Annotated in this window: 59 protein-coding genes, 1 tRNA gene and 1 pseudogene (1 of these 61 running past the window's edge); 25 read left to right on the top strand and 36 right to left on the bottom strand. The window is 67.3% G+C overall.

Going from position 1 to position 55069, the window contains the following annotated elements; translation table 11 throughout:
* Positions 1–109 carry the end of a mechanosensitive ion channel family protein gene (locus tag ACFFGN_RS00555; RefSeq protein WP_380043211.1) on the top strand. It extends 635 nt beyond the left edge of the window, so the window shows 109 of its 744 coding nt (coding positions 636–744); the start codon falls outside the window, past its left edge; its stop codon occupies positions 107–109.
* A gap of 37 nt (positions 110–146) precedes the next feature.
* On the opposite strand, the gene ACFFGN_RS00550 is transcribed toward ACFFGN_RS00555, so the two are convergent.
* Positions 147–782 (bottom strand): TetR/AcrR family transcriptional regulator, encoded by a 636-nt coding sequence (locus tag ACFFGN_RS00550; RefSeq protein WP_380043210.1) that lies wholly within the window; start codon positions 780–782, stop codon positions 147–149.
* A gap of 178 nt (positions 783–960) precedes the next feature.
* Between ACFFGN_RS00550 and ACFFGN_RS00545 the strand changes: the two genes are divergently transcribed.
* Positions 961–2184 (top strand): MFS transporter, encoded by a 1224-nt coding sequence (locus ACFFGN_RS00545; protein ID WP_380043209.1) that lies wholly within the window; start codon positions 961–963, stop codon positions 2182–2184.
* Between the two features lie 60 nt (positions 2185–2244).
* Here the strand turns inward: ACFFGN_RS00545 and ACFFGN_RS00540 are convergent, their stop codons facing one another.
* From ACFFGN_RS00540 to ACFFGN_RS00525, 4 genes are all read right to left on the bottom strand, one after another.
* The gene (locus ACFFGN_RS00540; protein WP_380043208.1) at positions 2245–2673 is read right to left on the bottom strand and encodes an OsmC family protein; all 429 of its coding nucleotides are present in this window, start codon (positions 2671–2673) and stop codon (positions 2245–2247) included.
* Positions 2674–2742: 69 nt separating this feature from the next.
* On the bottom strand, positions 2743–3165 hold the full coding sequence (locus ACFFGN_RS00535) for a globin (protein WP_380043207.1): 423 nt from the start codon (positions 3163–3165) through the stop codon (positions 2743–2745).
* 6 nt (positions 3166–3171) lie between these two features.
* Complete coding sequence (locus tag ACFFGN_RS00530; RefSeq protein WP_380043206.1) at positions 3172–3591, bottom strand: acyl-CoA thioesterase; 420 nt, start codon at positions 3589–3591, stop codon at positions 3172–3174.
* Positions 3588–4004 carry an acyl-CoA thioesterase gene (locus ACFFGN_RS00525; protein WP_380043205.1) on the bottom strand — a complete coding sequence of 139 codons (417 nt, stop codon included), beginning with the start codon at positions 4002–4004 and terminating at the stop codon, positions 3588–3590. The genes ACFFGN_RS00530 and ACFFGN_RS00525 overlap by 4 nt, the downstream gene beginning before the upstream one ends.
* A 93-nt stretch (positions 4005–4097) precedes the next feature.
* Between ACFFGN_RS00525 and fabG the strand changes: the two genes are divergently transcribed.
* Positions 4098–4859: a 3-oxoacyl-ACP reductase FabG gene (gene fabG, locus ACFFGN_RS00520; RefSeq protein ID WP_380043204.1), complete on the top strand. Its 762-nt coding sequence runs from the start codon at positions 4098–4100 to the stop codon at positions 4857–4859.
* Between the two features lie 25 nt (positions 4860–4884).
* The gene (locus ACFFGN_RS00515) at positions 4885–5340 is read left to right on the top strand and encodes a MaoC family dehydratase (protein WP_380043203.1); all 456 of its coding nucleotides are present in this window, start codon (positions 4885–4887) and stop codon (positions 5338–5340) included.
* A gap of 702 nt (positions 5341–6042) precedes the next feature.
* Here the strand turns inward: ACFFGN_RS00515 and ACFFGN_RS00510 are convergent.
* Positions 6043–6939 (bottom strand): GNAT family N-acetyltransferase, encoded by an 897-nt coding sequence (locus ACFFGN_RS00510; protein WP_380043202.1) that lies wholly within the window; start codon positions 6937–6939, stop codon positions 6043–6045.
* Positions 6940–6942: 3 nt separating this feature from the next.
* Positions 6943–7827 (bottom strand): GNAT family N-acetyltransferase, encoded by an 885-nt coding sequence (locus ACFFGN_RS00505; protein ID WP_380043201.1) that lies wholly within the window; start codon positions 7825–7827, stop codon positions 6943–6945.
* 85 nt (positions 7828–7912) lie between these two features.
* On the opposite strand from ACFFGN_RS00505, the gene ACFFGN_RS00500 reads away from it, so the two are divergent.
* Genes ACFFGN_RS00500 through ACFFGN_RS00485 form a run of 4 tightly spaced genes read left to right on the top strand, consistent with a single transcriptional unit; the run spans position 7913 to position 11328 of the window.
* Positions 7913–8812, top strand: a complete 900-nt coding sequence (locus ACFFGN_RS00500) for an ABC transporter ATP-binding protein (RefSeq protein WP_380043200.1) — start codon at positions 7913–7915, stop codon at positions 8810–8812.
* Positions 8805–9704, top strand: a complete 900-nt coding sequence (locus tag ACFFGN_RS00495; RefSeq protein ID WP_380043199.1) for an ABC transporter permease subunit — start codon at positions 8805–8807, stop codon at positions 9702–9704. The genes ACFFGN_RS00500 and ACFFGN_RS00495 overlap by 8 nt, the downstream gene beginning before the upstream one ends.
* Positions 9701–10618, top strand: coding sequence for an ABC transporter ATP-binding protein (locus ACFFGN_RS00490; RefSeq protein WP_380043198.1), 918 nt, complete (start codon positions 9701–9703; stop codon positions 10616–10618). Before ACFFGN_RS00495 ends, ACFFGN_RS00490 begins: the two co-directional genes overlap by 4 nt.
* Positions 10615–11328 carry an ABC transporter permease gene (locus ACFFGN_RS00485; RefSeq protein WP_380043197.1) on the top strand — a complete coding sequence of 238 codons (714 nt, stop codon included), beginning with the start codon at positions 10615–10617 and terminating at the stop codon, positions 11326–11328. The genes ACFFGN_RS00490 and ACFFGN_RS00485 overlap by 4 nt, the downstream gene beginning before the upstream one ends.
* 114 nt (positions 11329–11442) lie before the next feature.
* Here ACFFGN_RS00485 and ACFFGN_RS00480 read toward each other — a convergent pair whose 3' ends face one another.
* Genes ACFFGN_RS00480 through ACFFGN_RS00470 form a run of 3 tightly spaced genes read right to left on the bottom strand, consistent with a single transcriptional unit; the run spans position 11443 to position 14624 of the window.
* The gene (locus tag ACFFGN_RS00480) at positions 11443–12201 is read right to left on the bottom strand and encodes an SDR family oxidoreductase (protein ID WP_380043196.1); all 759 of its coding nucleotides are present in this window, start codon (positions 12199–12201) and stop codon (positions 11443–11445) included.
* Complete coding sequence (locus ACFFGN_RS00475; RefSeq protein WP_380043195.1) at positions 12201–13421, bottom strand: acetyl-CoA C-acetyltransferase; 1221 nt, start codon at positions 13419–13421, stop codon at positions 12201–12203. The genes ACFFGN_RS00480 and ACFFGN_RS00475 overlap by 1 nt, the downstream gene beginning before the upstream one ends.
* Before the next feature lie 57 nt (positions 13422–13478).
* A complete protein-coding gene (locus ACFFGN_RS00470; protein ID WP_380043194.1) occupies positions 13479–14624 on the bottom strand; it encodes an acyl-CoA dehydrogenase family protein in 1146 nt (381 codons plus the stop codon).
* Between the two features lie 158 nt (positions 14625–14782).
* Between ACFFGN_RS00470 and ACFFGN_RS00465 the strand changes: the two genes are divergently transcribed.
* Entirely contained in the window at positions 14783–15382 is a 600-nt protein-coding gene (locus ACFFGN_RS00465; RefSeq protein ID WP_380043193.1) for a TetR/AcrR family transcriptional regulator, read from the top strand.
* 106 nt (positions 15383–15488) lie between these two features.
* On the opposite strand, the gene ACFFGN_RS00460 is transcribed toward ACFFGN_RS00465, so the two are convergent.
* Positions 15489–16394: a S1 family peptidase gene (locus ACFFGN_RS00460; RefSeq protein ID WP_380043192.1), complete on the bottom strand. Its 906-nt coding sequence runs from the start codon at positions 16392–16394 to the stop codon at positions 15489–15491.
* 396 nt (positions 16395–16790) lie between these two features.
* The gene (locus ACFFGN_RS00455; protein WP_380043191.1) at positions 16791–17360 is read right to left on the bottom strand and encodes a YceI family protein; all 570 of its coding nucleotides are present in this window, start codon (positions 17358–17360) and stop codon (positions 16791–16793) included.
* Positions 17361–17500: 140 nt separating this feature from the next.
* Between ACFFGN_RS00455 and ACFFGN_RS00450 the strand changes: the two genes are divergently transcribed.
* Positions 17501–17959, top strand: a complete 459-nt coding sequence (locus tag ACFFGN_RS00450) for a MarR family winged helix-turn-helix transcriptional regulator (RefSeq protein ID WP_380043644.1) — start codon at positions 17501–17503, stop codon at positions 17957–17959.
* Between the two features lie 182 nt (positions 17960–18141).
* Here ACFFGN_RS00450 and ettA read toward each other — a convergent pair whose 3' ends face one another.
* From ettA to ACFFGN_RS00415, 7 genes are all read right to left on the bottom strand, one after another.
* Positions 18142–19824 carry an energy-dependent translational throttle protein EttA gene (ettA, locus tag ACFFGN_RS00445; protein WP_380043190.1) on the bottom strand — a complete coding sequence of 561 codons (1683 nt, stop codon included), beginning with the start codon at positions 19822–19824 and terminating at the stop codon, positions 18142–18144.
* Between the two features lie 72 nt (positions 19825–19896).
* Positions 19897–20442 (bottom strand): single-stranded DNA-binding protein, encoded by a 546-nt coding sequence (locus ACFFGN_RS00440; protein ID WP_380043189.1) that lies wholly within the window; start codon positions 20440–20442, stop codon positions 19897–19899.
* A gap of 293 nt (positions 20443–20735) precedes the next feature.
* Entirely contained in the window at positions 20736–21533 is a 798-nt protein-coding gene (locus ACFFGN_RS00435; RefSeq protein WP_380043188.1) for an ABC transporter ATP-binding protein, read from the bottom strand.
* Positions 21530–22465 carry an ABC transporter ATP-binding protein gene (locus ACFFGN_RS00430; RefSeq protein ID WP_380043187.1) on the bottom strand — a complete coding sequence of 312 codons (936 nt, stop codon included), beginning with the start codon at positions 22463–22465 and terminating at the stop codon, positions 21530–21532. Before ACFFGN_RS00430 ends, ACFFGN_RS00435 begins: the two co-directional genes overlap by 4 nt.
* Entirely contained in the window at positions 22462–23409 is a 948-nt protein-coding gene (locus tag ACFFGN_RS00425) for an ABC transporter permease (RefSeq protein ID WP_380043186.1), read from the bottom strand. Before ACFFGN_RS00425 ends, ACFFGN_RS00430 begins: the two co-directional genes overlap by 4 nt.
* Positions 23410–23426: 17 nt before the next feature.
* A complete protein-coding gene (locus tag ACFFGN_RS00420) occupies positions 23427–24416 on the bottom strand; it encodes an ABC transporter permease (RefSeq protein ID WP_380043185.1) in 990 nt (329 codons plus the stop codon).
* Positions 24417–26105 carry an ABC transporter substrate-binding protein gene (locus ACFFGN_RS00415; protein ID WP_380043184.1) on the bottom strand — a complete coding sequence of 563 codons (1689 nt, stop codon included), beginning with the start codon at positions 26103–26105 and terminating at the stop codon, positions 24417–24419.
* A 244-nt stretch (positions 26106–26349) separates the two neighbouring features.
* On the opposite strand from ACFFGN_RS00415, the gene ACFFGN_RS00410 reads away from it, so the two are divergent.
* Together ACFFGN_RS00410 and ACFFGN_RS00405 are read left to right on the top strand one after the other, a co-directional pair.
* Complete coding sequence (locus ACFFGN_RS00410) at positions 26350–26937, top strand: hypothetical protein (RefSeq protein ID WP_380043183.1); 588 nt, start codon at positions 26350–26352, stop codon at positions 26935–26937.
* A 137-nt stretch (positions 26938–27074) separates the two neighbouring features.
* Positions 27075–27644 (top strand): hypothetical protein, encoded by a 570-nt coding sequence (locus ACFFGN_RS00405; RefSeq protein WP_380043182.1) that lies wholly within the window; start codon positions 27075–27077, stop codon positions 27642–27644.
* Here ACFFGN_RS00405 and ACFFGN_RS00400 read toward each other — a convergent pair.
* The 3 genes from ACFFGN_RS00400 to ACFFGN_RS00390 form a co-directional block, all read right to left on the bottom strand.
* Positions 27641–29320 carry a YfjP family GTPase gene (locus ACFFGN_RS00400; protein WP_380043181.1) on the bottom strand — a complete coding sequence of 560 codons (1680 nt, stop codon included), beginning with the start codon at positions 29318–29320 and terminating at the stop codon, positions 27641–27643. The two genes, ACFFGN_RS00405 and ACFFGN_RS00400, sit on opposite strands and share 4 nt — an antisense overlap.
* Positions 29317–32505, bottom strand: coding sequence for a GTPase family protein (locus tag ACFFGN_RS00395; protein ID WP_380043180.1), 3189 nt, complete (start codon positions 32503–32505; stop codon positions 29317–29319). Before ACFFGN_RS00395 ends, ACFFGN_RS00400 begins: the two co-directional genes overlap by 4 nt.
* A gap of 86 nt (positions 32506–32591) precedes the next feature.
* A complete protein-coding gene (locus tag ACFFGN_RS00390) occupies positions 32592–33968 on the bottom strand; it encodes a PrsW family intramembrane metalloprotease (protein WP_380043179.1) in 1377 nt (458 codons plus the stop codon).
* Positions 33969–34140: 172 nt separating this feature from the next.
* Between ACFFGN_RS00390 and ACFFGN_RS00385 the strand changes: the two genes are divergently transcribed.
* Positions 34141–34214, top strand: a tRNA-Arg gene (locus ACFFGN_RS00385).
* A gap of 79 nt (positions 34215–34293) precedes the next feature.
* On the opposite strand, the gene ACFFGN_RS00380 is transcribed toward ACFFGN_RS00385, so the two are convergent.
* The gene (locus tag ACFFGN_RS00380; protein WP_380043178.1) at positions 34294–34797 is read right to left on the bottom strand and encodes a VOC family protein; all 504 of its coding nucleotides are present in this window, start codon (positions 34795–34797) and stop codon (positions 34294–34296) included.
* 168 nt (positions 34798–34965) lie between these two features.
* Between ACFFGN_RS00380 and smpB the strand changes: the two genes are divergently transcribed.
* The 3 genes from smpB (at position 34966) to ACFFGN_RS00365 (ending at position 36356) form a co-directional block, all read left to right on the top strand.
* A complete protein-coding gene (gene smpB, locus ACFFGN_RS00375) occupies positions 34966–35445 on the top strand; it encodes an SsrA-binding protein SmpB (protein ID WP_380043177.1) in 480 nt (159 codons plus the stop codon).
* Positions 35446–35608: 163 nt separating this feature from the next.
* A complete protein-coding gene (locus ACFFGN_RS00370; protein ID WP_380043176.1) occupies positions 35609–36037 on the top strand; it encodes an SRPBCC domain-containing protein in 429 nt (142 codons plus the stop codon).
* The gene (locus ACFFGN_RS00365) at positions 36027–36356 is read left to right on the top strand and encodes a metalloregulator ArsR/SmtB family transcription factor (RefSeq protein WP_380043175.1); all 330 of its coding nucleotides are present in this window, start codon (positions 36027–36029) and stop codon (positions 36354–36356) included. The genes ACFFGN_RS00370 and ACFFGN_RS00365 overlap by 11 nt, the downstream gene beginning before the upstream one ends.
* A gap of 243 nt (positions 36357–36599) precedes the next feature.
* On the opposite strand, the gene ACFFGN_RS00360 is transcribed toward ACFFGN_RS00365, so the two are convergent.
* The gene (locus tag ACFFGN_RS00360) at positions 36600–37139 is read right to left on the bottom strand and encodes a TetR/AcrR family transcriptional regulator (RefSeq protein ID WP_380043174.1); all 540 of its coding nucleotides are present in this window, start codon (positions 37137–37139) and stop codon (positions 36600–36602) included.
* 90 nt (positions 37140–37229) lie between these two features.
* Between ACFFGN_RS00360 and ACFFGN_RS00355 the strand changes: the two genes are divergently transcribed.
* On the top strand, positions 37230–38123 hold the full coding sequence (locus tag ACFFGN_RS00355; protein ID WP_380043173.1) for an alpha/beta fold hydrolase: 894 nt from the start codon (positions 37230–37232) through the stop codon (positions 38121–38123).
* Here ACFFGN_RS00355 and ACFFGN_RS00350 read toward each other — a convergent pair.
* Positions 38120–38620 (bottom strand): hypothetical protein, encoded by a 501-nt coding sequence (locus ACFFGN_RS00350; RefSeq protein ID WP_380043172.1) that lies wholly within the window; start codon positions 38618–38620, stop codon positions 38120–38122. The two genes, ACFFGN_RS00355 and ACFFGN_RS00350, sit on opposite strands and share 4 nt — an antisense overlap.
* A gap of 122 nt (positions 38621–38742) precedes the next feature.
* Between ACFFGN_RS00350 and ACFFGN_RS00345 the strand changes: the two genes are divergently transcribed.
* The gene (locus tag ACFFGN_RS00345) at positions 38743–39876 is read left to right on the top strand and encodes a N(5)-(carboxyethyl)ornithine synthase (protein ID WP_380043171.1); all 1134 of its coding nucleotides are present in this window, start codon (positions 38743–38745) and stop codon (positions 39874–39876) included.
* A gap of 678 nt (positions 39877–40554) precedes the next feature.
* Here the strand turns inward: ACFFGN_RS00345 and ACFFGN_RS00340 are convergent.
* The 5 genes from ACFFGN_RS00340 to ACFFGN_RS00320 all read right to left on the bottom strand — a co-directional run bounded on the left by ACFFGN_RS00340 (position 40555) and on the right by ACFFGN_RS00320 (position 44307).
* Positions 40555–41469 (bottom strand): aminoglycoside phosphotransferase family protein, encoded by a 915-nt coding sequence (locus ACFFGN_RS00340; protein ID WP_380043170.1) that lies wholly within the window; start codon positions 41467–41469, stop codon positions 40555–40557.
* Between the two features lie 41 nt (positions 41470–41510).
* Positions 41511–42569 carry an alpha/beta hydrolase family protein gene (locus ACFFGN_RS00335; protein WP_380043169.1) on the bottom strand — a complete coding sequence of 353 codons (1059 nt, stop codon included), beginning with the start codon at positions 42567–42569 and terminating at the stop codon, positions 41511–41513.
* 116 nt (positions 42570–42685) lie between these two features.
* A complete protein-coding gene (locus ACFFGN_RS00330; RefSeq protein WP_380043168.1) occupies positions 42686–42895 on the bottom strand; it encodes a pyridoxamine 5'-phosphate oxidase family protein in 210 nt (69 codons plus the stop codon).
* A gap of 2 nt (positions 42896–42897) precedes the next feature.
* Positions 42898–43500: an HhH-GPD-type base excision DNA repair protein gene (locus ACFFGN_RS00325; RefSeq protein ID WP_380043167.1), complete on the bottom strand. Its 603-nt coding sequence runs from the start codon at positions 43498–43500 to the stop codon at positions 42898–42900.
* Between the two features lie 54 nt (positions 43501–43554).
* Positions 43555–44307, bottom strand: coding sequence for a GAF and ANTAR domain-containing protein (locus tag ACFFGN_RS00320; RefSeq protein WP_380043166.1), 753 nt, complete (start codon positions 44305–44307; stop codon positions 43555–43557).
* 301 nt (positions 44308–44608) lie between these two features.
* On the opposite strand from ACFFGN_RS00320, the gene ACFFGN_RS00315 reads away from it, so the two are divergent.
* Positions 44609–45004, top strand: coding sequence for a RidA family protein (locus tag ACFFGN_RS00315; protein WP_380043165.1), 396 nt, complete (start codon positions 44609–44611; stop codon positions 45002–45004).
* 6 nt (positions 45005–45010) lie between these two features.
* Here the strand turns inward: ACFFGN_RS00315 and ACFFGN_RS00310 are convergent, their stop codons facing one another.
* The gene (locus ACFFGN_RS00310; protein ID WP_380043164.1) at positions 45011–45400 is read right to left on the bottom strand and encodes a nuclear transport factor 2 family protein; all 390 of its coding nucleotides are present in this window, start codon (positions 45398–45400) and stop codon (positions 45011–45013) included.
* Positions 45401–45494: 94 nt separating this feature from the next.
* On the opposite strand from ACFFGN_RS00310, the gene ACFFGN_RS00305 reads away from it, so the two are divergent.
* The gene (locus tag ACFFGN_RS00305; protein ID WP_380043163.1) at positions 45495–45878 is read left to right on the top strand and encodes a winged helix-turn-helix transcriptional regulator; all 384 of its coding nucleotides are present in this window, start codon (positions 45495–45497) and stop codon (positions 45876–45878) included.
* On the opposite strand, the gene ACFFGN_RS00300 is transcribed toward ACFFGN_RS00305, so the two are convergent.
* Both ACFFGN_RS00300 and ACFFGN_RS00295 read right to left on the bottom strand, forming a co-directional pair.
* Positions 45875–46369: a hypothetical protein gene (locus ACFFGN_RS00300; protein WP_380043162.1), complete on the bottom strand. Its 495-nt coding sequence runs from the start codon at positions 46367–46369 to the stop codon at positions 45875–45877. The two genes, ACFFGN_RS00305 and ACFFGN_RS00300, sit on opposite strands and share 4 nt — an antisense overlap.
* A gap of 38 nt (positions 46370–46407) precedes the next feature.
* On the bottom strand, positions 46408–47445 hold the full coding sequence (locus tag ACFFGN_RS00295) for a LacI family DNA-binding transcriptional regulator (RefSeq protein WP_380043161.1): 1038 nt from the start codon (positions 47443–47445) through the stop codon (positions 46408–46410).
* A 135-nt stretch (positions 47446–47580) separates the two neighbouring features.
* Between ACFFGN_RS00295 and ACFFGN_RS00290 the strand changes: the two genes are divergently transcribed.
* From ACFFGN_RS00290 to ACFFGN_RS00270, 5 genes are all read left to right on the top strand, one after another.
* Positions 47581–48525, top strand: coding sequence for a carbohydrate ABC transporter permease (locus ACFFGN_RS00290; RefSeq protein WP_380043160.1), 945 nt, complete (start codon positions 47581–47583; stop codon positions 48523–48525).
* Positions 48506–49450 (top strand): carbohydrate ABC transporter permease, encoded by a 945-nt coding sequence (locus ACFFGN_RS00285; RefSeq protein ID WP_380043159.1) that lies wholly within the window; start codon positions 48506–48508, stop codon positions 49448–49450. The genes ACFFGN_RS00290 and ACFFGN_RS00285 overlap by 20 nt, the downstream gene beginning before the upstream one ends.
* A 28-nt stretch (positions 49451–49478) precedes the next feature.
* A complete protein-coding gene (locus ACFFGN_RS00280; protein WP_380043158.1) occupies positions 49479–50783 on the top strand; it encodes an ABC transporter substrate-binding protein in 1305 nt (434 codons plus the stop codon).
* 235 nt (positions 50784–51018) lie between these two features.
* Positions 51019–51180, top strand: a complete 162-nt coding sequence (locus ACFFGN_RS00275) for a hypothetical protein (RefSeq protein ID WP_380043157.1) — start codon at positions 51019–51021, stop codon at positions 51178–51180.
* A gap of 88 nt (positions 51181–51268) precedes the next feature.
* A complete protein-coding gene (locus ACFFGN_RS00270) occupies positions 51269–52027 on the top strand; it encodes a GntR family transcriptional regulator (RefSeq protein WP_380043156.1) in 759 nt (252 codons plus the stop codon).
* Between the two features lie 140 nt (positions 52028–52167).
* Here ACFFGN_RS00270 and ACFFGN_RS00265 read toward each other — a convergent pair.
* From ACFFGN_RS00265 to ACFFGN_RS00255, 3 genes and pseudogenes are all read right to left on the bottom strand, one after another.
* A pseudogene (locus tag ACFFGN_RS00265) lies at positions 52168–52923 on the bottom strand (TerC family protein); the annotation flags it as partial.
* Positions 52924–53009: 86 nt separating this feature from the next.
* Positions 53010–53558, bottom strand: coding sequence for a hypothetical protein (locus ACFFGN_RS00260; protein ID WP_380043155.1), 549 nt, complete (start codon positions 53556–53558; stop codon positions 53010–53012).
* Between the two features lie 2 nt (positions 53559–53560).
* Positions 53561–55057 (bottom strand): Nramp family divalent metal transporter, encoded by a 1497-nt coding sequence (locus ACFFGN_RS00255; protein ID WP_380043154.1) that lies wholly within the window; start codon positions 55055–55057, stop codon positions 53561–53563.
* Positions 55058–55069: the final 12 nt, after the last annotated feature.

The following is a 55069-nucleotide window of genomic DNA, read 5'->3' as shown; positions in this document are numbered from 1 at the left end:
CAGCACCCGCGACCCCAACTACGTGGCCCCCGCCGAGACCAACGCCGAAGCCGCCGCCCACGCCCGCGACTCCGCCGCCAACAACCCCGCCCCCAGCACCCCGTCCTGACCACACGCGCCATCGACCACCGGCGCCGCACGAAGGCCTAGGCCGGGATTCCCGGCGACGCCACTCGGCTGTCGCCGAGCGGCGTAGCGACTCGGCTGCCGCCGACGGCGGCGCTGACTGCCTCCGTCGCGAAGGCGACAGCCGTTTCACCCGCGCCCTGCTCCCCCAGTACGGCGCCACTCGCGTGCAGGCCGTCGATGAGCAGCATGATCTTGTCGGCCAGCGCGCGCGGATCCCGCGCGCCGGCCTGTTCGGCGAGCTCGCGCAACAGATCCCGCCGGGCGAAGTGATAGTCCACAATGAGCCGCCGCGCCGGATGGTCGTGCTCGGGAAAGCTCGGCAGGCTGTTACGCAGCGGACAGCCGCGGAATCCCGGCGCCTCCGACCGCTCGGCGACCGCGCCGACGATGGCGATGAGCTGACCTGCGGGGTCGTCCGCCAACGGCCGGACCGTCTGCTGGACCAGGTCGAACCAGTCCTGCCGGCAGCGATCGAGATACGCGACCACCAGCTCGTCCTTACTGCCGAACTCGCGATAGAGCACGTTCTTGCCGCAGCCACTCTCGTTGATGATCTGCTGCAGTCCCACGCCGTCCGGGCCGTGCTCCTGGAACAGGCTGGACGCGACGGTCAGGATCCGCTCACGGATCCCCTTATCGGGCTTTCGGGCCATGGTCTCCTCCGCCGCCAGCATAGCGGACCGTTAGGTCCGGAATTCTTGCGCGCCGCTTGACATCAGCTCAGCGCCACTCCAATGATAGGGACCGTTCAGTCCGGGACCGATTGGTCCGTTTCGCGTTCGCCACTCCACAGCCGACTGGCCGCGAACCCTCCGCAGCAGAAAGAAGGACATGAATCCTCAGCCAGCAGTACTGAGCCCCGGGAAGGCTCGTCTCACCTTGGCCACGCTGTTCCTCGGCATGTTCGTGCTGGGCAGTGCCGAACTGCTTGTCGTCGGCGTGCTCGACCTGATCGCGACCGACCTGCGGGTATCCATTCCGGCGGCCGGCACCCTGGTGACGGCGTACGCGGCGGGCCTGGCCATCGGCGGGCCGATCCTGACGGCGCTGACCATCAAACTGAACCGGCGGTCGGTCCTGCTCGGCGCGCTGCTGCTGTTCGCGCTGGCCAATCTGCCGTTGGTGCTGATCTCCGACTACGGGCTGTTCCTCGCGGCGCGGGTCGTCGCCGGGGCACTGCAGGGCGTGTTCATCGGCGCCGCGTTCGCGGCCGGTATCGCCGTTGTTCCGCCCGAGCGCATCGGCCGCGCGATGTCGGTGGTCATCTCCGGCGTCGCCGTTTCGGCCGCGCTGGGCTCACCGCTGGGCACGCTGGTGGGCCAGGCGATCGGCTGGCGTGGCTCGTTCGCGGCGATCGTCGGGCTCACCGCACTCGTGCTGGTAGCCACCCTGATCCTGGTGCCACCGGTGTCCAGCCCCGGCAGTGGCGCGGCTGGACAGGCCAAGCACGCCTTCGCGCCGCGCGTGCTCGCCGTACTCGGCCTGACCCTGCTCATCTACGCCGCGCTGTACGCCGCCTTGACCTACCTCGTGCCGTTTCTCCACGGCGTCACCGGCGTATCCGGCGCGCTGATCAGCGTGTTCCTGCTCGCGTACGGCGTGGCGACGGCGGCTGGTTCGTTCAGTGGCGGCCGGTTCGCCGACGCCAACGCCGCACGTACCCTCATCGTCGGAACCACCGGCGTCGCGGTCTCCCTGCTGGCGCTCTACCTGCTCGGCTCGGTCGCGGCCCTCGCGGCACTCGGCCTGCTGGCGCTGGGCTTGTTCGTCGGCGTGATGACGCCGTCGCTGCAGTACCGCGTGATGAGCCTGGCCGGCCCCGGCGGCGCGCTGGCCCAGTCACTGCCCGCCTCCGCGGTCAACGTGGGTATCGCGTTCGGCTCGGCCGCCGGTGGCATGGCGATCAGCGGCTCCACCGCCTCGTCCGCGGTACTGACCGGTCTGATCATCGCCGTGATCGTCATTCCGGTCGCCTGGGCCACGAGCCTCCTCAAACCGCCGTCCGTCCCGGCGGCGGCGCCAGCCCCCGAACCACAAACCGCCTCCCTGCCCTGACCACCACGTCATGCGACAGCCCCCGTGCCGTGGGCGCGGGGGCTGTCGGGAGTGCGTGGGTCAGGCGGTGAAGGTTACGTCGAGGGTGATGGTGGTGCCGGTCAGGGCCTGGCTGACCGGGCAGTTCTTCTTGGCGTCTTCGGCGAAGTCGGCGAACTGCTCGGCGGTGATGCCGGGAACCTTGCCGTTGACCTCGAGCTTGATGCCGGTGATGCCCTCGCCGGGCTGGAAGGTGACGTGGGCGGCGGTGTCGATCGACTCGGCCGGGTTACCGGCGCCGGCCAGCGCGTGCGACAGGGCCATCGAGAAGCAGGTGGAGTGGGCGGCGGCGATCAGCTCTTCCGGGCTGGTCTTGCCGTTGGCCTCCTGCGAGCGGGCGGCCCAGGTGACGTCGAAGGTACCGAGGTTCGACGACTCGAGGGACACCTGGCCGGCGCCCTCCAGCAGCGAACCTTCCCAGTGGGCCTTGGCATTGCGGGTGGTGGCCATACTCGTGTGTTCTCCCTAAAGGTCAGACGATGAGGGTCAAACGGTCGAACGGCGATGACGCCGGTGCAGCTAGCGGTTCTCGGTGACGTCGATCGCGCCGGGATAGTCCGGTTCGTCGGCGTTCACCATGCTGTGCGCGGCCATCACCATGTACTTCCAGATCTCCTCGTCCCGGTCCGGGTCGAGGGCGACTTCGTCCAGCGCGGCGCGCATGTGCCCCAGCCAGCGATCCCGGGCGGCCGGTGTGACCGCGAACGGGTTGTGCCGCATCCGCAGCCGCGGGTGACCGCGCTGTTCGGAATAGGTGCGGGGCCCACCCCAGTACTGCTCGAGGAACATCCGGAACCGTTCCTCGGCCGGTCCGAGATCTTCCTCGGGATACATCGGCCGCAGGACCGGGTCCTCGGCCACACCGCGGTAGAACGCCGCGATCAGCCGGTGGAACGTATCCGCCCCACCGACGGCGTCGTAGAAACTCTGTGGCTCGGTCATCAGGGATCAGTCTCTCAAGTACCTGGTAAGGGCCGAACGCTCGGCATCCACCAACGCCCGTTTCGCGTGGGTCACGGCCTCCACTCCGACCAGTACCGAGGTGGCTTTCGCGTAAACCGCGGCGCCGTCCTCCGGGCCGTCCACGATCCGCGATCCAAGCGTGTACGACGAGGTACCGACGGCCTGGACCCAGACCTCCACGTCGTACGGCGGATGGCGCAACACGATCGGCCGAAGGTAGTCCACCGTCTGGCTGACCAGCACGCACGGATAGACGTCGAAGAAGCCCGCGGCGGGAAGTTCGGCCACCTGCGCCAGGAACGCGATCCGCGCCTCCTGCAGGTAATCGAAATAGCGCACGTTGTTCACGTGGTCGTACGAGTCGATGTCGGACCACCGCACCAGCACGGGATACCTGAAGGTCATGTCGATACCAGCTTCTCCAGCGCCTCGCGCTCGATCGGGGTGATCCGGCGCAGGCGTTCGGCCGCGAAGTCGAACGGAACCAGCCGGGTGCGCGCCTCGACGTACACCTTGCGCTCGGGTTCGACGTCGAGGATCTCGTAGTCGACCTCGAACGAAGCGGCCCGGATCTTGCTGATCCACAGCTCGATCCGTACCGGCGCCTCCCGGTAGACCAGCGGAGCGCGGTACTGCACCTCGTGCCGGGCGACCAGCAGACCGGTCTCCAGGTCGTCGGCGCCGAGCTCCTTGGCGGTCCGGAACAGGAAGTCGACGCGGGCGTCTTGCAGGTAGTCGACGTACCGGCTGTTGTTGACATGGCCGAGGGCATCCATATCGCCCCAGCGCAGCGGACAGTGATAGACGTGACGTGTCACACGCTGATCCTCCCACTCGTGTCACAGCCAGCACGAGCAGGCGTGAGTAGTCTCATGCCGACCCCCATTCAGACTTGTAAGGAGTAGCGCCGGATGAGCGAGCAGCAGAGCCGGGTAGCGATCGTGACCGGAGCAGCGCGCGGGATCGGCGCGGCCGTGGCCCAGCGCCTCGCGGCCGACGGCAACGCGGTCGCCGTGCTCGACCTGGACGAGGCCGCCTGCGAGGCGACTGTCAAGGCCATCACCGACGCGGGTGGCAAGGCCCTCGCCGTCGGCTGTGACGTGAGCAAGTCCGACCAGGTCGCCGCCGCGATCGAGCGGGTTGTGGCCGAACTGGGCGCGCCGACGATCCTGGTGAACAACGCGGGCGTACTGCGCGACAACCTGCTGTTCAAGATGTCCGAGGACGACTGGGACACCGTGATGTCGGTGCACCTGCGCGGCAGCTTCCTGATGTCCAAGGCCTGCCAGAAGCACATGGTCGACGCCGGATACGGCCGGATCGTGTTCCTGTCCTCCACGTCGGCGCTGGGCAACCGCGGCCAGGCCAACTACGCCTCCGCCAAGGCCGGTCTGCAGGGTCTGGCCAAGACGCTGGCGATCGAGCTGGGCAAGTTCGGCATCACCTCGAACGCGATCGCGCCGGGCTTCATCGAGACCGACATGACGGCCGCGACCGCCGCCCGCGTCGGCGTCGACTTCGAAGAGTTCAAGAAGGCCACCGCGGCGCAGATCCCGGTCAACCGCACCGGTAAGCCCGAGGACATCGCCGCCGCCGCGTCGTACTTCTGCAGCGAAGAGGCCGGGTTCGTTTCCGGCCAGGTGCTGTACGTCGCCGGCGGCCCGCGCAACTGATTCCGGTCGGGTCGAGGAGGCTGCTATGACGCACGAGTTCGCAGGGATCGACGAGGTCGCGAACGCGGTCGGCACCCAGCTGGGTGAGACCGAGTGGCTGGAGATCACCCAGGAACAGGTCGACCAGTTCGCCGCGGCGACTGGGGATCATCAGTGGATTCACGTTGACGTCGAGCGCGCGGCCAAGGGGCCGTACGGCGGCACCATTGCGCACGGGTATCTGACGCTGAGCCTGATCGCGAAGTTCGGCGAGGAGTTGTTCTCGGTCGGCGGCGCGACGGCGAAGCTCAACTACGGCGTGAACAAGGTCCGCTTCCCGGCCCCGGTCCCGGTCGGCAGCCGGGTCCGCGCGAGCGCGCAGATCTCCGGGGCCCAGGAAACGGCGGCTGGGGTGCAGGTTTCGCTGCAATGGGTGATCGAGATCGAGAACACCCCCAAACCAGCCTGCGTAGCCGAAACCGTCGTCCTCCTCGTCCGCTAACGCCCTCCTAGCGGGCCCACCCGCAGTGACGGCCCGCCGCGCTGGTGCCGCGTACTCACAGCGGCGGGGTGTCACGGCGTTGCGTCGATTGGTCTGGATTTGCTCGCCCTTTCGTGCGGCGGCGCGGTGTGGTCGCCGACGTGGGCGGGCGAATTCGGACGAATCGTCGCCTATCGCTCGCCTCGATCCACCAAGCCGGGAAGAGTCGCGGTGTTCACCCGTCCCCCTGAGTCTTTCGAATTGTCAGGTGGACGGGTGAGGTATGCCCGGTCGACTCGGGTGGTTGCCGTGGAGGCCCGACTGGATCCGCCGACACGTGCGAAGCGGCAACGCGTGAGGCGGCAGGCGCGAAGCGGCAAAGCGGTGATCCTCGCTGGTGCCCGGGTTGGGTGGCGCCGTCGGAGTGGCTGGCCATCGGGGACGTGGGTTACCACCTGGGAATCCGAGGTGGTAACCCACCTTGGCAGTGGCCAGCCACTCCCCTGGTCAGCGGGCGACCGCCGGAGCGGGGCGACCGGGCCGGCTGCCGGGTTTTGTGGCCGCTGGGTGGTTGCAACCGGGTAGCGGTCACAGAAGTCGGTAGTGGGTCGGCTAATTCCCGGTAGGCGGACTACAAGCCGGTAGCGAAGGCCTGAAACGGCGTCAGGGGTAAGAACGGTGTCAGGCGAAGGGCTGGGCGTGGTGGGCGGGGAAGGTGCGCGGTCAGGCGGTGAAGGAGCGGGTGGCGGCGGATTGGGTGGCTATGTGGCGGTAGCCGAGCCAGCGGTTGACGGCGAGCATTGCGCGGTTGGCGGCGTCGTTGGCGGTGTAGGCCCAAGTGACTCCGGCTGCGGCGGCTGCGCGGAGGGCTTCGGCTTTGACGATTTTGGCCAGGCCTTGACCGCGATAGGCCGGGACCGTGCCGGTCATCGGGGACCAGATTCGGTCGCCGTCGACTTCTACCGCGGTGAAGCAGACCACTTCGTCTGCCGCCACGGCGGCCACGCTCATCGACAGGTCCGGCGACGGGCCGTGCCAGAAGGCGCGCAGCCACTGGTCATAAGCGATCGCGTCGGTGGGCGCATCGGCCGGCTTGTCCCGTTGGGCGATTACGTCGGCGGCGTACACCTGGCGTGGGTCGAGCTCGGCCAGTCGGGCGAACCGCAGCCCTGGCGGTAGTTCGAGCACCGGCGGTGACCGCAGTTCCAGCCCGGCGAAGTGGACCCGCCGGGTCTCGGTATAACCGCGTGCCAGGGCGAACGGCAGGGACTCGGCCTGGACCCATACGCGCGCGCGGCGGGCGCCGGCTTCGGCCAAGTGTCGTTCGCCGAGATCGGCCAGGGCGGTTCCGATGCCCTGGCGGCGGTGGTCCGGATGTACCGACAGACCGAGATAACCGGCGCCACGCTCGCTGCTCCAGCGTTGCAGGCCGACCGCCAAGACGCCGGATAGCCCGGTTTCGGCCTCGGCGACGTACATGCCGAAGTGTTCCTCCGGCGCCCGGATGGTCATCGCATGCCGGACACTGTCGGCTGGATGCACCAGGTACGGCGCGACCACGCGGCGCAGGGCGCAGATCGCCTCAGCGTCGGCGGCAACCGCTGGTCTGAGAGTGGTCACCCTTCACAGTGTGCGGGTCAAACCGGTATGCGTCGCGACGCGCCGATAGCCGAGCCAGTCGTTCACGGCGAGCATCGGCTGGTTCCGGTCGTCGTTCGAGGTGAAGGCACCGGCCACGCCGTCCGCCACGGCCCGTCGCAACGCTTCCGACTTGACCACCTTGGCCAGGCCGCGGCCGCGGTACGCCGGGATCGTGCCGGTCATGCCGGACCAGACCCGGTCGCCGTCTCGCTCGACGGCGGTGAAGCTGACCATCTCGTCCCCGGCCATCGCACCGATGCTGAGGTTCTTGTCCAGCGCCGGCGAATGCCAGACGTCTTTCAGCCAGTCTTCGAAAGCGACCGCGTCGTTGGGCGAATCGCCTGGTTCGTCGAGCCCGGCGATGGTGTCGGCGAGATAGGCCACGTACGGATCGACGTCGGCGATCGCGACGAGTTCGAGGTCCTTCGGGGTTTCCGGCGGCTCGGGCAACGAGTGCAACTCCGCGCCCGAGTAGTGCACTTGCCGGGTCGGTTCGTAGCCAAGCCGGCGGGCGAATTCGACGCTGCCCGCGGTCACGAACGTGCGGATCACGGCCATGCCGGCCAGGTGGTTCTGAGCCACGTTCACGAGTTCAGCGCCAAGGCCACGTCCTCGCCACGAGGGATGCACGTACGCGTCGAGGGACGACACGCCCGCTTCGCTGGTCCAGGTGTTGCGCCCACCCGAGGCCCAGCCGACGATCGCCTCGCCATCCGTGGCGACCCACGCCTCGTAGTTCTCGTCCGGGGTCCGGCTGGTCAGCCGGTAGGCGATCTGCCCAGGTGCCATCACCAGGTAGGGAAAGACCACCCGGCGCAATGCGGCTACGGCCTCGGCGTCCTCGGGTACCGCCAGTCTGATGTCCACGTCCGGACGGTAACGCGGCTCGACACCGGCGGGCCACGCGTTTTCCTGTCCGGCCCGGGCCCGCGCAGCCGTTAGGGTGTGGCGCGTGCCCGTGATCGCGACCCAGTCGCTGACCAAGCGCTATCCCCGTGTGACCGCCCTCGACGAGTTGTCGGTCGAGGTCGGAACCGGCGTCACCGGACTGGTCGGTGCCAATGGCGCCGGAAAGTCCACCCTGCTGAAGATCCTGCTCGGCCTGATCGCCCCGACCTCCGGAAGTGCCGTCGTACTCGGCCACGACTCGGTCACCGGCGGCGAAGCGGTCCGGGCCCTGGTCGGGTACATGCCCGAGCACGACTGCCTGCCGCCGGATGTCTCCGCGAGCGAGTTCGTCGTGCATCTCGCGCAGATGTCCGGCCTGCCGGCCACGGCCGCGCGCGAACGCGCCGCCGACGTGCTGCGGCATGTGGGGCTGGACGAGGCCCGCTACCGCCCGATGGGTGGTTACTCCACCGGCATGAAGCAGCGGGTCAAGCTCGCGCAGGCCATCGCGCACGACCCGCAGCTGGTGCTGCTGGACGAGCCGACCAACGGCCTCGACCCGGCCGGGCGGGACGAGATGCTGGAACTGGTCCGGCGGATCGGTACCGAGTTCGGCATTCCGGTGCTGATCACCTCGCACCTGCTGGGTGAACTCGAGCACGTCTGCGACCACATCGTCGTACTCGACGGTGGGCGGTTGCTGCGCTCGGAGTCGAAGGCCGCGCTGACCGGTGAGACCGGCGTGCTCGCGGTGGAGGTGCGTGACCTCAGTGGTCGCGATCGCCTCGGCGCCGCGCTCGAACAAGCGGGCGCGCGCTCCAGGGCCGACGGCCCGCTGGTGCTGGTGGAGATCACCGGCGACGAGACGTACGACCTGGTGCGCGACACGGTCGCCGACCTGGGCCTCGGCCTGGTGCGGGTCGAGCAGCACCGCCACCGGCTGGAAGAGGTCTTCAGTGTCTGAACCGACAAGCCCCGCGGCCGGTGTCATCCACGACATCGGCTACCGGCACTACGACGGCCCGCGCCTCGGCCGCGCCGCGATCACCCGGGCGCTGATGGTCAGCAGCCTGCGGCACGCCTACGGTCTCGGCCGGTCCGGCAAGTCGAAGGTGATGCCGCTGCTGCTGCTCGCCACCATGGTGGTGCCCGCCGCGATCATGGTCGGCATCATGAACGCGATGAAGATGCCCGACCCGATCATCAACCCGATCGAGTACGCCGGGCTGCTGCAGGTGGTCATCGCGTTGTTCCTGGCCTCGCAGGCGCCGCAGCTGTTCTCCCGCGACCTGCGGTACCGGTCGATCGTGCTCTACCTGGCCCGGCCGCCGCATCGCTCGGACTACGCGCTGGCCAAGCTGGTCGCGTTGATCGGCTCGCTGGTCATTCTGATCGGCCTGCCGGTGTTCGTGCTGTACGTCGGCGCGTTGCTGGCGAAGCAGGACTTCGGCACCTCCACGAAGCAGTTCCTGCTGGCGCTGGTCGGTGCCGTGCTGCTGTCCGTACTGCTCGCTGCCATCGGCGGCCTGATCGCCGCGGCCACGCCCCGGCGCGGATTCGCCGTCGCCGCGATCATCGCCGTACTGCTGGTGTCGTTCACCGCGTCGACCATCACGATCGCGGTGGTGAACCAGGACATCGGCGGCCCGATGAAGACCGCCGCCCGGTACGCCCACCTCGGTTCGCCGTTCACGCTGGTGGACGTTCTGCAGACGTTCCTGCTGCGGCAGGTCCCGGACGGCGGCTGGATACCGACGACCCAGCAGGGCATCGTGTTCGCCCTCGTGTACGTCGCGATCGTGGCGGTCTGCGTGTGGGGCATCAACCAGCGTTACGCGAAGGTGGCCCGCGGATGAGCGTGATCCAGATCCAGCAGGTCTCCCGCTGGTACGGCAATGTCGTCGCCGTGAACGACGTGACGATGACGATCGGCCCGGGTGTCACCGGACTGCTCGGGCCGAACGGCGCCGGCAAGTCCACCCTGATCACGATGATGGCGGGCTTCCTGCCGCCGTCGGTCGGGGCGGTCACCCTGGACGGCGTACCGGTCTGGCGGCACGAGGCCGCCTACCGGCACATCGGGCTGGTGCCCGAAACAGAGGCGGTCTACGACACGCTCAACGGCGGCCAGTTCGTCCGGGCCAACGCCGAGCTGCAGGGACTGCCCGATCCGGGCGCGGCCGCGGCCGCCGCGATCGACGTGGTCGCGATGGCCGACGCCGCCGATCGCCGGATCTCGACGTACTCCAAGGGCATGAAGCAGCGCATCAAGATGGCGGCTGCACTCGTGCACCAGCCTTCGGTGCTGCTACTGGACGAGCCGTTCAACGGCATGGATCCGCGCCAGCGCCTGCATCTGATGGAGCTGCTTCGCCAGATGGGCGCCGAAGGGCGAACCGTGCTGTTCAGCTCGCACATTCTCGAGGAGGTGCAGCAGGTCGCGACTCATATCGAGGTGGTGGTGTCCGGGCGGCACGCGGCCTCGGGCGACTTCCGCACGATCCGCCGGCTGATGACGGATCGCCCACACCTGTACCGGATCCGGTCCAGCGACGACCGTCGCCTGGCGGCCGCGCTGATCGGCCACGCCGCTACGTCGGGCGTCCAGCTGGAAGGCCCGGCCATCCACGTTCAGGTGACGGACTTCGAGAACTTCAGCCGGCTGCTGCCAGGGCTCGCGCGGGAACTCGGTATCAGGCTGTGGGAGGTCTCCCCGACCGACGAGTCCCTCGAAAGCGTCTTCTCCTACCTCGTCGGAGGACGGGCATGATCACGACCATCGCCCGGCTGACCTACTCGACCTTGTTCGGGCATCGGCGCGGGTTGCTGATGTTCATCCTGCCCGGGGTGCTGCTCGCGCTTTCGGTAGTACTGCGGCTGACCGTCGACGACCGGTCCGTCGTCGGCATCGAGCTGCTGCAGCAACTGGCGCTCGCGGTGATCCTGCCGCTGGTCGCGCTGATCGCCGGTACCGGCGCGATCGCCACCGAGATCGACGACGGCTCGATCGTCTACCTGCTGAGCAAGCCGATCAAGCGCTACACGATCGTGCTCACGAAGGCGGTGGTGGCGTTCGCGTGTATCGCGGTCTTCGGCGCGCTGCCCACCTTGCTGTCCGGGTTGATCCTGGGTACGTCGTTGTCCGTGTCGCTGGCCTTCGCGATCGGCGCGCTGGTGGCCGGCGCGGCGTACACCGCGATCTTTCTCGCGCTGTCGGTGATGACCGGCAACGCGGTCACGATCGGCCTGCTCTACGCGCTGCTGTGGGAGAGCGTGATGGGGACTTACGTGCCGGGGGCAAGGACTTTGAGCGTGCAGCAGTGGGCGTTGTCGATCATCGACAAGCTTGCCAGCGGCAATGACCTCGATCCGGCCGTGAAGTTGCCGCTGGCAATTATCCTGCTGGTCGCGGTGACCGCGCTCGGCCTGTCACTGGCGGTGTCCCGGCTCCGCTCGCTCACGCTTTCGTCGGCGGAATAGTCCCTGCGTACAACTCGATCACCTCGGCGGCCAGGCAAACAAGGTCGTGCTTGAGGTCCTCCGGCTGGAGGACCTCAACACCACTGCCGGTCCCGGTCTAGCCCAGGGGGTGCGTCAGACGAGGCCGCCGGTGAGGGTGACGCCGCCGTCGACGGTGATGGTCTGGCCGGTGAGCCAGCCCGCCTCGTCGCAGAGCAGGAACCACACCAGCCCGGCGATGTCGTCCGGCGTACCCAACCGCTTCATCGGGTACGTCGCGGCGACCTCCGCCTCGCGGCCCTCGAACAAGGCGCCGGCGAACTTCGTCTTCACCACCGCGGGCGCGACCGCGTTGACCCGGATCTCCGGTGCCAGCTCCATCGCCAGCTCGGCCGTGACCCGGCTGAGCATGGCTTTGGTGGCGCCGTACCAGCCGATGCCGGGTGACGGTTTGAGCCCGGCGATGGAGGACAGGTTCACCACGGCACCACCGTGCTCGCCCATCCACGCGGTGCGGCAGGCCTTCACCCACGCGATGGCGGCGAGCACGTTGGTGTCGACCATCTTCGCGGCGACGCCCGGTTCGATGTCGAGCAGCGAGCCGTAGACCGGGTTGATGCCGGTGTTGTTCACCAGGAAGTCGATCGAGCCGAACTTCGCGACGGCACCCGCGACCACGCTGGTCCGGTGCGCCGGATCGGCCGCCTTGCCCGCGAAGGCGATCGCGTTCTCCCGCCCGAGTGACTCGACGGCCTGGTCGAGGGTCTCCTGGGTACGGCCGGTGATGACCACCTTCGCGCCGTCGGCGACCAGGCGGTGCGCGATCGCCAGGCCGATGCCCCGGGAGGCGCCGGTGATGATCGCCGTACGGCCGGCCATCGTGGGAACGGGCATCAGCTCAGACGCTCGAGAATGATCGCCATGCCCTGACCGCCACCGACGCACATGGTCTCCAGACCGAACTGCTTGTCGTCGGTCTGCAGGCCGTTGATCAGGGTGGTCATGATGCGCGCGCCGGTCGAGCCGAACGGGTGGCCGAGGGCGATCGCGCCACCGTGCACGTTGAGCTTGTCCTGCTCGATGCCGAGTTCGCGCGCCGAGGCGATCACCTGAACCGCGAAGGCCTCGTTGATCTCGACCAGGTCGAGATCGCCGATGCTCATTCCGGCGCGAGCGAGAGCCTGCTTGGTCGCGTCGACCGGGCCGAGGCCCATGATCTCCGGGGACAAACCGCTGACACCCGTGCTGACGATGCGGGCCAACGGGGTGAGACCGAGTTCGCGGGCCTTGGTGTCGCTCATGATCACGACCGCCGCGGCGCCGTCGTTCAACGGGCAGCAGTTGCCGGCCGTCACAGTGCCGTCAGGGCGGAACACCGGCTGCAACTGGCTGACCTTCTCCAGCCGGGTGCCGGCGCGGGGGCCGTCGTCGGTGCTGACGACCGTGCCGTCGGGCAGCGTGATCGGGGTGATCTCACGGGCGAAGAACCCGTTGTTGATCGATTCCTCGGCCAGGTTCTGCGAGCGAACGCCGAAGATGTCCTGGTCCTCGCGGCTGATGCCACGCAGGGTGGCGACGTTCTCCGCGGTCTGGCCCATCGAGATGTAGATGTCGGGCAGCAGTCCATCGGCCCGCGGGTCGTGCCAGGTCTCGTTGGTCTCGGCGTACTTCAGGGTGCGCTGCTGCGCGTCGGCGAACAACTCGTTCTGCGAGCTGGGGTCGTCCACCCCGGCCGAGCCGAAGCTCTTGTACCGCGAGACGCACTCGACGCCGGCGCTGATGAAGACGTCACCCTCGCCGGCCTTGATCGCGTGAAAGGCCATCCGCGCGGTCTGCACCGACGAGGCGCAGAACCGGTTGACCGTGGTGGCGGGCGTCGAGTCCCAGCCCAGCTGTACGGCGATGCGCCGGGCCATGTTGCCGCTGTGCTCCTCGTGCGGCTCGGCACAACCCACGGCGACGTCGTCCACCTGGTCACCGGTCAGGCCAACCTTGTCCATGGCGGCCTTGATCACCTGAACGGACAGGTCGTCCGGCCGGATGTCCTTGAGCGAACCCTTGTAGGCCCGGCCGATCGGCGAGCGCGAGGTGGCGACGATCACTGCTTCAGGCATCTGCTTTTCCCTTTTCTGCAAGGCTTCTTCGGCGTCTACGGCTGCTCGGCGGATTGCTCAGAGACCGAGGTCGCGGCCGATGAGTTCCTTCATGATCTCGTTGGAGCCGGCCCAGATCTTGGTGACGCGGGCGTCCCGCCAGGCGCGGGCGACGCGGTACTCGTTCATGTAGCCGTAGCCGCCGTGCAGCTGGACACACGCGTCGAGGATCTCGTTCTGGATGTGCGCGCTCCACCACTTGACCTTGGCGGCGTCGACGGCCGACAGCTTCTTCTCGCTGTGCGCGACGATCGCGTTGTCGACGTACGCCTGCGTGACCTCGGCCTTGGTGACCAGCTCCGCGATCAGGAACTTGTTGTACTGGAAGGAGCCGACCGCCTGACCGAAGGCCTTGCGCTGCTTGACGTACTCGATGGTCTCTTCGAGGATCTGCGCCGCGTGCGCGATGTTCGAGACGGCTGCGCCGATGCGCTCCTGCGGCAGGCGCTCCATCATGTGGATGAAGCCGCGGTCCACCTCGCCGAGCACGTTCTCGTCCGGAACGAAAACGTCCTCGAAGAACAGCTCGGAGGTACCGGACTCGGTCTGGCCCGCCTTGTCGAGTTTGCGGCCGCGGGCGAAGCCCTTCATGCCCTCCTCGATCGCGAACAAGGTGATGCCCTTGGCACCCTTGCCCGGATCGGTCCGGGCCGCGGTGATCACCAGGTCGGCCATATCGCCGTTGGTGATGAAGGTCTTCGAGCCGTTCACGATCCAACCGCCGTCCACCTTCTTGGCGGTGGTCTTGAGCGCCGCGAGGTCAGATCCACCCGAGGGCTCGGTCATGCCGATGGCGGTGACGAGCTCGCCCGAGCAGAACTTGGGCAGCCAGCGCTGCTTCTGCTCCTCAGTACCCAGATCCACCAGGTACGGCGCGGAGCAGTCCGAGTGGATGCCGAAACAGCTCGAGAGCGAGGCGGAGACCTTGGAGACCTCTTCGGCCCAGATCGCGTTGAACCGGTAGTCGCCGACGGACGAGCCGCCGTACTCCTCGGGCACGTCGACACCGAGGAAGCCCTGCTTACCGGCTTCCAGCCAGACGGCCCGGTCGATCGTCTTCTCCTCGAGGAACTGGTCCATCCTCGGCACCAGCGAACGCTCGGCGTACTCCCGGGCGCTGGCGCGGAACGCGTCGTGGTCCTCGTCGAAGATCGTGCGCTGCATCTGTGACCCCTCCGGCCTGTCGACGTGCGGCAACGCTTGTGCACGTCTCCCGGCGCTTGGCTGGCACTGCCGGCACGGCTGGCTACCGCACCGTCGCGGCGATGAGACGGGTCACTAAGCGCTTGCTTAGCTTCGCCAATCTGAGGCAGGGTGTCAACGTGTCCGCGATCACCACTGCCCTGACGGACTGGGAACACGTCCAGCCGCCGGCCGCCCGCCGCCTTCTCACGGGCGCCATCGCCGCTTTCGCCGAGCGGGGCTACCAGGCGACCACCACGCGGGATATCGCCTCGCGCGCGGGCATGAGCCCGGCAGCGCTCTACGTGCACTACTCCTCCAAGGAGAAGCTGCTCTTCGAGATCAGCCTGTACGGGCATAAGGCCGCCTTAGACGTGTTGAGCTCAGTCGAAGGCTCAACCCCGACAGAGCGCCTGCAAGCGATGGTGTCGGCATTCACCGTCTGGCATGCCGAACACCACACGGTCGCCCGGGTAGTGCAGTACGAGCTGGCCGCCCTCTCCCCCGACCACCTGGCCGAGGTAGCCACGTACCGCCGGTCGATCAGCGCTCTGATGGAGAAAGTGCTCGCCGACGGCGTAAGCGCCGGCACCTTCCAGGTCGACGACCTCCCAGGTACGGCGCTCGCCCTGCTCTCCCTGTCCATCGACGTGGCCCGCTGGTACAGCCCGGCCCGCCAACCTCCCGAAGCCCTAGGCAGCCTCCATGCTGCCCTAGCCCTCCGCATGGTCCAGGCCTAACCAGCACGCAGCGATCGTCGCGAAGGCTCGGGTTGCCAGCGGCCGCTGTGCGCGGTGGGCACACAGCGGCCGTCGGCAGCGTCGCCTGGTCCGAGACCAGGCTGCGCTAGTACACGCGGACGTTGTAGCGGTTGAGGACCTCGACCACCGGCTGGAAGAACGTGGTCCCGCCCGTCCGGCAGTTGCCGCTGCCGCCGGAGGTCAACCCGAGCGCGGTGGACCCGCTGTAGAGCGGCCCGCCACTGTCACCCGGCTCCGCGCAGATGTTCGTCTTGATCATGCCGTAGACCGGACCCGCGGCGTAGTTCACCGTCGCGTTGAGGCCGGTGACCGTTCCGCAATGAGTGCCGGTGGTGCTGCCCCGCCGGCACGCCTGCTGACCCACGGACGGATCGGCCGCCCTGGAGATGTCCTGCGAGCCAACCGTGCCCGAACGCTCGATGCCGTAGTCGTACCGCACGATGCCGTAGTCGTTGCCGGGGAAGCTGCTTCCCGTGCGCTGGCCGATTTGAGCACCGCCGCTGGCCCACCAGGAGGCGCCGATGTTGGTGCAGTGCCCGGCGGTGACCAGGAAGTCCCTGCCCGAGCTGTCCTCCACGTTGAAGCCCAGAGAGCAGCGTGCGCCGCTGGTGTGGATCGCGCTGCCTCCGCTGACGAGCGGCTGCAGCGTGCCGGGCATCCGCTCGATTTCCACCGCGCCACCGTGCCGCGCGGCGACGTTCCGCAGCTGGGCGAGTTCGGCACCGCTCACGGTGTCGTCAACGGAAACGATGACCCGTCGGGTAACCGGATCGGTGGACCAAGCAGTCCCCGGCACCCGCACCGAGGCATTGAGATCAGCGGTGGCCGCAGCGGCCTTGGCCAAAGCCGGCGCTACCGCCGACGTCGCGGTCGGGTCCATGGCGGGCGATGCCATGGCGGCCGGTGAGGTGGACACCATCCCGCCGGCGAGCAGGGCCGCGGAGGCCAGACCGATAAACGTCCGGCGGCTGGCGTGCTTCATTCGAACCATCGTTTCCTCCTGTGTGGGGGCGGAGGATCTGGCCGGAGGAGGCCAGATCCCAACACATCGGCACATCGGCATGGGCTGCACTGATGTCCACATCGGGCCCTCAGCGTGCTCAGTCGATAACCGGTTGTAAGGACGATAAGACGCCAAACCCCTGATCGAACCGCCGTCAGCCAACCTGTCAACAACTGTCCAACCACCCCTCAGCCGCACGCCGGGTCCGCCCACCAGGCGATCGCGAAGCAGGCGGCTCGTTTGCATTGGCCGAGAAGGCGGTGGGACGCGCGAAGGCCCCGCGGCCGCCGGAGGGGTGGCGGCGCGGGGCCTTCGCTGGTGCGGTCGGCGCCGGGATGAAGCGGCACCTGGGCTTTCAGACCACCGGTCGTCGGACCGGGGTCGTCAGGCCTGAAGAGCGGCTTCGATGATGAGGTGGATGTCGACCTTTTCGCCGATGACGAGGCGCTCGCCTGCACCCGGCATGTTGAAGTCGACACCGAAGTCGTAGCGGTTGATCTTGGCCTTGGCCTCGAAACCGGCGACGGTCTGACCGTACGGGTTCTGCTCGACGCCGAGGAACTCGAACTCCAGCTCGATCGGCTTGGTGACCTCGCGGATGGTCAGGTCGCCGACGAGCACCCAGTCGTCGCCGTTCGGGCGGACCGAGGTGCCGACGAAGGTCATCTTCGGGTTGGTGTCGGTGCTGAAGAAGTCACCGGAGCGCAGGTGGTTGTCGCGGGTCTCGTTGCGGGTGCTGACCGAGTTGAGCTCGACCTCGACGTTGACCTTGCTGTTCTCGACGTTCTCACCGATCTCGATGGTGCCGGTGTACTCGTTGAACACACCGCGCACCTTGCTCATCAGGTGGCGAACGGTGAACCCGACCTCGCTGTGCGAGGGGTCGACGGCCCAGGTGCCGGCCACCAGGCCGGGGAAGTTCGCGATCGGGGTGGCGGTGGTGGTCTCGCTCATGACTGACCTTTCGGGAGGGAATGCATAGACGGTTCGGACTGCCGGGAGGCGGTCAAAGCTTTAAGCTTCAATCTTTCCTCGACACTAGGACCTAACGGTTTAAATGTCAACTACATTCCCGGTACACTGGTGCCGTGACGATGATGACTGGCACCCGATGGCTGAACTCCGAGCAGCAGGTGGCGTGGCGCGCCTACCTGCTGGGCACCGCGCGACTGATGGCGAAGCTGGACGATGACCTCCGGCAGTTCGGCATCGGCATCAACGACTACGAGATCCTGGTCCGGCTCTCCGAAGCGCCCGATCGGCGCCTGCGGATGGCCGACCTGGCCGACCGTCTGCACCAGAGCCGTTCGCGACTGACCCACACGGTCGGCCGCCTGGAAGCCGCCGAGCTCGTCCGGCGTACGTCGTGTAAGAGCGACAAGCGCGGCGTCTGGGCGGAACTGACCGAGGCGGGTTTCACCCTGCTCGAGCAGGCTGCGCCGCACCACGTCGAGGGCGTTCGCGAAAACCTGCTGGATCTGGCCGATCCGGAGGACTTCGCCGCCGTCGGCCGGGTGTTCGACGCCGTCTCCGAGCACATCGGTCAGCGCTGACCTCGCCATTGCACCACCGCGCTGCCGGCTGAAACCGGCGGATGCGCGCCCAGGGCCCGCCAGCTCCGTGGCTCGCGAACCACAAAGGCCCGTTCCGGCTGCTGCCAGAACGGGCCTTTCGCTTGCCTGTCTTACGCGCGAAGAACCCGGGCTACGTCACCCGGGTCCTTCGCGCGGAGCGGCTAGTCGCGCGTGAGCTTGCGGTACGTGACGCGGTGCGGGCGAGCCGCCTCCGGGCCGAGGCGCTCGATCTTGTTCGCCTCGTACGACGCGAAGTTGCCCTCGAACCAGAACCAGTTCGACGGGTCCTCGTCGGTACCCTCCCAGGCCAGAATGTGCGTACAAACCCGGTCGAGGAACCAACGGTCGTGGGAGATCACCACGGCACAGCCTGGGAACTCGAGCAGCGCGTCCTCGAGGGACTGCAGGGTCTCGACGTCCAGGTCGTTGGTGGGCTCGTCGAGCAGCAGCAGGTTGCCGCCCATCTTCAGCGTCAGGGCCAGGTTCAGCCGGTTGCGCTCACCACCGGAGAGCACGCCGGTCGGCTTCTGCTGGTCCGGGCCCTTGAAGCCGAACGACGCCACGTAGGCCCGGCTCGGCATCTCGAAGTTCGCGACCTTGATGTAGTCCAGCTCGTCCGACACCATCTGCCAGACCGTCTTCTTCGGGTCCAGCCCGCCACGCGACTGGTCGACGTACGAGATCCGGACGGTCTCACCGATCTTCAGCGCGCCCTTGTCCGGGGTCTCCTCGCCGACGATCATCCGGAACAGGGTCGACTTGCCGACGCCGTTCGGGCCGACCACGCCGACGATGCCGGCCCGGGGCAGGCTGAAGTCGAGGCCATTGATCAGGACGCGGTCACCGAAACCCTTGACCAAGCCGTCGGCCTCGAGCACGGTGTTGCCCAGGCGTGGACCCGGCGGAATGGTGATCTCTTCGAAGTCCACCTTCCGGTTGCGCTCGGCCTCGGCCGCAAGCTCCTCGTACCGCGCGAGGCGGGACTTGCTCTTGGTCTGCCGGGCCTTCGCGTTCGACCGGACCCACTCGAGCTCGCGCTCCAGGATCTTCTGCCGCTTCTGGTCCTTGCGCCCCTCGACCACGAGCCGCTGCTGCTTGGTCTCGAGGTACTTGGAGTAGTTGCCCTCGTACGCATACGTCTTGCCGCGGTCGAGCTCGAGAATCCACTCGGCCACGTTGTCCAGGAAGTACCGGTCGTGGGTGATGGCCAGGACGGCACCGGAATACTGCTTGAGGTGCGCCTCCAGCCACTGCACGGACTCGGCGTCCAGGTGGTTGGTGGGCTCGTCGAGCAGCAGCAGGTCGGGCGCCTGCAGCAGCAGCTTGCACAGCGCGACCCGGCGGCGCTCACCACCGGACAGGTGGTCGACCAGCGAGTCCGGCGGCGGGCAGCGCAGCGCGTCCATCGCCTGGTCGAGCTGAGCGTCGATGTCCCAGGCGTTGCGGTGGTCCAGGTCCGTCTGCAGATCGCCCATCTCGGCGAGCAGGGTGTCGTAATCCGCGTCCGGATCGGCCAGCTCGGCCGAGATCTCGTTGAAGCGGTCGAGCTTGGCCTTGGTATCGCCGACGCCCTCCTCAACGTTCTCCAGCACGGTCTTGCCCTCGGTCAGCGGCGGCTCCTGCAGCAGGATCCCGACGGTCGAGTCGTCGGCCAGCCGCGCCTCGCCGTTGGAGACCTGGTCCAGACCGGCCATGATCTTCAGCAGCGAGGACTTACCCGTACCGTTCGGTCCGACCACGCCGATCTTCGCGCCGGGCAGGAAGTTCAGGGTGACGTTGTCGAGCACGACCTTGTCGCCGTGGGCCTTCCGAACACTACGAAGCGTGTAGATAAATTCCGCCATGCCCCGAAGACTATGCGCTCACACCCGCCGCATCCCAACCGGCAGCCCTCGCCACCACCACCCTGGACCCGATCAGGCCGCTCTGGGAGTCGCCTCCTCCTCCGGGTCGGCCTTGCCGGTGCCGTGCGGCAGAGGGCTCGCCTCGGGGAGTGAGTCGTCGGCGCCGTGCGGTGGGAAGGGATTGGCCTCGGCCTGTGAGTCGACGTACTCCGACAGTTCGCGCATCTCCTCCTCCAGGGAGGTGGAGTGCCCGGTGCTGTGGCTCGTGCGTTTGCTGAACACCGCCGTACCCCGGGAGAGGTCGTGCCCGATGGCGGACGCGTCGAGCACGGTCCTCGATCGCAGCGTGCCCCCGCTGTCGTGCCACTCGGTGGTCTTCAGTTTGCCCACCACGACCACCGGCTGGCCCTTGATCAGGGAGTCCTTCACGTTCTCCGCGAGGCTGCGCCAGCACTCGACGGTGAACCAGGTCGTCGGCCGGTCGATCCAGCCCTTGTCGCGAACGAACTGGCGTGGATTCGATCCGAGCCGGAATGACGCGATCGGCACCTGCCCGGCCAGCCGGTACTCCACATCGCTGCCGACCCGGCCCTGGATGTTCACATAGATCTCACTCACGGCGTCCACCTTCCATTGATCGTGTGCTGTGGGGACAGCAGAGAAGATGCACCCGAAACCCCGATCCGGCCGGCCGATCTTTCCGCCTGTGGATGACGCGACCCGCACCCCTGACAACTGCACCGCAGATCAGAGCGGGGATCGAGGAATGGAACGCGCGCGGGTGGGTACTGTGCGGCCACCTCACCAGCTGAGTGGGGATTTCGCTTCGACAGCGTGGGCCGGGGAGTGCAGCCGAGTGCGAGGGCCGGGTCTCGCCGGCCACGCTGTCCAGCAGTCAAATCACTCCAACATCACCCGGCGGACGCCAGCCGTTCCTCCGGGTTAGGCGCCGCGTCGAGAAGCAGTCGGGTGTACTCGTGCTGCGGATCCAGAATCACCTGGTCCGACGGCCCCCGCTCGACGATCTCCCCCTGGTACATCACCAGGATCTCGTCGGAGAAGTGCCGAGCCGTCGCGAGGTCGTGCGTGATGTAGAGAACGCCCAGGTTCTCCTCGCGTTGCAGTTCCGCCAACAGGTTCAGCACACCAAGGCGGATCGAAACGTCCAGCATCGACACCGGTTCGTCCGCGATCAGGATTCCCGGCTCAGGCGCCAAAGCCCGCGCGATCGCGACCCGTTGGCGTTGCCCGCCGGAGAGCTCGTGCGGACGCCGGGCCGCGACCACCTCCGCTGGAGTCAGCCGTACGCGTTCCAGCAGCCGGTGGACGCCGTTCTCGATCTCGGAGGCGGTACGACCCTTGCCGTGCAGCCGCAACGGCCGGGCTAGGTGATGCGCGATCGAGTGGTACGGGTTGAGCGACGCGAACGGATCCTGGAACACCATCTGCACGGTCTGGCGGTACGACGTGAGGTCCCGCCGTCGTACCGGCTCTCCGTCCAGCAGGATCTCACCGCCGCTAGGCCGTTCCAGCTGCAGCAGCAACTTGGCGACGGTGGACTTGCCACTGCCGCTTTGACCGACCAGGGCGACGGTCTTGCCCGGTTCCAGCGTGAAGCTGACGTCTTTGACCGCGGTCAACTGCCGGCCGCGCCAACCGCCTCGCAGGTGGTATTTCTTCTGCAGGTTCCGAACCTCCAGAGTGCTCATCCGTTTCCTCCGTCCACGTCGGTGACGCGCACCGGGTCGAGGTCCAGCAGCCGCTCATCCAGGCCCGCCCGGATGAAGTCGCCCCGAGCGCCGGTCAAACTCGGGAACGACGCCAGGAGTTGTTTCGTGTAGGAGTGCTGCGGCTCGCCGTACACCTGCCGGGCGGCTCCAAGCTCGACGATCTCTCCAGCCCGCATCACCGCGATCCGGTCGCTGATCTCCAGCAGCAACGGCAAGTCGTGCGTGATGAAGATGACCGCGAACCCGAGTTCGTCCCGCAGCCGGGTGATCTCGCGCAGGATCTCGCGTTGCACCACCACGTCCAGGGCGGTGGTCGGCTCGTCCATGATCATCACCTGCGGATCGAGAGCCATCGCCATCGCGATCATCACCCGCTGGCGCATTCCCCCGGACAACTCGTGCGGGTAGGCCCGCAGCCGGTCGCGGTCCACGCCGACCCGTTCGAGCAGATCGCCGCAGCGCCGGCGTCGTTCACGACGGCTCAACTCCGGCCGGTGCGTGGTGAAGATGTCCTCGAGTTGGGCCCGGACGGAGATGACCGGGTTCAGCGAGTTCATCGCGCCCTGGAACACCATCGAGATCCGGTCCCAGCGGAAGGCCCGCAGGTCTTCGCCGCGCAACTGGCCAAGGTCGATGTCGTACCCCTCCCTGGAGTGGAACACCGCCCGTCCGGAGCTGATCACGGCCGGCGGTTTGAGCAGCCTGTTGATGCCGTACGCGAGGGTGCTCTTGCCGCAGCCGCTTTCGCCCGCCAGGCCGAGGATCTCGCCCCGGCCGAGGGTGAGATCGACGTGCTTGACCGCATGCACGGTGGTTTCGCCGAGGTAGTCGACGCTGAAGTCCTCGATCGTCAGCACCGGCGCCGTACCGGAGTTGCCCATCGGTGGCGAGCTGAGCGCCGGCGCCGTCATCGCACGCCCTCCTCGGCCGCGGCGATCTGCTGTTTCGAGGCCGACCAACGACGCCGGGCCCGGCGGGTCTGATCCCGGAGCTTGGGGTTGATGATCTCGTCGATGGAGAAGTTGATCATCGCCAGACCAGCGCCGAACACGGTGATCAGCAGGCCTGGCGGTACGAACCACCAGAGCGCTCCGAGCCGCAGCGCGAGACCGTTACCGGCCCAGAACAGCATCGTGCCCCAGGTCCAGGAACCACTCGCGCCAAGGCCGATGAAGGCCAGTCCGGCCTCGCCGAGAATCGCGCCGATGACCGCGAAAACGAACATCGAGGCCAGCAGCGGAACCAGGTTCGGCAAGATCTCGACCAGCAGGATGCGCCAGGTCTTCTCGCCCGCGACCCGCGAGGCAGCGACGTAGTCCCGGCTGCGCAGGCTCAGCGTCACCGCCCGCAGCACTCGGGCACCACCGGCCCAACTGGTCAAGGCCAGCACACCCGCGACCAGCCAGATGCCCTTGTTCTCCACATAACTGGAGATGACGATCATCAACGGCAATCCCGGCAACACCAGCATCACGTTGCTGAACAGGGAGAAACCCTCGTCCACCCAGCCGCCGATGTAGGCGCCGACGATGCCGAAGAACGCCGCCAGCCCGACGGCCAGCAAACCGACCACCAGGCCGATCACGAGTGACCCGCGGGTGGCATGGGCGAGCTGCGCGAAGACGTCCTGGCCGGTCTGGGTGGTGCCGAGCAGATAGCCGTTGCCCGGCGGCTGCAGACCGACGTTGTCCACGCGTTGCGGATCACCGACCAGGAACGGGCCGATGATGCCGAACAGCGCGATCGAACCGCACAGGCCGAGGCCGACGGCGAGTTTCGGTGTCAGCCGCGGCAGCTTGCGCCGGCGCCGGCCGACCGCCCCGACGGCGACGGCCGGATCAGTGAGTGTGGCCATGGCGAACCTCCTTCCGGTCAGGCCCGGGCGCGGGTGCGCGGGTCGATGAGGGTGTAGAGCAGGTCCACCAGCAGATTCGCGCCGAGGACCGAGATCGTGATGACCAGGAACACGCCTTGCATCAGGGCGTAGTCGTTGTTCTGCACCGCCGACATCAACGTCATGCCGATCCCGGGGTACGAGAACACCTGCTCGGTGATGATCGACCCCGACACGACAAAGCCGAGCGTGATCGCGAACCCGGCCAGCGACGGCAGTACGGCGTTGCGCGCGGCGTACGTGGTCATGATCCGGCGCGGCTTGAGGCCTTTCGCCTCCGCCGTGAGGATGTAGTCCTCCGACAGGGTGGACACCATCATGTTGCGCATACCGAGCATCCACCCGGCGATCGAGGAGATCACGATCGTCAGCGCCGGCAGGGTCCCGTAGTACAGCGCGCTCCGCAGGAACGGCAGGTTGAACCCCGGCACCGTGCCGTACACGTCGTACCCACCGCTGGTCGGGAAAACCTGGGTGACGCTGGACAGCAGGTACAGCAGGACCAGCGCCAGCCAGAAGTACGGCACCGCCTGGAACATCGTCGTCACCGGGATCAGGTTGTCCAGCCACGAACCGCGCTTCCAGCCCGCCAACTGGCCGAGCAGGATGCCGATCGCGAACGAGATCAGCGTCGCGATCCCCATCAGGGCGATCGTCCACGGCAGGGTCTGCGCGATCGTGGTGGAGACGCTCTGCGGGAAGTACGTGACCGACACCCCGAAATCGCCGTTCGCCATGTTGCGCAGGTAGTCGACGTACTGCCCGGCCAGCGGCTGGCTGGAGTCGGTGCCGAGCAGTAGTTCCAGGCTGTGCCTGGTCTCCGGCGACACCGGCCCCTTCGCGGCCAGCTTGGCGATCATCAGATCGACCGGATTACCCGGCATCCACCGCGGCAGGAAGAAGTTCAGCGTCAGCGCCGCCCACAACGCGACGAGATAGAACCCCGCCTTCTGCAGGTAGTACCGCATCTACTTGACCGGAGTGATGGTCTTCAGCACGATCCCGTTGTCCCAGGACTTCCAGGACGCGGGGAACGAGTAGAGGTTGTCCTGGGTGGGCCAACCGGTCGCGCGGCTGTTGTTGAACTCGGTCAGCGTCGAGCCGATCACTACCGGGATGTACGGCAGGTCGCGGGCGATGTGCTGCTGGATGACGGCGTACTGCTTCTTCTTCTCGGCGTCATCGTTGGTCTGCGAGGCGGCGGCGATCGCGGCGTCTACGGCCGGGTTCGCGTAGCGCGACGGGTTGGAGCTGGCGTTCTGGCCGACCGTGGCGGTGTTCTTGGAGGAGTACTTGCCCTCGTAGTTGAAGTACGGATCGGTCGACGGGCCGAGGCCGATCGAGTTCAGCGACAGCTGGTAGGTGCCCTTGAGCTCCTTGCTGTTCCACTCGTTCCACGACACCTGGCTGGCCTTGATCTCCATCCCCACCTTGCGCAACTGCTGGGTCATCGCGTCGATGGCGGAGATGAAGTCGCTCCAGCCGGTCACCACCTGGATGGTCAGGCTGAGCCGCTGGCCGTCCTTGACGTAGATACCGTCACTGCCCTTGGTCCAGCCGGCCTGGGTCAGCAGCGACTCGGCCTTCGCGGTGTCGGGTGCGGTCGCGGTCTTGGCCGGTACGGCAGGCGAGATCCACTTGTCGTCGCGGCCCGGGATCAGCATCGTCGGCGACGGCGGCTCGGCCACGTTGCTGAAGGCCAGCTTGTTCAGCTGCTCGCGGTCCAGCGCGTGGTAGATGGCCTGTCGTACGGCGGGATCGGTCTGCGGGCCCTTGCAGCCGAGCTTGGCGTTGGAACACGCGAAGAGGCTCGTCGTGAGCGCGGGCGTGTTGACGTACGACAGCTCCTTCTTGCTCTTCATCAGGCCGTCGAAGCCCGGGAAGTAGGAACTCATCCAGTCGACCTCACCGGCCAGCAGGGCGCTCGTGGCGGCGTCGGCCGAGGCCAGCGAGATGTACCGGACCTTGTCGATCTGCGGCTTGCCCGGCTCCCAGTAGGCCGGGTTCTTCTTCAGCTCGTAGCTCTGCGGGGTGAAGCTGCCGACGCTGTAGGCGCCGGTGCCGACCGGGTTCTGGTTGATGTCGGTAGCCGGGTCCTTCGACTTCCACAGGTGCTCGGGCACGATCGGGGTGTCGCCGAGCACACTCGGGCCGGCGACGAACGAGGTCTTCTTGAACGAAAGCACCACCGTGTTCGCACCCGTGGCCTTCGCGGTCGCGGCCAGGCCGTTGGTGTTGATACTCGCGGTCTTTGCGATCATATTGAAAGTGAAAGCAACATCCGCGGCGCTGAACGGCTTGCCGTCGGACCATTTCACCCCGGACCGGGTGGTAACGGTCAGCTGGGTACCGGTCTTGTTCCATTCAAAGGCCGTCGCCAGCAGCGGTTTCGGATCACCCGAGGACATCAGGTTGTAGTAGAACAGCGGCTCGTAGATGATGCCGCGGGCCGGCTGCAACGCGGTGGACGAGAACGGGTTGAAGTTCTCCGCGATCGTGCCGGTCGCGCCGTTGAACACGGTGATCCGGCTCTCGCCTCCGGCCGCCTTGCCCTTCGCGGCACCACCCGCGTCGCCACAGCCTGCGAACAGCAGTGCGGCGGCGGCCACTCCGGCCACAAAAACCGTGCTCTTCCGGTCCCACTTGGGTAGGTACATAACACAATCCTTCGGTCAGCATTTCACGACGGGCAGGCGTGAACGCCGAAGGGCGCGGGATAGACCCGCTGCGCAGCCCCACGGTAATTCAGCGACCTAACTGGACCGGTTCAGCGATTTTTGAGGAATGTACTGGACCGGTTCAGTAGAGGCAAGACCCAAGCCGCGGCCAGTTCCGGTAAATGTGTTTTTCAGCCATCCCGTCCACACCGGCGGAGACGCCGAACGCGACTGGTCACGCGGTGTGCCCGGCGCATTCGTATTCTTCGCGGCGGCGTTGGTGCTGGTGAAGTTCGGAACGCCTGTGCTGGACGTGGTGCGCTACTCGGCGTACCTCGTTCTGGGCGTCACACTGCCGGGCACGCTCGTGTGGCGGGCAGCGCGCGGCAACTTCGACGGGTTCGTCGCGGACCTCACCTTCGGTACGGCGCTTGGCCTGATCGGGTCGATCCTGGCCTACCTACCGGCCCGGACGGTTGGAGCTCCACTCGCGGGTCTGGCGGCGCCGATGGTGGTAGTGGCCGCGTTTGTGGCGGTGCCCTCGCTCGCCCCGCACTGGCGCAGCCAGGGACCAGTCCTGCCGCGCTGGTGGTCGTGGGGCGTCGGTCTAACGTGCCTTCTCGGGTTGGCGGTCGTGACACGGTTCGGCCTGGCCCTTGAGCCGATGAAGTTCCCCGCAGCCGCGTACCAGTACGTCGACATGCCGTTCCACCTAGCGCTCGCGGGCGAGCTCAAGCACCACTTCCCGGCTGAAATCCCGTACGTCGCCGGTGAGCCGCTCTACTACCACTGGTTCGTACATGCCCAGGCGGCCGCCTCTAACTACTTTTGACGCCTACGGCTGGAACGGCCCTGGTGCAGTGGTGGAGTTGGGCTTCTCCAGCGGGGTCCTGATGTACAGCCCGACTCAGGCGTTGGGAATGTTCCTGGCCGTCCCTGTCGTCTGGCTCGTGATCGCGCTTCTGCGGGGTGACGGAGCCAAGCTGGGCAGCAGCGCCCTACTGGCTCTCGGCCGGTCTGACGGCCTTGAGCCTCGTCGTACTGGCTTTCGCCCAGGCAGTGCTCTTCGGCGGATCGACGGCTGGTACGTCGGTGAGATTCCTGGGCACGTTCAACGATCTGGTACCGCGGTATGGGCTCTCCGACAACAACATCTCGGTTGCGGCCGTGGTGGCTGCTGCCCTGGTCTCCTGGACCGTGGTCGCGGCAGGGATGACAGGGCTGCTCCGCAACGCGCTGGCCGAATCCGCGCACGGAGCGGTCTTCGGCCCCTTCTGGGACTCGGACCTCCAGCAGGCGAACGACGTGGTGTTCCGGACGAACCCCTCGAAGGCAGCCCTGCAACTGCTGCGCGAGCGGTACGGCGTTCGCTGGCTGGTATTCGACACCAGCCTCGACAAACCTTCGCCGATCGTCCGGAAGCTGCTGCCGCAACGCTTCAAACAGGGCAGCTTGGAGATCTACGAACTCGTCGCCCTGTCCGGCACGACGGCCTCGACGCCCGCACGGCACATCGAGACCGACGCCCGAACGCCTTAGGAGCGTGCCTTGGTGAGGTTGTCGCGGCAGGAGGAGTAGGCCTGCAGTTCAGTGCGGGCCGGTTCGATCACATGGCTTTCGGCGACGATGGCCAGCTCGGTGCGGAGCGCCTTGTCGACCGTGGACGCGCGCCGCTTGGCGCCGACCGCGGCGAAGAGCCGGCACATCCCCGCGACCACCAGGCCGAGTACGACGCCACCGAGCAGCATCAACGTCGCCAGCGGGATGTCCTGCCACTCCGGCATGGGCGGATCGTTCAACTGTAGGTAAGCGAATCCAGCCAGAGCGCCGAGCCACAAACCGCCGGCCAACGCGACCAGGAACAACGTCCACTGCACGAACCGGGCAGCCGTCCACCAACGCGGAACGCGCTCGCCGCCGAGGTCGGTCCGCGCGACAGCGGTGTCCAGCTCGTCGCCCAGGCTTTCCTCGCCACGGCGGATCGCCGAACGAACGGAATCCGCCCACGGCCGGGACAGACCCGTGGCGGCCTTCGTGGTGATGCTCCGTACGGCGGTATCAACCCGCGCGCGCTGCACCGGAGTGGCCGCCGGCAGCGACGTACGCGCCAACGTGACCTCTTCGGCCGTCGTACGGCGCAACTCCCGCCGCTGGGCCTTCGGCACCCGGTCGAGGTGCAACCGCCGCAGCGGGTCGGGCTTGAACCGGACGAGCCACTTCGTCACCGGCCAGCCCGTCGCCGATCGCGCGCGCTGCAAGTACGAACGGCGGACCGCGTCGACCACAACCGGCACCCCGGCGGCCTCGGCCAAGGCGCCGACCAGAGCCTCGGAGTCGGACTTGTCGAGCGTCGGAGTCTTTGCGTCACCGCACTGCGCGGCCATCCGGTCGGCCACGCGTTCGACGTCCGCCGCCAGCCGCTCGCGCGCCGCCTTCTTGTCCTTCACGCGCTTCACCATCAACGTGCGCAGCTCATCGAGCCCGGCACCGGTGGTCGCCGATGTCGCGACGATCACCGGGTTGTTGATGCCGTCGGCCTTGAGCAGCCGGGTGAAGTCGGAAAGGCAGGTCGTGCGCTCTTCCTCGGTCAACTCGTCCGCGTGGTTCAGGACGAAGACCATCACGCCCGCGTGAGACGACAGCGGCTTGAGGTAGCGGTTGTGCAGCGCGGCGTCCGCGTACTTCTGCGGATCCACCACCCACACCAGAGCGTCCACCAGCTCGACAAGCCGGTCGACGATCAGCCGGTGCTCCATCTCGGTGGAGTCGTGGTCAGGAAGATCGAGCAGCACCAGGCCGTCGAGTTCCTCCGAGCGCGGGTCCTCCAGTGAGCTGCGGTGAGCCACTTGATGCCGCCTGGGGATTCCCAGCCAGTTGAGGAGTTCCCCAGCCGGCTCATCGCCCCAGACGCACGCAAGCGGCATAGACGTCGTAGGACGCCGTACGCCGACTGCAGCGAGGTCTAGCTCGGTGATCGCGTTGAACAGCGACGACTTGCCCGAACCGGTAGCACCGGCCAGAGCAACCACTGTGAGTTCGCCGGACATCTTGAGCCGTTGCCCGGCTCTGTCCACGATCTGCGCCGCCTCCGACAAGACGACCGGGTCAAGCCGTCCCCGGCCTGCCGCCGCTGCCTCTTGCAGTGCCTCGATTTTGGTCAGGACGTCGGCAGAGCCCCTCACCAGGCCCTTCACCGCCTCCACAATTCCCGTCACGTGCAGTCCTCCACCGCGCGCGCGGCCTCCGTCAGTCGTCTTGGGGCGTCGGGATCGACCGGATGCTGGTCGAGCACCGTCAAGTAGCGGGACAGCTCTGCATCCATCAGCGATCGAACCCTACTGTCCAGATCGCGACGGGCCTTCGTTGCCAGGGTCCGAACGGCCTGATCGCCGAACACGGCCTCCAGCACCTTCTGGCCGACAGCGGCGGTACCAGCGCCCACACCGACCTCGGCGCCGGTCGGAATGCCTGCGGTACTGGCGAAGATCACGATCATCAGGGCGATGCCCAGGCCATTCACGCCGTACGCGAGGACCCGGGCGGTAGAACGCTTGTCGGCGCCTTCCTTGCGCACCAGCTCCAGCACATAGCCCTGCCAGTCCCGGACCATTCGGCCGGCCTCGGCATTGAACTCGCGGGAGGCCCGTCCGAGATCTCGATCGCCCGCATCGAGCAACTGGCGCCCGGCGACCGTCGACTGCCAGGACTCCTCTGCGCGCTCTGCGGCGGCCTCCGCGTGCTCACGCAGCAGCGACTCCAGCCCGGACTCGACCGCGTCAGTGACGTCTCGGACCGGCATGGCCTTCCCGCTGATCGCGGAGCGCATCTTGTCGCGGAAGCGCCCGACGTTGGTCTGCAGGCCCTTGAGCAGTTCACCCGTGCCGACGAACTCCTGCCAGCGTGCGAGCACCTCGCCGCGCAGCATCGAGCCGTCCTGAGTGGCCTTGCTGATGTCCTTCACGGCTCGCACGTACGCCGTCTCGGCCGCGGCGCGCAGTTCCGTCACCGTGTCGGCCTGGGCCTGCACGGCCTGCGCGAAGGCCGGCGTCTTCTTGGTCATCGCCGTCACCGCGCCCTGCAGAGTCCGGCGTACGACGGCCGCGCGGGCGCCTGCGTCCTCGGCGAGTTCGCCCAGCCACTCCTTGACCGGGGCAACCACCTCGGGCGTGAGCAGGCCGCCGTCGCTGACCTCGGATTCGGCGATCGCGAACATCGGCGAATCGCCCAGGCCGCGTTCGAGCAGCATGTGCGCGAGGTGGCCGCTGATGTCCTCGACGGAGCCGGGCGGCACCCGGTCCAGCACGACCGCGATCGCCGTACTGCGCTCCGCCGCGTCCTTCAGGAAGTCCCACGGTACGGCGTCCGCATAGCGCGCGGCAGTGGTCACGAACAGCCAGAGGTCCGCCGCGGCCAGCAACTGCGCGGCCAGTTCGCGGTTGGCCTCGACGACCGAATCGATGTCCGGCGCGTCCAGGATCGCGAGGCCCTGCGGAATGGTGTCGGCGGCAACCAGCCGGAGCACGCCAGCGTCCTCGGTACCGCCCGGAGCGTCGCCGCTGGACCGGGCCAGACCAGGCAGCACCCGGTCGCCGGTGAACCAGTCGGTATCGGCCGGGTTGTGCACGAGCACGGGCGAACGGGTGGTCGGCCGCAATACCCCGGGTTCGCTGACCACCCGGCCGACGAGGGTGTTGACCAGGGTGGACTTGCCCGCGCCGGTCGAACCACCGACAACGGCCAGGACCGGAGCCTCGAGCTGAACCAGCCGTGGCAGTACGTAGTCGTCAAGCTGGTCGAGCATCGACTTCTGCTGCTGCCGCGCCTCATCCGCGCCCACCACGTCGATCGGCAGGCGGCTACTGGCAAGAGCCTCACGAAGCCGCATCAGCGCCGCGATCAACGCCATCGCAACCTGCTCAGCCGGACTCTGCTCCGCCTTCTTCCCCGCCTTCGCCGCGCCATCCCCAGCACCGTCGGCGGCCTCGACGCCTTCGATCCCCGTGTCGCCTTCGGCCTTGTCGCCGCCGTCGGTCTTGCTGGCGCCCTTGGCATCGTTCGCCGCGGCATCGGACGCGGTATTGGCGGGCGAGGCCTTAGCGGTCTCCTTGCCTGCGTCCTCGGCCTTACCTACGCCAGGCTTCGCAGCCGCCGCGCCGGGCTTCACGTCGGTCGTCTTCGGCTGATCGGCCTTCGCGTCGGCGGCCTTTGCGTCTGCCGCTGCGGCATCGCCGTCCGCTGCGTCGGCGCTGTTCACGACCGCTGCGGGGTTGTTGGCGTCTGACGAGTCGGTATTGCCGGCCGCTGCCACGGTGGCTGCCTTCTTGGCGGCTGCGGCACGTGCCGCGGCTTCGCTGGCGTCCGCCTTCGCGGCGACCGTCCTCGCGTCATCCGCCTTAGCCGCGACCGACTTCGGGGCCTCCGACGTCGCCCTCGCGTTCTGCTGGCCTTCCGGCGTCTTGCCACCGTCGGGCCTGGCAGAACCGTTGGCGCCGTCGCCGCCTTCAGCGGGCACGGGTACAGCAGGGCTGTTCACGTTCCCAGCATGAGCCTCAGCCCGCGCGTTGGCCTCGACGGCGCGCGTAATCGCCGCCTCAACCGTCTCCGCATCCTTGTCAACGATCGAGTCGCCGGGATCGGCCTTCGGCGTCGGCAGGCCGATGATGATGTCGTCGTAGTTCGGCGGAAGTTGCTCGGCGAGAGTCGCCTCGTCCAGCTCGCCGTCCGCGTCGTCCTCTGACTCCTTCGCGGACTCGACCGGCTTCGGCAGGCCGATGATCATGTCCATGTAGTTGTCGGGCAGACCGTCGTCGAACTCGTCCTCAACCGGCTCGCCGCCCGCCCCACCTGCCTCAGCATCCGCCCCGCTCTCAGCACCCGCGGCCGTGTCATCTGCGCTGGCGTTCTCGCTCCCAGCGGCTGGTACGACGGTCGGTGCCGCTTGCTCGGTCGTCTCGTCCTCGGCGGCTTCCTTGCCAGCGGCAACAACCGTGTCGGCTGACGGGACCTCCACGCCCTTCGGGGTCTTGCCAGCCACGGCAGTCCCCTTGTCAGCTGCAGGAGCCTCCGTGCCCTTTACCGGAACAGCCTCGCCACCGGCCGTGGGAACACCCTCGCCGCTCTGAGCGCTCTCGGCCGCCTCGGGCGACGTACTGGCTGGTGCCTGGTCTGGGGTCGCGCTGGACGCCGTACTGGCAGCAGCCGCCTCCTCGGGGGCAGGCGGGGGCGGCGTACTGGCGGGCTTGTCGTCGGTTGGGACGGCGGTGGACTGCTTGGCCGTGCGGCGGAGCTTGCGCAGGAGTTTGCTCTTGGGCTGGTCCTGGGCAGGCTGGTTCGCGGCCGGAGCTTGCTCTTCCGAGCGCTCCGGACCGGCGCCAGACGATGCTGACGTGTTGTCAGGCACAGCGTCCACCCACGAGCACAGAGTGCCCGGTCGGACAGCGCAGAAGCAAAGTCATCTTGATCCCGTGATTGCTTGGGCGGGCGGGGTCACTGCGACGGTGGGAACTGCGAAGGAGGATACGGACCGTACCCTCCCGGCGGTCCCTGGTAGCCAGCGGGTCCCGGTGAGTAACCAGGCTGACCGGGTGGCAGTCCCATCGCGGGCTGGGGCGGGCCGAACGCTGGCATCGGCGGGAAGGGAACACTCGGGCGCCGGGCCCTCAGTTCGTCCAGCAACTTCTTCTCCGCCGGCAGGGCCTCGGGCCCGATCACCTGGCGAACGATCTTGTCGCGCAAGTAGGCCAGCTCGGTCGCGGTGTGCTGGAAAGCCTTGGCCGCGACGATGGCCTGCCCCCCGTGCCGCTTCGCGTTCTGGCGCAGCGCCTTGCGGCCGCGCAGCGTCGCGATCAGTGGCACCTCGGGCGCGGTCAACCAGCCGAACCTCACATAGTCGTACAACCGGGACGCGATCATCTGCGACTCCCGCGAGCGCATCACCAGCGCGAAGATGACCAGGCCGACAAAGATCGGCACCATCAGCACCAGGTAGATCCCGAAGAACCCAGCGGCGCCGGCCCAGCTCGCGACACCGTTCCACAGCGCGTGAGCGAAGACGGCCGCCAGGTAACCGACAACCGGGGCCAGGTAGCGCACCGCGGTGTGGCGATGACGTACGGCGATGCCGATACCTATCGCGGTGAACGACGTGAAGAGTGGATGCGCGAACGGCGACATCAGCCCGCGTAACAGGAACAACGTGAACGCGCCCTGGAGTCCGGCGTCGCTACCGCCTTCCTCGGCGAGGGCTCGGTAGATGCGGCCGTAGTAGAGGATGTTCTCGGTGAAGGCGAAGCCGATGCCGACCATGCCCGCGTAGACCAGGCCGTCGATGATGCCGTCGAACTCCTTGCGCCGGATCAGCGCGATCAAGACGATCACAGCGCCTTTGGCGAACTCCTCCACCGGTGGAGCCACGAACACCGCGGCCCGCGAACCGCCCGCGGCGCTCTCCCCCAGCAACTTGCCCGCCTCGGTGTTGATCCAGATGGCCAGCAGGGTCGCCACGAACGCACCCCAGGCGAGTGCGAACAGTACGTATTTGGCCGGCTCCGGTTCGTAGCGATCCAGCCACAGATAGAGCAGTACCAGGATCGGCACCGGCAAGAACGCGAAGAGCAGACCCCAGGCGAACCCGCTGGAGCCCGTCGAGGACAGGACCTTCCAGAAGATCGCCAGCCCCGCCACCGCCATCACCACCACGATGAGAATGGCGATCAGCACACTTCGGTTGCGCTGTGTTCCGGGCACGGGATGATCCCCGAGCACGTTCGGCTGTGGGTACGGGCTGCCCGGCGGATAGGCCGGACCGCCCGACATCGGAGGCTCGGGCGAAGCCCCCGTCGGGATACCTGAGGGGTAACTCATGGCCGAAGCCTAGTCATGACCGGGCCCGAGCGCCCCGACCGCCACCAGGCGTTATGCGGATGGAACGCCCGTCACCGCCAACACCACCCGTCACAACCGGGAGGTTGGCGAGCACAACGGGCCCTCGATCTGAGAGACTCTGAGCGGGTCACCGGGCCAGTCCGGCGACCAGGCGCCCGTAGCTCAGCTGGATAGAGCGTCGGACTTCTAATCCGTTGGTCGCAGGTTCGAATCCTGCCGGGCGCGCCGATTTCGGGTTCTCCCGGCTGGACCGAGCCGGGGCCGGCGCAGCCGTGGGCGCGCCGGCCCGGTCAGTTCCTCCGCTTCAGCGCTTGATTCGGCTGCGCATTTCGTCCTCGAGCGTGTCCACCGCCACCTTCAACTTGGCCAGCTCCTCCGGGTCGTTGAACACGTCTTCCAGCTCACTTGGGTCGACTTCGTGTAACGGTGTCTGCAGCCACCAGATGTTGCCGACCGGATCCTTGACGCGGCAGCCCCGGTCGCCGCTGACACGGGACTCCATCATCTCTGTCACCACCGTCGCCCCGGCCGCCAGCGCCCGCGCAAGGACCGCATCCACGTCGTCCACGAACACGCTGAGGAACGCCGGGGTGTCCGGCCAGTCCGGCTGCGCGTCGAACGCCATCAACACCGAGCCGTCCACCGTGATCTCGGCGTGCCCGATGGTGCCGTCCTCGTTGGGCACGTCGAAAGACCGCTTTACCTCGAACGTCTCTTCGACGAACTCCAGGAACCGGGCCGCCCCCTTCACCACCACGTAGGGCGTCACCGCTGCCTTGCCACCGGGGAACTGCTTCGTCGTCGTCATGACCACCATCCTGGACCAAGTAGAGGCCAGATTTTGTCCTCTACTGGGACCGCCTTGCAGCTGATCAGGTGCCGACAGGGATGGCCGGCGATCGCTGGGGCTCGTCGGTGGCTGGCGGGTGACAGCGACGAGCGGACGGCGACCTGTGGGGCGGGGCAGAATTGGCGTATGAAGAAGCCCGAGGCCGAGCCCGTGATCGCGCGCAACCGCAAGGCTGCTCACGACTACGACCTGGGCGAGTCCTGGGAGGCCGGGATCGTGCTGCAGGGCGAGGAGGTGAAGGCGCTCCGTGCCGGACGGGCGTCCCTGGTCGGCGGCTTCGCCATCGTCGAGAACCGGGAGATCTGGCTGCACGGCGTACACATCCCGCAGTACTCGCAGGCCCGGTGGTTCAACGACGGCTCCCGCCGTAAGCGGAAGCTGTTGCTGCACCGCCCGCAGATCGACAAGATCGAGCGCAAGGTCAACGAGAGTGGGCTGACCGTCGTACCGATGGCGCTGTATTTCAAGGACGGATACGCGAAGGTCGAGATCGCGCTGGCCCGCGGCAAGAAGACCTGGGACAAGCGGCAGGCGCTCGCCGAGCGCGAGGCGACCCGCGAGACCGAGCGCGCGATCAGCCGCCGACTGAAGGGCCGGCGGGACTAGTCGGGCAGGGGTCAGCGCTGGTACTCGTCGTGGTGGCGCATCCACTCGTACGCCCAGCGGTCAACAACCCGGACGGTCTGCCGATCAACTCCAGGCTTGACGCAACCCAAGGGTTGCCATAGATTGAGTAGCAACTGAACGGTTGCTACTTATGGAGGTTGGCATGGGATTTCCGGATCGCATTGAGCGGACGTTGGAGCTGGCGCATCCGCCCGCGAAGGTTTGGGCGGCGATCACCTCGCCGGAAGGGCTCGGCACGTGGTTCGGCCAGAAGGCGTCGATCGACTTACGGCCGGGTGGCGCCGGGCGGCTGTCGTGGGACGACAACGAGATCGAACTGCGGGTGGAACGAGTCGAGGAGCCGTCTGCGTTCGGGTTCACTTGGCCGATCACCGGGCTGCCGGATGACGATCCGCGACGGACGTACGTCGAGTTCACACTCGAGCCCGTCGCCAACGGGACCCGGCTCAGCGTGGTCGAGACGGGATTCGCGCAGGTCCCGGCCGAGGTCTTCGGCGAGGCGCACGGCGGCAATTCCGACGGCTGGGTGCGCGAGCTCAACGAACTGGTCGAGTACCTCGATGCAGCCTGACGTCGAGGCCGTCGCGGAACAGGTTTTTGTCGCGCTGGCCGATCCCAGCCGGCGCGGCATCCTGGCCGAACTGGCCGCGCGAGGTCCCGCCACGGCCACGGACCTGGCCGACCGGCTGCCGATCACGCGACAGGCGATCGCGAAACACCTCACCCTGCTGACGGACGCCGGTCTGGTGACAGCCGAACCGGGCGAGCGGCGCCGGGTGCGGTACCGGCTTCGCTCCGCCCCGATGCAGGTGGCTCAGCAGTTCCTGGCCGCCATGGCGCGGGACTGGGACCAGCAGCTCAACGCCTTGCGAGATCACCTGGACGAATGACTTGCCTACCGAAACGAGTGATGGAGATGTTCATTCCCAGTTCGGCGGTCGACGCCGTTTGTAGCCAGGCGCAGTCCGCTCTACCCGATGCGCCGGTTGTAGGCGATCGACCGCCCGCGCTCCGCCAGTGGACTCGTACGGCGCGTGAGGCCCTGGCCCGCCTGCGAAGCACCAGAGGGCGATCACTGGGGCAGCCCTCAGCAGTATCGCCTGGCCTTTAAACCCCTTGCAGGCAAGGCGGAGTCAGAGGGCGGCTCGAACCGCTAGGGCCAATGCGGGCCGCGGGTCTGTGGTGTCGTGGCGGGCAATGCGGTGGAGGATGATGCCTTCGCAACAGGCCATCAAGGCCGTAGCCGCCGCGTGCGGGTCCTTCGCGCCGAAACGCGCGAAGGTGAGTACGACGGAGGCCTCCATCGCGCCTCGGCCCACGTTGATGATCGCGCGTACTTCCTCGTTGTGATTCGCCTCCAGGAAGAGCACCAGCCGCGCGGCGGTGACGATGCGCTGCGGCCCGGTGTTGAACTCGATCAACCCGGCCAGCGCGTCGACGAACTCGTCCGGACTCGCCGGTTCCACAGCCGCGCTGACGCCGCCCAGCTCCCGGTTCGCGATGCGCTCGGCGACGCCGGTGAGCAACGCGGCCCGGGTGCGGAAGTAGTTCGAGGTCGAGCCCTTGGGGATGGCGGCCCGCTCGTCGATGCGCCCGTGCGTCAGCGCCCGGAGGCCTTCGGTGCCGAGGAGTTCGATGCCGGCGTCGAGGGCCCGCAACTTGGTTGAGGTCACTAGCTCACCCTAACCGTCCGCACTACGAACCTAGTGACAACACACTACGAACGTAGTACCTTCGGCTGTACCACGGCCAAGGAGCCCGCGATGACCGGTTTCGATCTACCCGCTATGGATGGCGTACAGCATCACTTCATCGAGTTGCCCGGGCTGCGCATGCACGTGGCCGAGGCAGGCGCGGGCGAGACCGTGCTCTTGCTGCATGGATTCCCCCAGCACTGGTGGGAGTGGCGCGAGGTGATTCCGGAGCTGGCCGGGCACTACCGCGTGATCTGCCCCGACCTTCGCGGCTTCGGCTGGACCGGCGCACCGCCGACGGGATACACCAGCGACCAGTTCGTCTCTGATGTCGTCGCACTGCTCGACGTACTCGACGTTGATCGGGTGCACGTGATCGGGCACGACTGGGGCAGCCTGGTCGCGTTCCAGCTCTGTCTGAGCAAGCCCGAACGCGTTCGAACCCACCTGTGTCTGAGTGTGCCGCCGCCGTACATCTCGTTCGACCCGGCGCTGGTGAAGGTGATGTGGCGACTGTGGTTCGACTTCGTGCTGCCGGTACCGCTGCTCGGTCCCTGGGCCCTGCGGCGGACCAGCCTGGCCCGCTTCCTGCTGACCAATTCCGCGACCGGTGGCCGGAGCGGGTGGATGCCGGAGGATGTGGAGCTGTTCGCCGGGCAGTTCCGTGATCCCGCCCGGGCTCACGCCGGTTCCGCGCTGTACCGGTCGTTCATCCTGCCGACGTCGATGCGCATGATGCGCGGTACGCCCGACACCCGGCTGACCACGCGCACCCGCGTCCTGCTCGGCGCGGACGATCCGATCGTGCGCGCCGAGTTCATCCACGGCCACGAGCCACACGTCGACGACCTCACCATCGAGCACGTCGCCGATGCCGGCCACTTCCTCGTCGACGACCAACCCAAGGCCGTCGTCGAACACGCCCTCGACTTGTTCCGCCATCCGCCGGCAAGCCCGGCCTAACGGCGGTTACGCGGGCGAGGGCGTCGGCGCCATCGGTTCCAGCGGGCCCACCAGATGGCGGCGCCTACGGGAGCGCAGGCGACGCCGATGAAGTGCAGGGCATTCCAATGGCCGGATTTCGGATCGCGCACTCGCGTCGGTTTGCGTGGATCCACCAGCAACTCGATCACGTCGCCAACGGCTGGACGCGATTCGATCGGCTCGACCGAGACAGGCACGCCGCGATGCGGGGAGAGCAGTTCGGCTTCGACCGCCGGCTCAGCGTCGTCGTAAAAGGTGCGAACCACTTGGGCCTGGACGATTTGGGCTCGCTGATTGAGCGCCCAGTCGTCGTACAGGTAGCCGGCGGCAACGCCTGAGAACAAGGCCAGACACCCCAGCGTGATCACCAGGTCCAGCGTGGACCATTGCCCGACGCCGAGGCTGAGCACCCACCGCTCGAACAGCGGCCCGTCGGCGTCGCCCGGCACTCTGCGCCGGTGCCGCCCACTGTCCATGGTCGATGATCACATCGATGAGGACCGCCGGGAAAACCTGATCCCCAGGCTGGATTGGGGGTGGTGTGCTAGACAGGGGGTAACTTAAGGGGCCCCTTGTGGACCAGCTCACCCTCGGAGTCATGGCGCGTTCTCGCAAAGAGAACGAACACCGGCTTCCGATTCACCCGATGCATTTCGACCGGATCGAGGCCGATCTCAGGTCCCGCATCTTCCTGGAGCAAGGCTACGGCGAGCGCTTCGGCCTCTCCGACGCTCACCTGGCCGAGTCCGTCGGCGGTATTCGCAGCCGCGAGCAACTGATCGCCCAGTGCGATGTCGTGCTGCTGCCGAAACCGCAGACCGAGGACCTCGCCGAACTGCGCGACGGCCAGGTGCTGTGGGGCTGGCCGCACTGCGTGCAGGACGACAAGCTCACGCAGCAGGCGATCGATCGCAAGCTGACGTTGATCGCGTTCGAGGCGATGAACCACTGGGCCGCCGACGGCCGGTTCAACCTGCACGTGTTCCACAAGAACAACGAGCTGGCCGGCTACTGCAGCGTGCTGCACGCGCTGGAGACGATCGGCTCGACCGGGGTGTACGGGCGCCGCCTGCGCGCGGTGGTGATCGGCTTCGGCGCGACCGCCCGTGGCGCGGTGACCGCCTTGACCGCGCATGGCATTCACGACGTCGACGTACTGACCGCACGGGGTGTCACAGCCGTCAGCTCGCCGATCCACTCGGCCCGGATGGTGCAGTTCGATCACGACGACGAGAGCGACGACGTGCTGGACCCGCGCCGCAGCCACGCGCTGACCGACGAGGGCCGGGTGCCGCTGGCCGGGTTCCTCGCCGAGCACGACATCATCGTGAACTGCGTCCTGCAGGATCCGGACGCGCCGCTGACGTTCCTGGTCGACGAAGACCTCGATCTGCTCGCGCCGGGCACGCTCATCGTGGACGTCTCCTGCGACGAGGCGATGGGTTTCAGCTGGGCCCGGCCGACTTCGTTCAACGAGCCGAGCTTCACCGTCGGGAACAACGTCACGTACTACGGCGTCGACCACACCCCGTCGTACCTGTGGAACTCCGCCACCTGGGAGATCAGCGAGGCCCTGCTCGGCTACCTGCCGACGGTTCTCGCGGGCAGTGCCGCCTGGGAGGCCGACGAGACGATCCGCCGGGCCATCGAGATCCAGGACGGCCAGATCCGCAACCCGGGCATCCTGAGCTTCCAGCACCGCTCAGCCACCTACCCCCACCAGGTCGCCTAGCCGCCTGGGCTGAACGGCACCGGGGTTCCCTGGGTGAATTGCACGATGGTACGACCCGCGAGGGGGTTCGCCAGCTCGACTGTCGCCGTTCGCCGGGCGGCCACGGCCGGGCAAAGACCCTCGGGCGGCCACGGCCGGGCAAAGACCCTCGGGCGGGTCTCGGTCCTCTGTCACGAGGACGACGACGCCCTCGGGTGACTCGACGGCCTGGGCCGTGTAGTCCGCTCCGCACGGCTCGCTACCTGCGCCTGGCCAACCGTCGAATTCGACCGTTACGGTCCGGCCGTCGGCTCCTACCCGCGCGAGATAAAGGTAGAGCTGCGGGTTGGACCGGCCCGGGTCGGACGCCAAGGGCGTGACAGTCGGTGGCGGAATCGCCGAGCGCACCAACTCGGCCTCGGTGTTCCGAAGACTGAATCGCCACGCTGGCACTGTCACCGGCCCATGGACGCTCTGAACCGTCATAGTCGTCCGCCGCGCTCCAGTCACCTCTAGCGGCTCACAGGTCGGGCAGCTGCGTACGGGCCCGTTTATCTGCTCGTACGTCGCAGTCGCCGCCAGAACCATCGTGGGCCGTACGTCGCCGTTCGCCCACACAAGCCGGTCGATTCGTCCATGCACCCCTCCAGCCGGAACCCGTCAACTGCTACCAGTCCTTCACCGGCCGGAAAGGTTGTCTCACACCCCGAGCGCGTCCGCGACGAGCAGCTGATGCGGGTCCAACGCCGTTTCCTCGTCCTCGATGTCCCACAACGCGTTCTGCAGCAGCCGGGCCTGGGTCCAACCGAGGGCGCGTGCGCGGTCGATACCTGTCACGTCGAGCAGGAGGTCGAACCGGCGCCGGATCGCGCTCGCCGGATCTCCCGTGGCGAACAAGTCGTCGCGGCGATTCGTCAGTGCCGGAAGCAGCTCGAACGCCGGATCACCCGCGAGTGGCTTGGGATCGATCACCACCCAAGGTTCACGATCGACCGAGGCCAGCACGTTGTCGTAGTGCAGGTCCCAGTGCAGCAACCGATCCCCCGGTTCGGCGACCAGCTCCGCGACAGCGTCAGCCCATCGCCGTACGCGCGCGCCGTCAGTCGGATCATCCAGCTCACCCGCGACGTCCGGGGCCACCTCGACCATCTCGCCGGCGATATCTCCGAGGCGGCGCATGCCCGGCGGAGCCTGCAGTTGGGTCAGCTCGCGAACCAGTCCCGCCAGGATGGTCGTCGCCGTCGGCTCGTCGGGAAGCGCCGACAGCGGGCGGGAGGCGTCCAGCCGTTCGAGCAGGATGGTGCCGGTCGCGGCGTCGTCAGCCAGCACGCGCACGACCGGCAGGTCCTGCCACAGGCGGAGCGCGACCGCCTCGTCAGCGGTCTCGTCGGTAACCGGCTGGAGCTTCAGCATCGCGTGCGTACCGTCGTCGCGAGTGACGGGCAGTACGAGCGACGCTCCCCCGTGCATGGCGGGCCCGGTGACGCGGAGGACCCAGCGCTCGAGATACGTCGTCACGAGGTCCGGCAACGAGTCGAGCCACGGGCGGGCGTCCTCGTCGTCGCTGTGGACCTCGATCAGCGCTGGCGGCACCACGATCCGCTGCAAGTTCACACTCCCCGTCGACGAGCTTCACAGTCTGCCTGGCACGCGGTTCAACGGCGGAGGTGGCGATCGAAGAAGGCCAGCACCAGCCTCCGGATCAGCGGTACGGACCGGCAGGGCTCCACCGGACCGACGAGGGCCGACCGAGCCGCCGGGCTCATCAGGCCCGCCGCTTGCAACTGCGGGGCCATCGAGGCGTAGTCGGTGAAGATCCAGTGGTTCGCGTTCACCACCTCGGTACGGCGAACAGGCCCGCCGTGGCCGAGCACCGCCGCCCACGAACGGTCGAACCGCGCGTCGCGGAAGCCGTCCGTACCGACCAGCAGCAGGGGCCGATCGGTACCTTTCCGGGCGATCGGGAACAGCTCGCCCGTGAGGTGATCCAGATAGCCCTCCAGATTGACCGCCGCGTCGATCCGGCGATCGGCGTACATCGCCTGCGCGGCCGTGCCACCTCCGGCCGAGTGGCCGTACATCCCGATCCGGCGCAGATCGAGCGCCCGGTCCAACCCCGGCGGCGCGGAGGCAAGCCGTCCGGCAGCGAGGTCCTCCAGCCGGTCGAGCACGAACCGGATGTCGGCGAACCGCGTGGTCATCATCGTGTACGCCATCGCCGGGTCCGTCCGCGGATCACCCGGTACGTCGTATGGGCGAACCCGGCCGCCGGGGAACTCGACCGCGCTGGTCTCCCCCGGGTGGTCGATCGTCACCACCACATAGCCGCGACTGGCCAGATCCTCCGCGAGCGTGGTTCCGACGGCTCGCGGGTCGGCACCACCCGGGCTGTAGAGCAGCACCGGCCGTCGTACCGGCTGCGCGGGTGCGTCGGCGTACGAGTGGGTCCGGGTCGCCGCCCAGTCGACATTTGCCACCGGCAACGAATGCAGGGCCACGTCGATACGCTCGAACCACTCGACCGTGCCCGGGCTCAGCTGCGGCGCGAGCGGACGGTCGCGAACGTGCCGCGCTGGGTAGTACATCGACGTCATCAGTTCACGCGGCAGCTCCGGCCGCCAAGGATCGCGGCGGCCGGAATCGACCAAGTGCAAGGCGGTCACACCGACCCGATGCGGCCCGGTCGGCGCCGCGAGGCTTCGCAATCTCCACATACCGCCACCGTTGCAGCAGCACCGCGCGCCAGTCAGCACTTCCCGCAAAACCTCAACCCGGCAAGGCGAAACCTCCACCCCGGGTGGATTCCATCCTCCACCTGAGGCTGGTTGACTCAGGTGGAGGCGGGGCCGGTGAGGCGGGTCGGGGTGATGCGGATGACCGTGCGCACGGTCATCGCCGGGAGCGCCGCGTACTCCTCGCCGGCGCCTGGGCCGTCGTACAGCTCGGCCAAGGCGACCGCGACGGCGCGCCCCTCGTCCTCGGTGACCACGCCCGTGCCGCGGATTTCGACGTACTGGTCGGGGTCGTTCTTGTCGATCACGGTCAGGCTGACCCGTGGCTCGCGCCGGACGTTGCTGTCCTTGCGGCGGCCTTGACCGACTTCTTGAAGGCCCGCACCTCGGCCAGCGTCTCCGGACTCGTCACGTCGGCGATCGAGCGACGCGAACCCTCCTCGGCGTACGCCCCGGCGGCCTCGCGCCAGCCGTCCGGCTGCACCTTGAGCTGCTTGCCCAACAGGGCCACGAAGATCCGCGCCTTCTGGTCGCCGTAACCCGGCAGCGCCTTCAGCCGGCGGAGCAACTCCTGGCCGTCCGGCTTGCCCTGCTTCCAGATCTTGTCGGTCTTGCCGCCGTAGTTGTCCAGTACGTGATGCGCGAGCGCGTGCACCCGGCGGGCCATCGAGCCGCCGTAACGGTGGATCGCCGGCGGCTGCACGCACAGCTCGACGAACTCCTCGAGATCGGTCTCGGCGATCTTGGTGATGCTGAAGCCGTCCATCCGGTCGGCGATCTTGCGCGGGCCGGCGAACGCGTGCTCCATCGGGAACTGCTGGTCCAGCAGCAGCCCGGTCAGCAGCGCGAACGGGTCCTCGGACAGCAACTTGTCGGCCTCGGCGTCGCCGGTCAGTCGGAGTTTCTTCGGCATGCCAAAAGGCTACCGTCCGCGGCGTACGACCTGCCCGGCGATGCCGTCGTACGGTCAGACCGGGAGTTTGCGGGTGTCGATCACGTGCTGGGCGACGTCGCGCAACTTGGTGTTGGTGTCCTGCGAGTACCGCTTGAGGATCGCGAACGCCCGGTCGCCGTCGACGTCGAACTTGACCATCAGAATGCCCATCGCCTGGCCGACCAGTTTGCGGGCGTCGATCGCCTCCGCCATGGACCGCTCATACCGGGCGGAGGCCACGGCGATCGCCGCGTGCCGCGCCAGAATGTGCGCGACGGCCTCGTCATCACGGTCGAAGGCGCGCGGCTTGGTGCTGTAAAGACTGAGCACGCCGACAAGTTGCTCGGCCGCGCGCATCGGCACATGTAGCACCGTGCCGATACCGATCGTCTCGACCTTGGCGCGCCACTCGGGCCAGCGAGTCTCCGCGCTGACGTCGGGGATGTGCAGGAGGGATCGCTCGGATAAGGCCGTCAGCAGCGGGCCCTCACCGTTGTCGATCTGCAACTGGTAGATCGTCTCGACGATCGAATCGGTGACCGCGCCGACCTGCGCCCGCTGGCCTCGCACCGCCAGCGCGATACCCGCATAGCTGCAGCTGACCGCCTGCAGCGCGAACTCCAGCACCGCGTCGACCGTCTCCTCAACGGTCGGGGCATCGTGCAACTCCATCGCGAGCTGCGCGAACGCGTCCGCCGCGAACGGTGCGGCGGGATTGAAGTCGGCCATTCCGGTCTCCAGACATGCGTCAGCCTCAAGGGCACCCACGCCGCTGGAGTGATCCATGGCTCCATCATGCCTCGTTGTTAGCCCCTCCGTTAGTCCTCATCAGCCCCGCAAGACACTCGACGCCACGCCGCAACGAACGCCTCAGCACCCGCGCACGCTCCGGCTCAGCCCGGGTGGCCCACAGCTCGCCGGTCAGCAGATGCATAAGTTCGACCCGTCGGCGGCCGGTAGACCCGGCGGATGGACCAAGGTCTCCCCCGCGCGTGCCGGCCATTTCGCCCCGGCGTTGCCGATATGCGTTGGCCAGATATCGCCGGGCCGGAGAGGATGAGGCCGAATCGTCCAGGAAGGAACCAGCGTGTCCCAGCTTTCCCACCCCACGCCCGCGGGTGTCGCCCGTGCCAACGGCTACAGCCACGTCGCGACCGGCCCCGGGCGCTGGGTCGCCATCGCCGGGCAGGTCGCGCTCGACGAATCCGGTGAACTCGTCGGCCCGGGCGACGCCGGCGCCCAGGCCCGGCAGGTCTTCGCCAATCTCGACGCCTGTCTGCAGGCCGCGGGCGCCACCTTCGCGGACGTGGTCAAACTCGGCATCTACGTGACCGATATCGCCGCCCTGCCCGCGATCCGGGTCGCTCGCGACGCCTACGTCGACACGGCCAACCCGCCCGCCAGCACCGCCGTACAGGTCGTCGCGCTGTTCAAGCCCGAGGTCCTCGTGGAGATCGAGGCCTACGCGATCGTGGCCGACTGATCCCGTTCAGCCCCAGAAGGCGTTCTCGGCGTCCTGGTCCTCGGTGAACAGCCAGGCCTCGACAATCTTGCCGTCGGCGATCCGCAGCAGGTCGATGCCGTCGCCGTTCAGGGTGGCGCCGTCGCGCTGGCCGGTGAAGCGCACCGACGCCGCGACCAGGTCGCCGTTCGCCATCAGGGGCGCGCGGACCGACAGCGCGAAGGTGCCCTGGCTGACGCCCATCATCGCGCCGATCATCGCGTTCACCGCGTCGGCGCCCTGGTGCGTACCCGAGAACTGGTTGGCGCCCGGCTGGTGCCAGACCAGGTCATCGGCGAAAAACCCCGCCACTTTGGCGTAATCCTTGGCCGCCAGCGCATCGAAGTACTCGGTTGCCACTGCCACCGCGTTGTTCATGGTCTCTCCTCCAGTTGGTCCGTTTGCCCTTACTGGATCTAATAGTTACCGTTGGTTACCAATTACCTCAACGTAACCAATGGGATGGCAGCCGATGAATCTTCGCTACGCGCCACCAGCGGGCCGGAGCTGGAACGTGCTCGTGGCCGAATGCCCCTCCCGGACCTCTCTCGCCCGGATCGCGAACAAGTGGACCGCGATGGTCATCACGGTGCTGGAGAACGGCCCGATGCGCTTCGGCGACATCCGCTCCGCGCTCGAGGGCATCAGCGCCAAGGTCCTGACCGATACGCTGCGCGATCTCGAGCGCGACGGCATGCTCACGCGCGAGGTGTACGGCGAAATCCCGCCGCGCGTCGAGTACGAGCTGACCCCGCTCGGCCGAACCCTGATCGAACCCCTCGCCGTCCTCTGCCGCTGGGCCGAACAACACATCCCCGAAGTTCTAGCCGCCCGAGACGCCTACGACGACCGCTAACCGCCGCAGGACACCTTTTTGAACTTCTCGAGCGGCTCCGGCACCAGCACGTTCTGGCCGTTCTGAGACTTCGATCCGAGTACTAGTCCAGGCTTGAGCTTCGTCAGCGCTTCCACGGTGAAGGTGAGGGCGCCGAGGGACCAGGACTGGCCCTCATCCCAGGCGCCGATCGTGTACATCACTCCCGGCTTGAGTGGCTGCCACGGGTTACTCGCCTTCCAAGTGGGCGTACCCGTCTCCAAGTTCAGCTCGTGCGAACCGTCGTCCAGCTCGTCGACGGTCCACTCGCCGTGTTTTACCCGCTCGCGACCGCTGTGCTCGGACAAGGACACGTACTCGATCTCACCGCGGCACTTCTCCATTACCGCCATCAGCTGTCCGACCTCGTTCCGGCTGAGCGTGATCCCGCCACACACCTGCGGCGAACAGCCCGTCAGGAGCCCGGCCACCAGCACCAGGCCCAGCCCCACGCCGTACCGCCTCATCCTCATCGGCCCACTTTAGGCGCCGATACGGCGCAAGAGCCTCTCTACGCAGTTGGGGGTGGGCGTTCGCCGCTGCCGCGGGGGATGAGGGTGCAGGGCAGGACGATGCGCTGGGGTGGTTTGGCGGAGCCGTCGGCCCGTTCGAGCAGTAACCGGGCCGCGGTCCGGCCGAGTTCGCCGATGTCGGAGGCCACAACGGTGACGGGTGTCGGCAACATGTCGGCCAGCCGGAAGTCGTCGAAGCCGACCACCGCCGCCTGGGAGTTCGTCTCGCCAAGGGCCCTGAGCACGCCCTCGGTGAGGAAGTTCGTCGAGGCGAAGATCGCCGTGGGCGGATCCGGCCGGTGCATCAACTCCCGGGTGGCCTTCTCCGCGGCATCACGCGAACCCTCCGGCAGGCTGATCACCAGGCTCTCGTCCACGGGCAGATCGGCCAGCCGGTAGGCCCGGCGGTAACCGCGCAGCCGCCGTCCGACCGTGTAGTACGACGGCGCGAGCAGGATCGCGACCCGGCGATGCCCCTGGTTCAGCAGGTGCTCCGTCGCGATCCGGCCGCCGCCCTCGTTGTCGACCATCACCACGTCGGCCTCGATACCGTGTGCCGGCCGGTCCACGAACACGACCGGTACGCCGGCCCCCGCGGGCCCGGCCAGGAACGTGTGATCACCCTGGTCCGGCACGATCATCAGGCCCGCCACCCGCCGGCCGATCAGCTCCTGAATGGCCCGCCGCTCCCCCTCGGGATCCTCGTCCACACTGCCGAGTACGACGGCATAGCCGGCCTGGCCCGCCACCTCCAGCGCGGCCTTCGCGATGGTGGCGTAGAACGGGTTGGTCAGGTCGCCGAGCACCAGCGCGAGACTCGTCGAGGTCTTGCCCGGCCGCAGCGCGCGAGCCACCTCGTTGCGCTGGAACCCGAGTTCCTCGATCGCGGCGCGAACGCGGCTGGCCGTCTGTTCACGGACACCGGAGCCACCGTTGACGACGCGCGACACGGTGCCGAGGCCGACGCCCGCGCGTTTGGCCACGTCGACCATCGTCGGGCGGGCCGTCTCAGGCCGTCTTGGAAACGTTTCGGACACAGGGTTGACTTCCTTCTCACGACACGGCATCGTCACAAAACAGTAAGCCGTTGGAAACGTTACCGTCCAGGGAGTGGGCATGACTTCGATCCAGCACATCACCTCCGGTCCCCCGGGTCCTGGCAGGACACGCCGGTGCGGGTGAGCGCGCCGGTCCGCCCGGGCCGAGGCCGCCAGCACGCCCGAGGCGCCGGATCGGATACCAAGGCAGCGTACGTCTTCATCGGCCCCGCGGTGATCGGCTTCACCGTCTTCGTGGTGTACCCGCTGATCCGCTCTCTCTATCTGGCCCTGACGAAGTACAACGGCCTCAGCGATCCGGTCTTTGTCGGGCTCGACAACTTCCGGCGGCTCTTCACCGTGGATCCGGCGTTCTGGCCCGCGATGCGCGCGACCAGCTATCTCGTTTTGCTGTACGTACCGCTGTCACTGGCCCTCGGTTTGGCCCTCGCGGTCTTCTGCAATCAGAAGTTCCGGGGCGTACGGATCGTGCGCACGATGGCGTACCTGCCCGTCGTACTGCCTGCCGTCGCCACCATCACGCTGTGGAAGTTCATCCTGAACCCGCAGGTCGGGTTGATGAACACCATCCTGGAGAAGCTGCATCTGCCGACCAGTCAGTGGCTGGCCAGCCCGACGATGGCGATGCCGTCGATCGTGCTGGTGATGCTGTGGGGCGTCGGCGGCACGATGATCATCTTTCTGGCCGCGTTGCAGGCAGTGCCGACCGAGCTGTACGAGGCGGCGAAGGTGGACGGCGCCGGGCCGCATTCGGTGTTCTGGCGGATCACCATGCCGATGATCAGCCCGATCATGTTGCTGCAGGTGATTCTGCAGACCACGGCCGCGCTGCAGACGTTCAACCAGCCGAAGATCCTCACCAACGGTGGACCCGGCTTCAGTACCAACGTGCTGATGCTGTCGATCTACAACAACGGCTTTTCCAACCTCGGCCGGATCCCCCAGCTCGGCTACGCCTCCGCTCAGGTCTGGGTGCTGTTCATCGTCATCATCGCCGTGATCGCTCTGACCGCGAAGTTCTCCTCTCTTTGGACCTACAGTGACAACTCTGCTGACTGACGTGGACAGCGCCGGTGATCCCGCCGAAGGCGGTCGCGGCAACGCGGACGTGACCGCGAGGGCCGTTCCGCCGGGCAAGGACCGCAGCAAGCCGGTCCGCACCGCCTCCTGGTACGCGATGGCGCTGTTCATCTGCGCGGTCATGGTGGTCCCGCTGCTGTGGATGATCACCATCGGCCTGAAGAGCCGCTCGGCCGTGTTCGAGGTGCCGCCGAGGTTGTTCCCGACCGAGTTCCACTGGGAGAACTTCATCAAGGGCCCGGAGGCGATCCAGTTCCCGCGATTGCTGCTGAACTCCTCGATCATCACCGCGCTGAGCGTGCTCGGCGGCGTGATGACCGCGATGATGGCGGGCTACGCGCTGGCCCGGTTGCGGTTTCCCGGCCGCAAGCTGTGGTTCTACCTGTTCGTCGGCAGCATGTTGCTGCCCGGCGTGGTCGGCCTGATCCCGTTGTTCCAGCTGTACAAGAGCATCGGCTGGTACGACACCTGGCTGCCGTTGATCGTGCCTGCCTTTTTCGGCGGCAATCCACTGTTCATCTTCCTGGCCCGGCAGTATTTCCTCGCGATTCCGTACTCCATCGACGAGGCGGCCAAGATCGACGGCGCCGGCCACTTCCGCATCTTCACCCAGGTGATGCTGCCGCTGACCAAACCCGCGTGGATCACGATGTCGATCCTGGCCTTTCAGGCCTCGTGGAACGACTTTCTCAATCCGCTGGTCTACCTGTACTCGTCGGAGAAATGGCCGCTCTCGGTCGGCATGGCGTCGTTCATCTCGCCGTTCGCGGGACAAACGCCCGACTGGAGCTACTACATGGCCACCAACCTGCTCTACATGCTGCCGCCACTGATCCTCTTCTTCGCCGCGCAGCGCTATTTCATCCAGGGCCTCGGCTCGCTCGGCAGCACCACCCAGAAGTGATTCCACCCCAGTTCTTAGGAGGACGGCCGTGAGGCGTTCAAGAGTTATCGGTACGGCGGCGCTGGCCTGTGCCGGGTTGCTGACGGCAACGGCCTGCGGCGGGTCGGACGACGGCGGCGGCGCCGACGGCCCGGTCACCGTCACGATCATGACCTGGGAGTCGCCGGAGACCAACGCCGCCATCGACAAGGCACTGAAGGGCTTCAGCGACCCCAACATCACCGTCAAGCGCCTCGACACCGCCGGCGGTGGGTACGGCGACAAGCTCGCGTCGCTGACCCAGGCGAAAAAGCTGCCGGACATCTTCTGGTGTGGCAACGACACCGAACAGCAGTACACCTCGCAGGGCCTGCTGGTCGACTGGTCCAAGCGCGTCACCGAGGGCGAAGGCGAGTTCAAGGCGGCCAGCTTCGTACCGTCGGCCTTCGAGAACTGGAAGACCGCCGACGGCCAGATGGGCGGTTTGCCCGCACTGCTCAACACCTACGGCGTCTGGTACAACGCGGACGCCTTCGCGGCCGCGGGCATCCCGGTACCCAAGGCCGGCTGGACCTGGGACGAGATGTACGCCGCCGCGGGCAAGCTGGCCGGCAAGAACGGCGCGAAGTTCGGCCTGGTCGCGGACAACCTGACGGCCGGGGACGGGCCCTTCACAATGGGTCTGTACTCGCTGTCGGCCGGTGGCGCCGCCTTCACCGACAACGTGAACCACCCGACGAAGGCCGAGGCGGACGAGAAGTACGTCGAGGGGGTGACCAAGCTCGCCGCCGCGATCAAGTCGGGCGCGGTCGCACCGCCCGGGTACGACGTGTCGAACGCGCCCGCGCTGTTCTCGTCCGGCAAGGTGCCGATGATGTTCGGTGGTCAGTGGCTCGCGGCCGGGTTCCAGACGGACAAGCCCAAGATCAAGTACGGATTCGCGCCGTTCCCGCAGGTGGACACCCCGGCCACCTTGTCCGACTCGATCGGCTACTGCACACCGTCGTACACCGCGAACGAGGACGCGACGTACAAGGTGATCGAATACTTGAGCACGAAGGTGTGGAGCGCCGTCCTGCCCGCCGCCCCGGTGGCGCCGCCGGCGTACGTGCCGTCGCAGGCCAGCTACTTCGATGCGCTCACCAAGGCGGGCCAGCAGACCGTGACCGACACCGTGAAAGCCGGGTTGGCGACCGAGAAGACGACGGGCGTCCGGTTCACCACCCAGTGGGCCTCGCAGGTGGTCGACCTCACCACGGCGTACTGGCAGCCGATCCTGAACGGCAAGAAGCCGATCAGTGAGCTGCAGACCTACGTCACGAAGGTCAACGAGCTGATCAAGTCCGCCGGCTGATCTGCCAAGAAGGGGCGCATCCGGTCACCGGATGCGCCCCTTCTTGCATGTCCGGACGGCTTTTGGGAACTGGGGTGAGGTGGTTCACGGCCCTGCAACGCCACCGGCGCAGGGCTGTAACGGGGATCACGTGAGATGGCGGCATAACCGCCTCACACTGCTGGTTGAATGTATACAGAAGCCAGTATTTCGGAGCCTTCAGGGTTCCGAAATCCCGAGAGAGGAAAGTTAGGCCATGATTTTCACCCGTAGGTTCGGCGCTCTCGCCGCTCGTCCGCAGTTCGAGGACGCGCCGGAGCTGATCGAAGCCGACCTTCAGCGCGAGCTCGAGCAGGACCTCGAGCTGCTGCGCGAGAACACCGAGAACGCGCAGGCCAGGAACGAGTCCGCGGCCTGAGCACTTGGTAGACTGTCTACACAAACCAACCTGCCGGAGTGACCGGCTGGCTGGCGATCAGGTGCCAGGCTGACCATGAGAGGGCCAGATGACGACAACGAGTGTGGGCACGGGAACCGGCGTCGACGGTGCCACCGGGGTCCGGCATCTCAAGCGGCCGACGCCGCTGCGGGAGTCGGTCTACGAGGCCCTCACCGAGATGATCATCGACGGCACGCTCGAGCGTGGCAAGCACCTGGTCGAGGTCGAACTGGCCGGCATGCTGGGCGTGTCCCGGCAGCCGGTCCGGGAGGCCCTGCAGCGCCTGAGCAACGAAGGCTGGGTCGATCTGCGGCCGGGATTCGGCGCCCAGGTGCACGTACCGGCCGAGGACGAGGTGGACCAGTTGCTGGCCGCCCGGGCCGCGCTGGAGTCCGAATCAGCGCGGCTGGCGGCCCGGCACGCGAGCAAGGACGCGGTCGCCCGGCTGCGCGAGCTGTGCAAGGAGGGCGCCGCCTTCCTGGAGGCCGGTGACATCGACGCCACCGTGCGCACGAACGCGGAACTGCACCGCAGCATCACCGAGATGTCCGGTAACAAGTTCCTGGTGGACTTCGCCGCCCAGGTCGACCGCCGCGTCCGCTGGTACTACACCCCGGTGGCCCCCTTCCGCGGTCAAGCCTCCTGGCGCGAGCACACCCGCCTGGTCAAGGCCATCGCCGACGGCGACGAGGACAAGGCCGCCGAGATCATGCGCCAGCACACCGAACACACCCGCAAGGCCTACCACGACCTGCAAGCCGAATCCGCCACCCCGGCCGCGGACCCCGCCCCCAAGAAGGCAACCCGCCCCCGCCGTACCACCTAACCCCGGCAGCACCTTGGCATTGCGACGAGTGGACGCGTTCTGCACCCCATCCCAGGCAGGGAACCACCGTCATCCGGCGGCCCCACCCGGCGATGCAAGGAATGCAAAACGCGTCCACCCGTCGCTAGTACTGAAGCGGCTTAAGGCGAGTCGACCGGTTCCGGGGTGATTTCCGTCCTCATGCCGGGCTTGGGGTGCCGGGTGTCATGGCGGGTTTTGAGCAGGCTGGCTACGGCGGTGAGGATCAGGGTGCCGAGGATTACGCTCAAGGAGACGACGATCGGGATCTCCGGGGCCCAGGCGACGCCGCCGTGGTGGAGGGCCTCGAGGATGAGCTTGACGCCGATGAAGCCGAGTACGAAGGCCAGGCCGTACGACAGGTAGACCAGGCGATCCAGCAATCCGCCGATCAGGAAGAACAACTGGCGCAGGCCCATCAGCGCGAAGGCGTTCGCGGTGAAGACGATGTACGGCTCCTGGGTCAGGCCGAAGATGGCCGGGATGGAGTCGAGCGCGAACAGCAGGTCCGTCGTACCGATCGCCACCATCACGATCACCATCGACGACGCCGGCAGGACGCGTTGTACCGCCTTCAGGACGGCGTTCTCCTTGAACTCGTCCTCTTCCTTGGTGGTGGCGAGCTTCCACGCGGTGAAGATCAGGAACGCGCCGAAGATGTAGAACACCCAGTCGAACCGCGAGATCGCCTCGGCGCCGATCGCGATGAAGATGCCGCGCATCACCAGCGCCAGCGCGACACCGAACAGCAGCACCTTCTGCTGCAGCCTTCGCGGTACGGCGAACCGGGCCATGATGATGATGAAAACGAACAGGTTGTCCACCGACAGCGAGTACTCGGTCAGCCAGCCGAAACGTCCATGAACGGTCTCTCCAGCAGGTCGAGAACAAAAATGGCAGGCAGTAGCCGCAGTGGAACTGCGACTACTCGCGGCAGTGGAACTGCGACTACTCGCGGCAGGAGTCAGGCGGCCGTGCGGCGTTTGCGAGCGCGGTCGCGGCCGGTGGCGGCTTTGCGCTCGGCGAGCGTGGTGGCCAGCTCCTTGTACTGCTCGACACAGCGATACGCGTACTCGTTGTGCGCCCGGATCCGCGGCCACCAGTGCCGCCCGAGCTGTTCGTGCATCCACAAGAAGCCGATCGCGAACCCCATACTCAGCAAGGCCCGAAACGCGAGGAACTCCAGCGGCGCCTCAGGCAAACCAGGCGATCCGAGGAACACCCACTCGGTGACCACCGCGTGCGCCATCAACGCCACCGGGAAGCCCACCAGCCAGTACATCGCCGCCGGCGCGAACACGCCGGCCGGAACCTTGCCCAGCGCAACGAGTACGGCGTACCCGGTGGCGAAGAACGCGATGGGTATGCCGAGGGCCAAACCGGTGATGACCGCCCAGCCAGTGGGCTGACCCGCGAACGCGGCCAGCCCACTGGCCACCAGGCCGGCGGCAACTCCGATGGACAAAGCAGGGACCGAGAACTCGGCCAGCTGCCGGACCTGGATGCTGGCCATGGTCAGCCCACGACCACACCGAAGCGGACCAGGCTGTAGAACAACATGCCCAGGTAGAACACGGCGCCGAACCCGATGATCAGGTTCCGTCCGATGCCCGGGCGAATCGGTTTGGGCAGCAGCTTGTTGTTCACCAGTAACAACACCACGCAGTACGCGCCCATCGCGAAGGTGGACAGGAACGCGAGAATGTCCAGAATGCTCGCGGGTCCATCCGCCGGACCGAACAACAGGATCAAAATACCGAAGGTGATAACGCCCCACAGGAAGCCGGCGTACAACCGCGACATACCGATCTTCTTGGCACCCGGAACGAAGTAGTACGTCATATCGGCCTGGCCCCGGGAGAACGAGTCGAACAATCCGAGGGTGGCGTTCAGGCCGATCAAAGCGATGAAGCCGAAGAACGCCGTACCGAGAATCGGGCTACCGGCCGAGGCGAAAGCGTCGGACATCGCCTTCAGCGCGGCCTCCCGGTCGCCACCTTCGATCAGGGCGCCGACATTCGGATTCTCCCGGGCCGCGGACATCGCCAGCACGGTGAAGGAAACCGTGACCAGCATCGTGATTCCCCAGAAAAGCAGGAGCGCGTCGAAGGTGACCCACCGGCGCCACCCTTTCCACTTCTCCATTTCGGCCGGGTCCTCGGTGTCGAACATGTAACCGCGCGACGGCATCGACTCGGCCTCACCGGCGGTACGCAGACCGCGCACCTTCGGAATGTGCGCGCCCATCGCGGCACCGCTGTCCCGCAGCTGCAGCGTGTACCACATCTGCTGCATGCCGGACGGTCCCGCGAAGGCGATCGAGCCGACGATGATCGGGAACCACACGTCGGACAGTGCCTTGTCCGGCAGGAACCCGAAGGCGAACATGCCCGAGACGGTCGCGGCCAGGTCGTCCCAGCTACCGACGATCGCGGCGATGATCGCGGTGCCGACCACCAGGAATCCGATCAGGAAGCCCAGCACCTTCTCCAGGAAGCTGTAGATCACCGAGAGCAGGCTGAACAGCACGCCCACGCCGACCAGGGCGACACAGGCCGAGGCCTGCCAGGGAATACCTGATATCTCCTCGAAGGCGGCGGCTCCGGCGGAAAGATGCCCGGGCCAGATGTAGATCAAGATGGCGGCGACGTAGAAGAACCACATCATCGGTTTGAAGATCCGCGCGGCGCCGAAGAAGATGCTCTCCCCCGTCGCCATCGCGTACCGCGCCATCTCCAGCAGCACGAACGCCTGCAGGGTGACACCGACCAGGAACAGCCAGCGGATGTCGGGGCCGAAGACCAGCACCAGCCGCGGCCACATGTAGGACTCGCCCATGCCCACCCCGAGCGCGACCAGGAACACGGTCGGTCCGAGGATGTGAATGGATGGTGGTGCCTTCGGCAACTTCCGGATCGGCATCGGTTCGAGCCGGCCCGCCCGCCAGACGCGCTCCTCGGTAGCCGGGGAGTGACCGTCGGGCAGATCTGAGGTACTGCTTGTGACGTCCAAGGCGGACTCCTT

The sequence above is a fragment of the Kribbella deserti genome (assembly GCF_042434725.1).
GTDB classification, from domain to species: Bacteria; Actinomycetota; Actinomycetes; order Propionibacteriales; family Kribbellaceae; genus Kribbella; species Kribbella deserti.
The sequence above is the reverse complement of the archived record's forward strand: the minus strand, read 5'-3'. Positions and strand labels throughout refer to the sequence as shown.

Coding starts and splice junctions, on each gene's coding strand:
- ACFFGN_RS00550 (WP_380043210.1), bottom strand. CDS start 782: ATGGCCCGAAAGCCCGATAAGGGGATCCGTGAGCGGATCCTGACCGTC.
- ACFFGN_RS00545 (WP_380043209.1), top strand. CDS start 961: ATGAATCCTCAGCCAGCAGTACTGAGCCCCGGGAAGGCTCGTCTCACC.
- ACFFGN_RS00540 (WP_380043208.1), bottom strand. CDS start 2,673: ATGGCCACCACCCGCAATGCCAAGGCCCACTGGGAAGGTTCGCTGCTG.
- ACFFGN_RS00535 (WP_380043207.1), bottom strand. CDS start 3,165: ATGACCGAGCCACAGAGTTTCTACGACGCCGTCGGTGGGGCGGATACG.
- ACFFGN_RS00530 (WP_380043206.1), bottom strand. CDS start 3,591: ATGACCTTCAGGTATCCCGTGCTGGTGCGGTGGTCCGACATCGACTCG.
- fabG (WP_380043204.1), top strand. CDS start 4,098: ATGAGCGAGCAGCAGAGCCGGGTAGCGATCGTGACCGGAGCAGCGCGC.
- ACFFGN_RS00515 (WP_380043203.1), top strand. CDS start 4,885: ATGACGCACGAGTTCGCAGGGATCGACGAGGTCGCGAACGCGGTCGGC.
- ACFFGN_RS00490 (WP_380043198.1), top strand. CDS start 9,701: ATGAGCGTGATCCAGATCCAGCAGGTCTCCCGCTGGTACGGCAATGTC.
- ACFFGN_RS00485 (WP_380043197.1), top strand. CDS start 10,615: ATGATCACGACCATCGCCCGGCTGACCTACTCGACCTTGTTCGGGCAT.
- ACFFGN_RS00480 (WP_380043196.1), bottom strand. CDS start 12,201: ATGCCCGTTCCCACGATGGCCGGCCGTACGGCGATCATCACCGGCGCC.
- ACFFGN_RS00475 (WP_380043195.1), bottom strand. CDS start 13,421: ATGCCTGAAGCAGTGATCGTCGCCACCTCGCGCTCGCCGATCGGCCGG.
- ACFFGN_RS00470 (WP_380043194.1), bottom strand. CDS start 14,624: ATGCAGCGCACGATCTTCGACGAGGACCACGACGCGTTCCGCGCCAGC.
- ACFFGN_RS00460 (WP_380043192.1), bottom strand. CDS start 16,394: ATGGTTCGAATGAAGCACGCCAGCCGCCGGACGTTTATCGGTCTGGCC.
- ACFFGN_RS00455 (WP_380043191.1), bottom strand. CDS start 17,360: ATGAGCGAGACCACCACCGCCACCCCGATCGCGAACTTCCCCGGCCTG.
- ACFFGN_RS00450 (WP_380043644.1), top strand. CDS start 17,501: ATGATGACTGGCACCCGATGGCTGAACTCCGAGCAGCAGGTGGCGTGG.
- ettA (WP_380043190.1), bottom strand. CDS start 19,824: ATGGCGGAATTTATCTACACGCTTCGTAGTGTTCGGAAGGCCCACGGC.
- ACFFGN_RS00435 (WP_380043188.1), bottom strand. CDS start 21,533: ATGAGCACTCTGGAGGTTCGGAACCTGCAGAAGAAATACCACCTGCGA.
- ACFFGN_RS00430 (WP_380043187.1), bottom strand. CDS start 22,465: ATGACGGCGCCGGCGCTCAGCTCGCCACCGATGGGCAACTCCGGTACG.
- ACFFGN_RS00425 (WP_380043186.1), bottom strand. CDS start 23,409: ATGGCCACACTCACTGATCCGGCCGTCGCCGTCGGGGCGGTCGGCCGG.
- ACFFGN_RS00420 (WP_380043185.1), bottom strand. CDS start 24,416: ATGCGGTACTACCTGCAGAAGGCGGGGTTCTATCTCGTCGCGTTGTGG.
- ACFFGN_RS00415 (WP_380043184.1), bottom strand. CDS start 26,105: ATGTACCTACCCAAGTGGGACCGGAAGAGCACGGTTTTTGTGGCCGGA.
- ACFFGN_RS00390 (WP_380043179.1), bottom strand. CDS start 33,968: ATGAGTTACCCCTCAGGTATCCCGACGGGGGCTTCGCCCGAGCCTCCG.
- ACFFGN_RS00380 (WP_380043178.1), bottom strand. CDS start 34,797: ATGACGACGACGAAGCAGTTCCCCGGTGGCAAGGCAGCGGTGACGCCC.
- smpB (WP_380043177.1), top strand. CDS start 34,966: ATGAAGAAGCCCGAGGCCGAGCCCGTGATCGCGCGCAACCGCAAGGCT.
- ACFFGN_RS00370 (WP_380043176.1), top strand. CDS start 35,609: ATGGGATTTCCGGATCGCATTGAGCGGACGTTGGAGCTGGCGCATCCG.
- ACFFGN_RS00365 (WP_380043175.1), top strand. CDS start 36,027: ATGCAGCCTGACGTCGAGGCCGTCGCGGAACAGGTTTTTGTCGCGCTG.
- ACFFGN_RS00355 (WP_380043173.1), top strand. CDS start 37,230: ATGACCGGTTTCGATCTACCCGCTATGGATGGCGTACAGCATCACTTC.
- ACFFGN_RS00350 (WP_380043172.1), bottom strand. CDS start 38,620: ATGGACAGTGGGCGGCACCGGCGCAGAGTGCCGGGCGACGCCGACGGG.
- ACFFGN_RS00345 (WP_380043171.1), top strand. CDS start 38,743: ATGGCGCGTTCTCGCAAAGAGAACGAACACCGGCTTCCGATTCACCCG.
- ACFFGN_RS00335 (WP_380043169.1), bottom strand. CDS start 42,569: ATGTGGAGATTGCGAAGCCTCGCGGCGCCGACCGGGCCGCATCGGGTC.
- ACFFGN_RS00325 (WP_380043167.1), bottom strand. CDS start 43,500: ATGCCGAAGAAACTCCGACTGACCGGCGACGCCGAGGCCGACAAGTTG.
- ACFFGN_RS00320 (WP_380043166.1), bottom strand. CDS start 44,307: ATGGATCACTCCAGCGGCGTGGGTGCCCTTGAGGCTGACGCATGTCTG.
- ACFFGN_RS00310 (WP_380043164.1), bottom strand. CDS start 45,400: ATGAACAACGCGGTGGCAGTGGCAACCGAGTACTTCGATGCGCTGGCG.
- ACFFGN_RS00305 (WP_380043163.1), top strand. CDS start 45,495: ATGAATCTTCGCTACGCGCCACCAGCGGGCCGGAGCTGGAACGTGCTC.
- ACFFGN_RS00300 (WP_380043162.1), bottom strand. CDS start 46,369: ATGAGGATGAGGCGGTACGGCGTGGGGCTGGGCCTGGTGCTGGTGGCC.
- ACFFGN_RS00275 (WP_380043157.1), top strand. CDS start 51,019: ATGATTTTCACCCGTAGGTTCGGCGCTCTCGCCGCTCGTCCGCAGTTC.
- ACFFGN_RS00270 (WP_380043156.1), top strand. CDS start 51,269: ATGACGACAACGAGTGTGGGCACGGGAACCGGCGTCGACGGTGCCACC.
- ACFFGN_RS00260 (WP_380043155.1), bottom strand. CDS start 53,558: ATGGCCAGCATCCAGGTCCGGCAGCTGGCCGAGTTCTCGGTCCCTGCT.